Below are 57,671 nucleotides of genomic sequence, written 5' to 3'. Positions count from 1 at the left end.
GTCAGCAATACGCAGTTGCACTGGGCAGTTCCGCTAATGCCGCTGCACAGAACGCTACAGCTGTGGGCACCGGTGCTCAGGCGACAGGTAATAACTCGTCCGCGCTAGGCATGAACTCCCAAGCATCGGGTGACAGTTCTATCGCAATCGGTGGTGTTTCACAGTTTGGTTTGCCGAACAGCGCAGCACATTCCTCGGGTACCTATTCGATTGCTCTGGGCTCGGCCAGTCAAGCACAAAACACCAATAGCGTAGCTATCGGCCACAACGCGGTTTCCAGTACCGATAACTCGGTCGCCCTGGGCAACAACGCAACCACGGTCGCAGCTAACGCTACGTCCAGTACCGTGATCAACGGCACCAGTTACACCTTCGCAGGTACGGCGCCAGTGGGTGTACTCAGCCTGGGCTCGTTGGGCAACGAGCGTCAGATCACCAACGTTGCAGCCGGCCAGGTCTCGGTCGCCAGCACCGATGCGGTGAACGGCAGCCAACTGTTTGCCACCAATAGTGCAGTCGACGGCATTGGCAGTCAGGTCAACAACATCGTTAACAATGGCACCGGCATCAAGTATTTCCACGCTAACTCAACCCTGGCAGACAGTACCGCCACCGGTGTCGACAGCGTGGCAATCGGTGCGCAAGCGGCCGCCGGTGGCGCGCAGTCGTTCGCCGCAGGCGTGGGGGCTTCGGCAGGCACCGCAGGCAGCCTGGCGTTGGGCAACCAGGCGAGTGTGGCCGTAGCAGGCGGCGTCGCGCTGGGCCAAGGCTCGGTGTCCGACCGCGCCATTGCGCCGAGCAGTGGAGCGATCACCGTGGGTAGCGGCACGATCAACTACAACACCTCGGATGCAACCTTGCTCGGCGCGGTCTCGGTGGGTAAAACCGGCGAGTACCGTCAGTTGACCAACGTGGCGGACGGCACCGAGGCGCACGATGCGGTGACCTTGCGTCAATTGACAGGGGCCGTGGGGTCGCTCAGTGCCACTGGCACCAAGTACTTCCATGCCAACTCGGTTAACCCTCAAGACTCGCTGGCCGTAGGCCAGGATGCAATCGCAGTTGGGCCGGCCTCTGTGGTCAATGGCGACAACGGTATCGGCATCGGTAATAACGCAGTGGTCAGCCAGGCGGCAGCCGGCGGCATCGCATTGGGCCAAAACAGCCAGGTGCTGCTGACGTCCGGTATCGCTATCGGCACTCAAGCTCAGGCTCAGGGTGAGCAGTCGCTGGCATTGGGCGCCGGGGCGGTAGCCAGCAATGCGTCGAGCGTGGCGCTGGGTGCCGGTTCGATCACCACGGTCGGTGCTCAAACAGGCTATGGCGCTTATGGGTTGACGGCGTTGCAGAACTCCGTGGGCGAAGTCGGCGTCGGCACGGCGTTGGGCAACCGCAAGATTACCGGGGTGGCGGCAGGTTCTGCGCCTAACGATGCGGTCAACGTTGCGCAGCTGTCGGCGGTGGGTGATCAAGTGGCACAAAACACCACTGAAATCACCAACCTGGGCGGTCGTGTCACGAACGTCGAAAACAACGTCAACAGCATTGTGAACGGCGGGGGTGTGAAGTACTTCCACAGCAACTCCACTCAAGCCGACTCGGTGGCCAGCGGCACGGATTCGATTGCCGCAGGCCCTGCTGCAGTCGCATCCGGTAACGCTTCGGTCGCGACCGGTAACAAGGCTGCGGCATCGGGTGCAGGCTCAGTGGCAGTGGGCAACGGTGCTGTCGCCAGCGCCAATGGCAGTGTCGCCCTGGGCCAAGGCGCCAACGACAACGGTCGCGGCGCCGAGACCTACACGGGTCAGTACTCCAATGCCAGCAACGCCAGCGTCGGCACTGTGTCGGTGGGCAATGCCGCCACCGGCGACACGCGTACCGTCAGTAATGTTGCCGACGGCAAGCAGGCTAATGACGCGGTCAACGTCAGGCAGTTGGACGGTGCGGTGGCACAAGCCAATCAGTACACCGATACCTCGATCAAAAACCTGAGTGGTAATGTTTCCCAGACCAACACCGACGTGACCAATATCAAGAACGGCACCGACGGTATGTTCCAGGTGAACAACAGCAGTGCATTGGCCAAGCCTAAAGCCACCGGTACCAACGCGATAGCAGGCGGCGCGGGTTCGCAGGCCTCGGGTAACAACAGCGCTGCCATCGGCACCAATGCCAAGGCCAGCGGGGAAAATGCGCTGGCCGTGGGCAACGGTGCCAGCGCTACCGGGAAAAACAGCGCGGCACTGGGCGCCAACTCGGTGGCCGATCGTGACAACAGCGTCTCGGTAGGGGCCGTGGGCAGCGAGCGGCAGATCACTAACGTGGCCGCCGCGACCCAAGGCACCGACGCGGTGAACTTCGACCAGCTCAACAAGAGCGTGGCGAGCGCCACCAACAATGCGAATGCCTACACCGATCAGCGTTATTCCGAACTCAAGAACGACCTGAAGAAACAGGACGACACCTTGAGCGCGGGGATCGCCGGCGCGATGGCCATGGCCAGCCTGCCACAACCTTACGCACCGGGTGCCAGCATGACTTCCCTGGGGGCCGCCAACTACCGGGGTCAATCGGCACTGTCGCTCGGTGTGTCGACGATCTCCAAAGATGGTCACTGGGTCGGCAAGCTGCAGGCCACCACCAACACCCAAGGCGACGCGGGCGTAGGTGTCGGCGTGGGCTACCAGTGGTAAGCGCTACCTGCGCCCGGTTTATACCGGGCGCTCTTTAACCTGAAATCGCCCGACGGCATGGCTTAGCGCTTGCCGTCGGGCTTTAATTTTTTAAGAACAAGGCCTACACCATGTCATTGCTTAAAACTACCGGATGGCTTTTTCCGCTGGCCTTACTGGCTGGCTGTGATGCTGCTGTGCACAGCGCTGCACAAAAGCCGCCGCAAGGGGTTTCACTGCCGGCCTTGCCGATTATTGAAGGCGCCGTGGCAGGCCTGGTGCCGATGATCGACGGGCAACGTAACGATCTAATGATGCGCCAGGTCTGCGCGTTGGCGCGTGGCGAAAGCTCGGCGGCGCAAGTCGCGCAAACCCTGCAACAACAAGGCATCAACCTGAGCAACGTTGCGCCCCAGGGCCACCCGCTGTCATTGCTGGTGGACCCGGATGCTGCTCGGCGCGCCACCGCCTGCGCGGCCTACATCGCCACATCGGTGATGACCCTGCCGAAAACCAGTGAGTTCATGGTGCCCGCCAAGGCTGATCAAACCGCAGGCAAGCATGCGCAAACCATGAGTATCGACCCGCAGAAACTCAACAACTACCTGCGTGTGCAATTGGCCGTCGCCAAAGCCGATGCCGATCTGTTTGCGCTGATTGCCACGCAACTGGAGCAAACGCCAGGCTTGACCCTGGAGCAATACAATCAACGCGCGCAAAACCTCTTCAGCAGCATTGCGCCGGCGTACTTGCAGCGCGTCAAAGAGTTGTATGCCAATGGGCAGAACACTCAATACAGCTTGAAGGAATACTCGGACAACCGGTTTGCATTCACCGCCAGCAGCGGTCATCTGTTCGAGTACGGCTACGACGGGTTGAACCTGAGTTTTAACCGCATCGTCTGGTATGGCGCAGGACAACTGCTGGGCAGGAGCTATCGCCTGGAAGTGGCGTACTTCGACCCCGCACTGATGGCACTGCTCAAAGATCGGGCAGGCAGCGGTGCTGCGATCAAATCCAACCCCTGATCGACCGACGGGTCTGTGCTGATAGTGCACAGGTATTGTGCTGATTGGTGCATGGTTATGACATAAGATGCTGAATAAACTGAGCCTCATCAACCCTTCACCCGCTGACCAGGAAGATTCGTAATGAACTCAGTACACGTCAATTCGCACCCGACCATTCGCGCAATGTCCGGTGCCGCACCTATCGAACAGCTGGATGCCAAGACTTCGGCTCTGTTGGTCATCGATTTTCAAAATGAATATTTCAGCGGTGCAATGCCAATCCCCGATGGCCTGCAAGCGCTGGAAAACAGCCTCAAGCTGATTGCGTTTGCCGACCAGGCCAAGCTGCCTGTCTACCATGTGCAGCATGTTGCGCCGGCAGGTTCGGCAGTGTTCGCCCTGGATGGCAAGACGGTCGATTTTCACGCGCAGATCGAGCCGCGTATTCAGGACAAAATCGTACACAAGACCAGTGTCAGCGTATTCGCCAGCACCGACTTGCACGACCAACTGCAAGCGGCCGGAATCAACACATTGATCATTGCAGGCCTGATGACCCATGCCTGTGTGGCGGGCGCTGCGCGCGATGGCGCTGCATTGGGCTATGGCATTGTGGTTGCATCGGATGCATCGGCCACTCGCGCGATTACCCGGATCAACGGTGAGTCCGTGAGCAAGGACCAATTGCACGCCTCGGCGCTGGCAGAAATCGAAGACACGTTCGGTGATGTCATGACCACGTCGCACATTGTCGGTCTGCGCACCGTCTGATCGTGGTTCAGCCTTAAAACGCCGTCTGCCCTGAAGGGCCGGCGGCGTTTTTTTGCGTGAGATAAAAAGATTTATCTGTGCAAATTTCAAACAGATATTGTGCTTTTTTGTGCGTTTTAGAAGTTGCGCAGTCTGCTTAGACTGAGCACCAGTTAACCCAATCACGCACATCAGGAACGCTCATATGACCAACGTCACGCTGTTCAAATCCGCTCAATCCAGCCGCTCCGTTTCCAGCCTGTTCAAGTCCGCCGCCGTGGCGTTGGGCCTGATGATGGGCATGGGCCAGTTTGCCGCCGCCGCCGATGCTCCAGTGAACGCGCATCCGACCATTCGCGCCATGTTCGGTGCCAAGTCGACGGATCATCTGGACCCTAAAACTACCGCGCTGGTGGTCATCGATTTCCAGAATGAATACTTCACCGGCCGTATGCCGATTCCTGATGGCATGAAAGCCCTGGAAAACACTAAGCGCCTGATTGCGTTTGCCGACAAGGAAAAGATCCAGGTCATTCACGTACAGCACATCGCCCCACCGGGTTCGGCCGTATTCGCCACTGATGGCAAGACAGTCGATTTTCACCCGCTGATGCAGCCGCGCCCACAGGACAAAATCGTACGCAAAACCACCGTCAGCGTATTCGCCAGTACTGACCTGGATGCCCAGCTGAAAAAAGACAATGTCAAAACCCTGATCATCACCGGCCTGATGACCCACGCCTGTGTTGCCGGCGCCGCACGTGATGCCGTGCCGTTGGGCTATGACGTTGTGGTAGCATCCGACGCCACCGCGACCCGTGCCATCACTCGCGCCAATGGCAAGTCCGTCAGCAAGGATGAGCTGCATAACTCGGCACTGGCTGAAATCGAAGACACCTTCGGCTCGGTCCTGACCACTTCGCAAATCATTGCGCTGCCGGTTAACTGATACCCAGACTTGGAACGCCTGCTTCATGAACCAGTTATCTGCCATGCGCGCCTTCCGGTGCATCGTTGAAGCCAAGGGTTTTTCTGCTGCGGCAGAGCGTTTGGATACCACACACTCGACGATTTCACGGCAATTGCAGCAACTGGAGATTGAACTGGGCGTTCAGTTGATCAACCGCAACACCCGGCGCTTCAGCCTGACCGGATCAGGAGAGCAGTATTACGCGGCCTGTGTCGACATTCTCGACCGCGTGGAGGCTGCAGCCCAAGCCATGGCCCTCGGACATCAGCGTCCGGAGGGCCTTTTGCGTGTCAGCGTCCCTTTGGTTGTCGGCACGCTGGATCTGCCACACTGGCTGCCAGGGTTCCAGAAGCGTTATCCCGATATCGAACTGGAACTGTGTTGCGATGATCACTTCGTCGACCTGGTTGCCGAAGGCTTCGACGTCGCTATCCGCATTGCCGGTTCCCTGGCCGATACCACACTGGTTGCTCGCACGTTGGCTGTGTCGCCGCTGGTGCTGGTTGCCTCATCCGGCTACATCCGAACTCACGGTTTGCCGCGTACCGCCCAGGAACTCGACAAGCATCGCCTGCTGACGTTTGTGGGGGCCACCTCGGACTGGCAGTTGACCCCGGCTCGTGGCGTTTCGGTGACCGTTGCCCCTTCTGGTCAATTCAAGACCAACACCATCAGCGCCTTGCATGCGGCAACCCTGGCGGGTGCCGGTATTGCTTGCTTCACCCAGGCCACCGTGCGTAACGATCTTGCGCACAGCCAGCTTGTCGGCATCCTGCCCAACTACGCATTGGGGCACCGAAACTACTACGCGCTATACCCTCATTCCCGGCATTTGGCACCCAAGGTCAGAGCGTTCGTCGATTATATGGCGGGTTATTACGCGGTGTGATGTGTCGGCAGCGTTGAGCGTGCACGTGAGCATCACGGGGGATTCGCTACGAACTGAAAACAGGGGAAGGGTTGCTGCGAGGGCAGATGGCGAACAACGCCTGTGACAAGTGTTGTTCGTCATCGTTTTTTCAGGGCCGCCAGGCCGCAGGACTTATTGGTAGTCCAAGTTGTAAGTCACTTGGCCAACCACGCTGCCTGGGGTGGTCGCGCCGGTGGCGTAGTACTGCACGCCGTAGTTCATGACCGCACTGCTGTTGCCGGAGCTGCCCGGGACCAGGGTTGAGCGGGTGTTGTTGGACTTTTGCGCAGTATCACCCGCCTTGATCGGCAGACCCGTCACCACATCGAGCAGTTGCAGTTGCACGTTTTGGGCGGTGCCCGTGGTGTTCTTCAAGTTGCCGCTGACTGCGTCGACCGTAGCGCTGGACTCAAAAAAGGTTGCCACGGTATTAGCGGGGCCTGTGCATCCTGCTACTCGAATCTGAAAGCCAGTGGCGCCCTGTACTTGCGCGGCGGTTGCCAGGCGCGCGGTGGAGACGGTCGGCAGGGTCACGCCACCAGGCAGGGGGCTCACCATGCCGTTGACGGCAATCAGGCACGTCTCTGCGATCACTGAACCATTGAAGTTCACACTGCCGTCGGTGGCGTTGGCCACTTGGGCGCCGCCTGCGGCCGCCAAAAGGCTCAAGGCAAGAATGTTACGGATCATAAGGGTAATTCCATTAAAGAAGGCATTGGTAGGTGTCGTGACTGCCGATAGCTTGCAGGCACTCATCGACCGCTCGGCCGCATCTGTGACCGTTCTTTAAAGATCGCTCGTTTTGAGTTGTCAAAAAATAGGACGCGTCCGTCAAATCATTGGGAAATTTCCGACAGTAAAAGCACGCACTGTGTTGAGGTGCTCTGGGAAAATTCCTACTTTTAGGTGAGCTGTTTCCTACTAGTTCTGTTGGTGTCGGCATGCATGATGTGCCGGTGTAATATTGGGTTCGAACTAGATGCTCACCTTTAATCTCCGTGTACTCGTTCTCGAAAGTCATACATTCCAACGCTCTATCGCAGTGGCTATGTTGCAGCACATGGGGTGTGCGCATGTTTTTCAAGCGGCCGAGGGCGCCCAGGCAATCGAGTTGCTCAAGCAGATAGGTTCGGTTGATATCGCACTGTGTAATTTATACATGGACGATATTGACGGGCTGGAGTTTTTGTCTTGCGTTGATGAATTGGGCTTGGCGAAGTCGGTCATTATCAGCAGTTCTATTTCTGCCGAGTTGCTGCTCAATATTCGCCAGTTCGTCAATGTGCTGGGCCTGAACTTACTGGGCAGCATTGCCAACCCTATTCAATACGGCGACTTGAAAGCGCTGTTGAAAAAACACCTGTCGATGCCTGGAGTCAGCATGGCCGATAATGAGCCTGTTAATGATTTGGGAGACGACGAGATCTGCAGTGCCTTTGCACGCGGTGAGTTTGTTTCCTACTTTCAACCTAAATGTGATTTGCGAACCGGCGAGTTTCGCGGTGTAGAAGTATTGACGCGCTGGCAGCACCCGACTAAAGGCTTGCTCTATCCGCCCAGTTTTATGCAGGTACTTGAGCGCTGTGGGTTATTGAATGAATTGCTGTTTACTCAGGTCAAGCAAAGCCTCGCGCTGCAGTCCCACTTGAAGATACGCGGACACAGTGTGAATTACGCCCTCAATGTCATGGCCAGCCAACTCTCGGACGGCTCACTGAGCATGGGTATTAAAAAGCTGCTTGGCACCTATGCGGCTTCGGGTTCGGGGTTGACCTTTGAACTGACGGAAAGCGGCTCCCTGGAAATAAACAGAACCACGCTCAAGTGCCTGATCCACCTGCGCATGATGGGGTGCCGGTTGTCGATCGACGATTTTGGCATGGGCTTTTCATCGATGCACCGGTTGTGTCAATTGCCGTTCACCGAAATCAAGGTGGACCGTGAGTTTACCAAGCGTTTCCTGATTGACGACCGTAGCAAGGCCATTATCAACAGCACCCTCGCGCTCGGAAAAACACTCGGTATGACGGTGGTCATCGAAGGTGTAGAGACGGAGGAACAAAGGCTGCAACTGGTTGAATTGGGGTGTACTCAAGGTCAGGGGTTTCTTTATGCCAGGCCCATGAGTGCCTTTCATTTTGCGCAGTGGCTAAGTGACAAGAAGTCCAGTTTGCAGGGCGATTTGAATTGGACTTAGTGAACACATTGAGGTGTCGCCCAAATGGTCAATAAGGCGTTGAGGATAGTCATCGCAGAAAGTGACGGCAGGCGAGGGCTGAAACTTGAAAGAATACTGAACGCGCTCGGGTATTACGGCGTTGCGCCGATACGCTCACTTGATGAAGTGTTATGCATCACTAATAACGAGGGGCAGCCGATCGATGTGTTGTTTATCAACGCCGCGTGGTTGGTGGGGCGTGGTGCAGAATTGCTAAACACCGTACGCAGCAAGAGTAAACCCATCCAAGTGTTGATTTATAACGATCAGGGCTTGGCGCCCAGACCTGTGCCGATCCTGTTTGGCGGCGCAATCAATGTATCGGCTGCGCCGGTTGTGGACGTTGAGTCCATGGCGGTTTACATGGCGATTGTCGAGACCGTGAGCGGCAGGGCACGGCGTCCATAAACTGATTTTCTTTGTAGTGGGTGGCCGTCGACAGGTTGCATTTACGCACTTTAAAGCACGCTTTGACACTTGTCGGAGGTCACTCTTATGCGTTTTACCGGCGCCGGTTTTTCTCGTCACACAACATCATCTATACCGTGGCTGACCCTGATTTTTGTACTCGCAACGGTCATCGCCTATCTCTGGCAAGTTCATATTCTCGGCCATTATTGCGCCTTCTCCGAAAGCGAGCTGCGTTGGCTCGGTTCAAACACTGCTCCTCTGACCTTTGCGGGGGAATATTGGCGGTTATTCAGCAGTCTGTTTATCCATGCGTCACTGCAAAGTCTGGTAGCCAGCGTGACGGCACTGTCGATCATTGGCGCGGCGCTGGAGCGCTGCGTGCGTCGATGGCAATGGCTGGTTCTGTACGTCTGTGGGGGGGCCTTTTCAGGTTTGGCGGTCGACTATTGGTCTGACGACCTGAGTGTTTTTCGTCTGTATACCGATGGAGCCGCTGTGCCCGTTTCGTTTCAACGTACAGGCGCGGTGGGGGCGATCACCAGTCTGGCAGCCGGGCTGGCGGCCGTTGTGTATTGGGCTGACCTATCGGGGGCTGCACGGCGCTTGTTCAATAACGTATTGACCTTGCGTCTGCTCCAGGCAAGCGCCTTGCTGGTGCTGCTCATGCTTATTGTCGTCCTGCTTGATAAGGGTACCGATTACTCGGTGTACCTGGGGGCTGCGGCGTTTGGTTTGCTGATGGGAACTGTGCTGGTTGCGCCCGGCGGCGCGTTTACCCGTGCAGGCGTGTTACTGCCGATTGTTGCGGTGGTGCTGGCTTGTACGTTGGTACTGTGCATGACACATAACACTGTCAAGTACACTGCGATGAGAGCGAAGTATGTTGACCCAGGCCGCGTTAAACTGCATGAACGAAAGACGCTCCCTGCGTGTATCTGAAGCAGGGAGCGTTTCCTTACAGGGGCATTCAGGCCAGCTTATGCTCGATCTCTTCCGTCAACAGGACCGAGAGCGCGATCATCTCCTGAAGCAAGTTATCGATGCTTGACTCGACACCCTGCGCTTGAGCATCGCCGCTCTCATCGCAGGCTCCTTCCAGCGCCTCGCAACTATTGATCAACCGCTGCGCTTTGACGATTCGAGCCCCGCCCTTGACGCGATGGGCAAGCTGCTGGAGCGCCAACAGGTTCGGCGCGGCTAGTTGCTGTTGCAGCTGCGCAAGGTCATCCTCGGTGCTGGACAACAAGTCCTTGAGCAGCAGCTTAAGGGATGCGTTGTTGCCTTGTGTGAGCTGTTTGAGCCGGTGCAGGTCGACTCTGTCGCCAATGGCAGGCGGTTGCGGTTCACCCGACACAACCACGTCACCGCCACCGTACAGGGCCAGTCGGTTGCTCAACTCCTGCAGCCCGATGGGTTTGGCCATGCAGTCGTCCATGCCGGCATTCAGGCAACGTTGCTTCTCGCCTTCGTGGACGGTCGCAGTGAAACCAATGATCAGGCAAGGCTTGTCGCCGCGCTCAAACTCTTCGCTGCGGATGGCCCGGGTCATGTCATAGCCATCGGTGATGGGCATGTTGCAGTCGGTGATGATTACGTCGAAGTTGCCGTTACGCCACGTGCGCAACCCTTTGGACCCATCAGGGGCTTCTTCGGTGTAGTGGCCCAGGTAGCGTAATTGTTGTGTCAGCAATTGGCGGTTGGCGGGGTAGTCATCAACAATCAGTATGTTCAGCACTTTGGGCTGTGGTGCCAGGTCGATGGAGTGGATCTCGGTTTCCGTCAGCGGCTCGAGTATCGGCAGCTCCAGGGAGATTTCCACCTGCGTTCCCTCTCCGAGTGTGCTGGACAGGTTGAGCTCACCCTTCATCATTTCGCACAGTTCGCGGCTGATCACCAGGCCAAGACCTGAGCCCGCGCGTGCAGTGTGGGTGTTGTTGCTGCCCTGTACGAAGGGCTGAAACAAGCGTTGCCGGTCCTGCTCGGAGATGCCGATGCCGGTGTCCGTGATGACGATGCGTACCTGCAGTTGAGTGTGATCCTGGTTTGGCTCGGCATCGACCGTCAGGGTGACTTCGCCCCGTGCAGTAAACTTTATTGAGTTGCCCAGGATATTGGTCATTATTTGCTTGAAACGCAGGGTGTCGAGCAGCACATCAACATCGGCGTTCGCATCAATCTTCGGCAGCAGGGCCAGGTTTTTCTGCTGTGCCAGGCCCTGGAACAGGCTCAACAGGCAGTCCAGTTGCGTGCGCAGGTTGATGCGTTCCGGTGCGAGTGCCAGTTGCCGGAATTCGATCCTGGCCACGTCGAGAATATCGCTGATCAACTCCAGCAGGTTTTGCGCCGCATCGTAGGCCACATCTATGGCCACTCGATCCAGTATTCCATGGTCCGACTTTCTGATAGCCAGCTCCAACATGCCGATTACCGCATTCATCGGCGTGCGAATCTCATGGCTCATGCTGGCAAAAAACGTGGTTTTTGAACGGTTGGCTTCTTCAGCGTCGTATCGTGCTTGCTGGGCGTCCTTCAATAAAACTTCCTGTTCACTGATGTCGATCCATCCCGAAATGATTCCGGCGATGCGTCCGTCGCTGCCACGGTAAGGGATAAGCCAATGGTACACGGTGATGTCGGCGCCACTGTGCGCCGAGACGGTGCGTACCTTCATGACGGGTTCGCCGTCACGCAGGACTTTCATATATTCCTGATGAAAGTTCTGTGCATCGTTACGATTCAATCCAGGCAGTTCAGTGATGGTTTTACCGATGACATCCGCCAGTTTCAAGCCGACGATCTGCAGGTACGCATCGTTACACAGCACCATGCGTCCCCGGTGGTCCCTCACATAGATAGGATGGGGGGTGCCGTAAACCAGCGCGTGTTTGAATTCAATCTGATCGTAGAGTGCGGTTTGCGCGTAGTTACGCTGACTTACCAGTTTGCGCAGGTAGAAAACCCAGGCGAACAGCAGCAGCAGGGCACCTGCAAATATCATCAGGCCCTTGATGATCAGTTGGCCATGTTGTGCCCAGAAACTGTTGCCGGGCATGACTTCCAGGCGCCACCGGTTACTCAGTTCATCCATCTCGTCCGGGGAGATGCTCATCAGCGCCTTGTTCATGATCGAGCGCAATTGCGGGGTATCAAGAGCAGTACCAAAGGCGATCCGCGCAGGTGCGGTACCCACCGTCGAAACAATCTTCAGCTGGTTGGGGAAACGTTGCTCCAGTGAATAACTGGCATTGATCAGCGGTACGATTGCGGCGTCGGTGTCGCCCTTGGCAGTCGCGGACATGGCGTCTACCGAGGTGTCTTCAATGATGACTTTCAGGCTTGGATAGTGCTCTGCCAGAAAGCGTCGCATGCTGCTGCTTTTGATCACCGAGACGGTTTTACCCGACAGATCATCCAACGAGAGGTTGCTTTGAGCTTGGGCGCCAGCCACCAGCACGAAGGGTGTGGTCAGGTAGGCGCGGGTGAAGGCCAGTTCTTTGGCGCGGTCAAGGTTTGAGATGAACGCCGCCAGCAGGTCGATTTTTCCGTCTTTTACCTCGTCCAGCAAATGTTCTGAGTTGCCGTGCTGAACGTCAAAGCTCAGGCCGGTGCGCAGGCTGATCCTGGCAAGAATGTCGGCGGTAATACCGCGGAAATTGCCGGTTGAATCAAAAAACGACAATGGCGCCAGGTCATCATTCACCGCGACACTCACGTGTGGGTGCTGGTCGATCCAGGCTTGCTCCTGGTGACTGAATTGAAGTTTGCGATGGCTTTGAATCGTTTCATTGCCTGAACTCCAGCGTTTGAGTGCGACCATCCGCTCACTCAGGGGAAGCGCCTGCAGGGCCGTATTGATGATGCTCAGCAGGGGAGCGTCGTCGCGCGCCAGCGCGAACGAGAAATCACCTTCGGCCATGCTGGAAAAATCCGCCAGCTGTACGTGGTTCAGGTAGTTTTTGTTGATCAGGTAGTTAGCACTGATGTAATCGCCCAAATAGGCGTCGGCCTGCCCGAACGCCACCGCACCAATCGCGTTTAAGTTCGAGGGGTACAGCAACACCGTGGCATCCGGGTAAAGGGCGTGCACCAGATGCTGCGACATGTAGCCGTCGAACATGGCAATGCGTGTGTGGGCAAGTTCGGGCGTGGCCTGTGCGGTGTCATCGGTACGGGTGACGATCACGGGTTGGTCGCGCATATAGGGGGCCGTCAGCACAAGCTCGGGGGCCTGCGCTTCGAGGTTGTTCGCGAAGCCGACCATATCCAGTTCGCCTGCCTTCAAGGCGGCCATTACCTCATCGCGGGAGTCGTAGCGTTTTACCGTCACCGTAAGCCCGAGTGCCTCGGATAAATACGTCATGAAGTCTGCGGTGATGCCTTCGAACTCGTTGTCGTTGGAAATAATTTCAAACGGAGCATTGTCCGGTGTGGACGTGCCCAGCACCAGCGTGCGTTTATGTTGCAGCCAGAGTTTATCTGACGGCTTTAACTTTATAGGGTGTTTCTCCAGTGTCGAGCGTCCGAGCAGTTGTAATGTCTGTGGTTCTGCCATGGCGACATTATTGAACAGTGCAACGGTCAGCGCCGGTAGTAATACCCGGCAAATCCGGCTGTAGCTTTTCATTATACAAGCCCATTACGCTTCGCAAATTCGGATAATTGAACCAGCGATGGAAGTTCCAGCTTTTCGATAATTCGGGTTTTATAGGTGCTGATGGTTTTATTGCTGAGCAGCAGCTCTTCCCCGATTTGCTTGTTGCTGAACCCTCTGGACAGTTGTTGCAGGATGGTGAGTTCCCGATCTGTCAGGCTGCCAATTAATGCCAGTTCGGTTTTTTCCAGATCCTGTCGCCGTGTGGTATTGACGGACAAATTAGGGAAACAGGTATAGCCCGACATGATCATTCTGATTGCCCTGATAAGTTCATCCAGATCGTCTGTTTTTGATACATAACCGGTTGCACCGGCCTTCATACAGCGCATGGAATAAAATTCGGCCGCTTGAGAGGTCAATACTAAAACTTTTACCGGCGCGTCCAGGCTCACCAGGCGCGACAAGGTTTCGAGCCCGTCGAGTTTGGGCATGGCGATGTCCAGCACGATCAGGTCCGGCTCGTGCTCGCGTGCCAACTGCACCGCGTCGGCGCCGTTGCAGGCTTCGGCCATGACTTCAAAGTTCTCCTGCGCCAGAATCATCTTTACGGTCGAACGAATAAAAGGATGGTCGTCTACAACTAGGGCTTTACGCATCGCAACCTCTAAGCACGTAGTGCTAATGGCGTACTGAATATAGTTATCGGGCTGTTCGGTTATCCCGGAGGGTGGCGCATGAGCCCGGCAGAACAGGGTGTTTACGCCGCATTGGGGTTATTTTGCTTCCTTCTTTGGAAGCAAGATATGGGAATATTCCTGTGGAAAATGGGAAATTTCCTACAGATGCGTGGCGTGTCGTGAGGTAGGAAGCTGCTGTATTGGAGAGGGAATATTGCTTGGGAAATTTCGCATGTTTTCGCAGGACGCGTCCTAGTGGAATGTAGGTAAAAAAATAAGATCATTCTCTCCGTCGCCAAGAAACAATCGGCTTGATCTTGAATAAAGCACATGAAGTGCAAGCAAGTATGGTCAATAGCGACACCTTCGATTCTCTTTTACGGAACTATTCTCATGATTCGCAAAGCCCTTGCTCTCGCTGTTCTGGTTGCCGCTACCGGTTCTCAGTTCGCTAACGCCGCTGACGGCACCATCAACTTCAATGGCGCCCTGACTGCTCAGACTTGCACCGTTGCAGTTAACGGCGTCGTCACGCCAACCGTTGCCACTGTCACACTGCCTACCGTGTCGACTTCCAAGTTGGCTGCTGCTGCCCAAGTTGAAGGCACCACCGGTTTCACTATTCAACTGAGCAAGTGCACTGGCACTGCCAACACGGCCGCCGCCATGTTTGAGCCGGGCACTACTGTTGATGCCAACAGCGGCAACCTGAAAAACACCACCGGTACTGCCACCAACGTTCAACTGCAATTGGTTGATGCGGTGAACAACACGGCCATCAAGGCCGGCGCCGGTGCACAGCGTGCAACCACCAGCCGCAGCGCCATCGACTCGACGGGCGCCGCTAACATGAACTACGCCGTGCAGTACTACGCCACTGGCGCGTCGACACCTGGTTCGGTTATCAGCTCCGTTACCTACTCGATAGACTATCAATAAGTAACGCGTTGCCAGTAAGTGCTTGCACTTACTGGCAATACCGCTGAGGTGTCCTATGCGTCATCGAGTTCCTCTCCATCGCACGTTGCTCGCGCTGTTGACTGGCCTGGTGTGCTCGCAGAGTTTTGCGGGCGTTGTTATTACCGGAACCCGCCTGGTGTACCCGGCAGGGGCCAAAGAAATTACGGTCAAGCTGAACAACAATGGTGACCTGCCGGCGTTGGTTCAATCCTGGGTCGACACCGGGGATGTGAAGTCCACACCCACCAGTTCCAAGGCGCCGTTTCTATTGTCGCCGCCGGTTGCGCGCATTGATGCAAACAAAGGCCAGAGCCTGCGCTTGATCTATACAGGCGCGCAATTACCCGCCAATGCAGAGTCCGTGTTCTGGTTCAACCTGTTGGAAATTCCGCCCAAGCCACAAGGCAATATCGACGCCAATATCCTGCAGATGGCGTTCCGTTCGCGCATCAAGATTTTTTACCGCCCGGCCGGTTTGCCAGGCTCTCCCGACGAGGCCATCACACAGGTGCAGTGGAAAGTCGTGCCGGCCGCGCAAGGTAAAGGTTACGCGTTGCAGGCCTACAACCCGTCGGCCTATTTCGTCTCTGAAGTTGAGCTCGCGCTGGTTTCCGGTACGCAGCGCAGCAGCAGTGAAAACGGCATGATCGCGCCGGGTGAAACCAAGCAGTTTGCACTGCCGTCGGTAACCTCGCTGCCGCCCTCCGATGCACGTGTTGAGTTCAATGCCATCAATGATTTCGGTGCATTGGTTCCAGTGAAGCAACCACTCGCACACTAACGTGCGCACGCCTCAAAAAGAGTGACTTATGAACAGCTTTTTCGGCCCGGGGATGAACCTGCGGGCGCGGCCCTGGACGGTCCGAAATACGCGTGCAAAATGGATATTGAAGTCGTTTGTAGTGCTTTCAGGCGTGTGTGTTGTCAGCAGTGTTTTTGCCGAAGACGTTCAGTTCAACAGCGACTTTCTGTCTGAAGATTCACGTAATCTCGATTTGTCCGCCTACCAAAAAGGCAACCCGGTAACGGCTGGCCAGTACCGCGCCGACGTCATGATCAACGGCAAAATTGTCACGCGTCAGGACATTCAAATCAGCGCCGATAAAGCGGGCGGCAATCCGGTTGTGTGTTTCAGCCAGGGGTTCCTTGAGTTGCTGGGGGTCGATCTCCGTAAGTTGTCACCACAAGCCACTGAGCAGTTGCAAAGCGGCAAGCAGTGCCTGGCCTTGCCCGATTTGATTGACGGTGCGACGGCGACCTTTTCGCCTTCGGACCAACAGTTGGACGTCAGCATTCCGCAGGTTGCCATGCGTCGTAATGCGCGTGGTTATGTCAGCCCCGAGCTGTGGGACAGTGGCGTCACGGCCGGCATTCTCAGTTACAACTTCAATGCCAGCCGCCTCAATACCCCTACAGGTGATACAGACACCGCCTACATGGGGCTCAACACCGGGTTCAACATCGGTGAGTGGCGCCTGCGCCACGATGCAACCATCAATTGGCAGCAGCAAACCGGGACGGCCTACCAGCGGATTGCGACCTACGCGCAACACGATGTTACTGCGTTGAAAAGCCAGCTGACCCTGGGTGAATCCAACACCAGTGGCGAGATTTTCGACACCTTGAGTTTTACCGGTGTGCAATTGGCCACCGATGACCGCATGTTACCCGAGACGCTGCGCGGCTACGCCCCGGTGGTGCGTGGTATTGCCCGCACCAACGCGCGGGTTTCGATCCGGCAGAACGGTAACCTGTTGTTCGAAACCACCGTGGCGCCAGGCGCTTTCGTCATTGACGACTTGTACGCTACCGGTTACGGCGGCGACCTGAGCGTGACCGTCTATGAAGCCGACGGCACGCAGCAGAGTTTTGTCGTGCCCTATGCCTCGGTGACGCAACTGCTGCGCCCAGGCACCTCGCGTTTCAGCACCACGCTGGGGCGCACGCGCAACAACTTTGGCACCAGCCCGCGTCCACTGTTCCAGGGCACTTATCAGCAAGGCGTGAGCAACGTCGTTACCGGTTACGGTGGCGCACAAACGAGTGAAGACTACCTCAATGTGCTGGTCGGCAGCGCGTTTGGTACGCCCATGGGCGCACTGGCGGTGGATATCAGCCAGGCACAGACCAACCTCAAGGCCGGCAGCTCCCAGGGGCAGAGCCTGCGTTTGTCTTACAGCAAAAACATTTTGAGCACCGGAAGTAACTTCTCGGTCGGGGCTTATCGGTTTTCTTCCCGCGGTTATCTGGATTTCGCCAGCGCCATGCAGCTGCTCGACGCCGAGCAGGCAGGCCTGGATACCAGCACCTTGAGCCGCCCGCGCAGCCGCTTGTCATTCACGGCCGACCAGCGCGTGGGCGAGCGCGGCCGTATCTGGTTTACCGGGTTTACCCAGAACTACTGGAACCAGGGCGGTACGGATGTGCAGTACCAGTTGGGCTACAACACCCAAATCGGCAAAGTGACCTATGGCCTCAGTGCCAACCGTACCCGTATCGGCGTGGGGGACATGCAAAACAGCCTGTCGCTGAGCGCCACCATGCCGTTGGACTTCGGTGCCAAACGCGGTTTCAGCCCGCAATTGCAAATGCGCCTGGATCGAAACCCGGATGGCAAATACAACGAAAGCGCCACTTACAGCGACGTGGCAGGCGAAGACCGTGAATACAGCTACGGCGCAACGGTGACGCATGATGGCACGGGCCGTACCAACAGCACGGCGGTCAACGGCCAATACACCGGGTCTAAATCCACCTTGGGTGCCTCGCTTAGCCATGGGGATGGCTATGACAGCGTTTTGCTGAGTGCAAGTGGCAGCGTGGTGGCACACCCCAACGGCGTGACGTTCACCTCGGCTCGAGGCGAAACCATGGCCGTGGTGAGTGCCCCCGGCGCGGAAGGCGCCAAGGTGGTCGGCTATCCGGGGTTGAAACTCGATAGCCAGGGGAATGCGGTCGTGCCTTATCTGCGCCCGTATGAGCTTAACGAGGTGGCCATCGACCCGATTGGCACGTCGCTGAATGTGGAACTGCAACAAACCAGTCAACAGGTCGCTCCGCGCGCCGGGGCGGTGGTATCGCTTAAATACGGCACCAACACCGGCGCGGCGGTGCTGGTGAATGTCACGGCGGCCAAAGGCCTGTCATTGCCATTCGGTGCCGGTGTGGAGGATGAAACGGGTAATTCGGTCGGTATCGTCGGGCAGGGCGGGCAGTTGTATGCACGGGTCAAGGAAGGGACTCGCCGCTTGCTGGTCAAGTGGGGCGCGGGCTCGGATCAGCAATGCTCAGTCGACATTCCTGAGCTCAAAAATGACGGCCAGCAACTACAGCAAATGGATGCGGTGTGTTCACCGATCAATAACAGCATCGGCACTGCGCCAGCTGGCGCCACACAGGGGATAAAACCATGAAGCCATGGGCAGTTGTGAAATGGAGCCTGGGGGTTTGTGGGCTCTGGTCTATGGCGGGGTTTGCCATGGCCAGTTGCGTACAAAGCGGGCAAGCCTTCGATGGCACGCTGCCGATTCAGATCGGCAACATCACGGTAGGGCGCGATGTGCCGCTGGGCGCGGTGGTGTATCGCCAGTCGTACAACGCCAAGGGCAGTTTGCAGATCGCCTGTTCTTCAGCGCCGGACACCATGAGTGTGCTGGGCAATGTGACCAGCGCGCCAAAGCCTTTGAGCACCTGGAGCAGCGCACCCTACGCGGGCAAAGTCTATGAGACCGGTGTGCCTGGATTGGGCGTGGCGCTGACAAACGCCAGCGGTAACTTTCCGTATGTGGTCACTGCCGGCAAACCTGGCTGCCCGGCGGTGGCGGGAGGCTGCACGGTTGCCACCGATGCCATTTCGCAGTTTGACATGGTCATCATCAAGACTGGCGAGGTGACGCCGGGTGCCGTACTGGCGAGCAACTTGCCGACGGTCGAAGCCACCATGACGCTTGATGGCGTTGCATTCGAAATGTTCCGTGTGCGTATGACCGGTGCGGTCAATGTGATTTCGCGCACCTGTCAGACGCCGGATGTCTCGGTCGATATGGGCGTGCACAAGCTCAGTGAATTCTCCGGCTTGAACAGCACCACCGGCCTGAAAACGTTTGAGATAAAGCTGCTCAACTGCCCTGCATTTCAAGGCACTTACCAAACCACCGGGCCGGCCTGGGACGAGACCAAAGGCAGCGCCACCAGCGTCGGCGCGAAAAGTGCCAACACCATACAATTCAGGCTGGACCCGACGCGCCCGGCGCTCAGCCAGGCGAGCGGTATTGTCGACATCAACCCGACCACCCTGGGCAGTATCGCCTCGGCCGGCGGTGTCGGCTTGCAGATCATTGGTCCGTCCAACAGCCCGTTGCCGCTGGGCACTTACGTAAGCAGTGGTATTACGCCGTTGGCAGTGGAGGGCGCGGCTTACAGCATCCCGCTGTCAGCGCAATACATTCAAACGGCAGACACCGTGACGGCAGGGCAGGCGAATGCCACCGTGACCTTTACCCTTGAATATCAATAGCGACCGGCAGCGGTTATGGGCGGTGTATTAAAGGCCGTCGCGGGGAGAATAATAATGAAAGTGTGGCGAGTGATTCAGTTGGTGCTGGCGATCTATGGGACATGGTCGATTGTGCAAGGCATCAACTTCAATCGCGCTGTCGACGGGCATCAATGTTCACAGGACGACTTTCCGATTGACGAGTATTTATCTCGTCAACGTTCTGCCCACCCTGCTGTGCGTTTGCAACGCCCGTTATATAAGCAAGATGCGCGCGTTATAACTTTGCTCGAAAGAAAATCGCAGGGTGTCACGGGGTTCTCGGATGAGTCCTGCTCGCTCACCAGCCAGTTAAATGATCCCGCGTGTGGGGTCTATGTTGAGGCGGTGCGTCAGGACAATCATTTTATATTTTAAAACGCTTCTTCTGGCATGGGTGATCTGCCGGTGCCAGTCCGTTGTGGAAAACCTGAGCAATAAAATAATCATTAGTAAAGGATAGGGAAATTATGAATATTAAACTACTTGCACTGCCCCTTTGGGTAGCCGCTGTCATTGCTTCGTCTGCCCATGCCTCGGACGGTACCGTTAACTTCAATGGTTCGATCAATACGACAACGTGCGATACGCAAGACGTCAATATGTACCTCGGCCTGCATCAGACCAGTGAGTTTACTGGCGTTGGCAGCATGTCCCGTGCCGTGGTAAGTTCGATCGAGCTGTTGAACTGCCCCAACGCCCAAAGTATCACCGAAGTGGACTACCGGATTGACCCGACATTGCCGGCGGTTGATCTGGCCAATAATATCATTGCCATCAGCCCTACCAACGGTGCCATCGCTGCTGCCACGGGTGTGGGCGTGAAGGTTACCGGTGTCGCGACGTCACAAGGGCCTTTTGCGTTGAGCACCCTTCAGAAGGTCGGTACCATCGTCGCCCAAGGCAACTCAGTGTCTATTCCTATTGTCGCACGGTACATACAAACAACCGCCGACGTCGGGCCGGGACCGGCGAATGCTACCGCGACGTTTTTTATTGATTACAAATAATATCCCGTCACGCATTGGGCACTTATCGGTGTTGCCAATTGCCGCTGTTTGGTGCTGATTTTTACATTGGGTTTTCATCCCTGTTTATAAACTGACTGTCGCGCCGGTGAAGTTTCTTATTGGATATAAGAAGCTTCGCTGTTTCTACATGGCTGCGACACAGGGCTGAAACTAATAGTCAAGTTTTGAGGTGTGCATGAGTTCGGATATTGGGAAAGTTTCTGGCGCCGTGATGCTGCTGGTCGTGCCTGTCTATGCATTTTCCGGGCAAACCCTGCAGGGCGATTATTCGAGTAGTACGATGGGAACCCCCGCAATATCGGTGATCGCCGGGGACACAGTCAGTTACGCCAATGGCCGGGCGACTACGTCCGGCACTTCGTCCGCCGCCGTGTTTTCCTTGGGCACTGTGCTCATCGATAATGCCACACTGGTGACCACTAACTTAAACTCCAGTGGGCTGGTTATTTCGGGGGCGGCAGCCAGTGGGCAGTTGTCCAACAGCACCGTGAGTACGTCCAGTAACCAATCCTATGGCGTGGGGGTCCAGGCCGGGGCGAAGGTGGACATTTCAAACTCGTCAATCAACTCGCGGGTGTCCAATGGGGTCTATGTCAGCGGACCCCTTTCCAGCGCTACGCTGACTAAAACGCGTGTATCTTCCGGCGACAGTGGCATTTTATTGCTGGGTATACCCGGCTCCCAAGCCAGCGCAAGCATCACAGACTCTGATATCAGCACCACCGAAAGTGGCGGCCACGCATTGAATATCAACCGCGACGCCGCTGCACAGGTCAATAATAGCCGTTTTATTACGCAGAATGATGGCGCCTATGCCGTGTGGCTGGCCTCTCCCACCAGCAGCCTGGTGGCCAAGGATCTGGTGGCGATTACCTCGGGTGATGGCGCACTGGGTATTGTTGCCCAGGGCGGGCAGGTCTCGTTGGTGGGTGGCTCAATCGACACCACCGGCCAAAGTTCACATGGTGTATATGCCGAAGGCGCAGGCACTGTGATCAATACCAGCAACACGCTCATCAGCGTTCACAACGGTCAAGGCTCGGCAGCCACGGGAGGGGCGGGCGCAGCGGCCTTTGGCGGTGCACAAATCAACCTGGACGGTGGCTCGGTTACCACCAGCAACGGTTCCATAGGGCTTTACTCCGCGACCGGCAGTACCGTAACAGCCAACCAGCTTGCAATAACATCGGACGGCGACAAGGCCCAAGGCCTGGTGCTCAACAGCGGCGGGGCGATCGACGCCCATACGGTGGTGGTAAAAGCTGACGGCGCAGGCAGCGTTGCCTTGGGTGCTTATGCCGGTGCTATTGGCCAACAAAACCAGGTGCAGGTTGACGCCGCAAGCTCGTTAAGTGCCGCTCAAGGTTCGGTCATAGCCGTGCGGGGCGGGCAACTGGATGTGGCCCTTGATACGGCCAAGGCAACTGGCAAAAACCTGCTTGATGTTGACCAGGGGAAGCTGTCCGACGGCACACCAGTGGATTACGGCACGGTATCAATCAAGGCGTTCAACAGTACCCTGACGGGCGATAGCCTGGTGAGTGGGAAAAGTGCCGGGAATGTCTCGATGCAGCTGGACAACACTGCGCTTACCGGGCGTATTCAGGGGCTAAGTGCCCTCAATATGCAGAACGCCAGCACCTGGAACCTCACCGGTGATTCGCAGTTGGGCAATTTTGCCGCCAAAGACAGTCGGGTTAATTTTGTCGCAGCAGGTGGCTTCAAAAGCCTGAACATCACCGGCGATCTTTCCGGCAACACCACGTTTGCGATGAATACCGACCTGGCTTCACAGCGCGGTGACCTGATTACCGTAGGGGGCACCACCACGGGTGAGCACACCTTGGTAGTCGCCGACAGCGGCAACAACCCTGCCAGCCAGGACGGCACCCTGACCCTGGTTAAAACCATGGGTGGTTCCGGGAAGTTTGACCTCTACGGTGGTCATGTCGATGCCGGGGCGTTCCGCTACCAGTTGCTTGAGCAGAACAATAACTGGTACCTGGCTTCCAACCAGTTGGTTAATCCGCCGGTTACGCCACCGGTTACGCCGCCGGTTACGCCGCCGGTTACGCCACCGGTTACGCCACCGGTTACGCCGCCGGTTACGCCGCCGGTTACGCCACCGGTTACGCCGCCGGTTACGCCGCCGGTTACGCCACCGGTTACGCCACCGGTTACGCCACCGGTCACGCCGCCGGTTACGCCGCCGGTTACGCCACCGGTTACGCCACCGGTTACGCCACCGGTTACGCCGCCGGTTACGCCGCCGGTTACGCCGCCGGTTACGCCACCGGTTACGCCGCCGGTTACGCCGCCGGTCACGCCACCAGTTACACCACCGGTAACGCCGCCGGTTGCGCCCCCCAAGGTCACCCCGCAGGATCTGTCCAAAGGCAGTAACAGCGCGTTGGGCATGCAAACAGCCAGCAGCCTGTTGCTGAATGCCGAACTCGATAACCTGAACGCACGTCTGGGCGATCTGCGTACCAGCAATGACTACGGTGGAGTCTGGGTACGTGGTTTCGATCGCCGTTACAACGTGAACACCCATTACAGCCGTGGTTTCGATCAGTCGATCCAAGGGCTGCAGGTAGGTGTGGACAAAGCTATCCAGCTTGATGCCGCCAGGCTCTACGTGGGCGGCCTGTTTGGCAGCGGCAGCGCCGACATGAGTTTTGGTGAAGGTGCACACGGCACCATCGACAGCACCAGCATCGGCGGCTACGCCACCTGGCTGCAAGATGGCGGTTGGTATGTTGACGGCGTACTTAAATACAACCGCCTGGACAGTGACATTCGCGGTACCACCAACCTCGGTCAACGCGTCAAAGGCCACGACAACGTCAACGGGTACAGCGCCAGCGTCGAAGGGGGTAAGCGCTTCAAAGCGGACAGTGGCTGGTTTGTGGAGCCGCAAGTGCAGCTGAATGCCTCACACGTTGACGGCTTGAATTACACCTCTACCGACGGTTTGAAGGTTGACAGTGGTGGAGTGGATTCACTGCAAGGCCGAGTGGGCGCCATGGTCGGCAAAAACTTCGCATTGACGGGTGGGCGCAGCGTGGAGCCGTATGCCAAGGTCAGTCTGATTCATGAGTTCAAGGGGCGCACTGAGGTCAATGTCAACGGCGTTCGCCTTAACAACGCACTGCCTGATGGGTCGCGGGCTGAATTTGTGCTGGGCTCCAATCTTCGTTTGTCTGCCAGCCAAGCAATCTACGTAGAGGGACAGTACGCCGATGGCAAGCAACTTCAGCAATCGTGGGGAATTAACCTGGGGTATCGCTGGCAGTACTGAGGCATAACCAACAGGAAGCGCCAGAACCGCAGGTTGATCGCGCCGGCGTTCTGAGCGCCCAGCCGCTCGCTGATAAAGCCCGAACTCCACGAGAACACGAACACCGCCTGGAGCAGGAGCAGGTACAGTGGATTGGCTAACACACGTGTGCTTTCTTGTTGGTATTTGGGAGCTGCGCGTGGAAAAACGATTCCTATCACAGGCTTGTCATACCCAAAGAAGTAGTCCATGATTTAGTCCACAGAAAGCGTTTTTTAGATTAAAAACTCAACGTTTTCAATTGGATAGACGTTTAGTAAGAAACTCGTTTCCCGCTCCAATATTTGATCCACAGATGTCCATAGGACGCTGGGATCCACGAAATAGACGCTTAGGCGTCTTTTTTCGTTTCTGCGGAAAACCACTGAAAACCAGGGTGATCCAGTACGTTTAAGTACCTTTTTGAGTACCTTTTTCCGGGGAGACTCAAATTCGTATTGTTGATGGATCCTCTCAGGTCGCCAGACGAGCATCGGGTGCTGACTCTCTAAAAGGAGCTCACCATGCCTCTCTCAGATATGGCAATTCGGCACGCCCGACCTACAAATAAAAACTACACCATTGGCGATTTTGACGGCCTGTCACTTATGGTGACCATCGCCGGCAAAAAACGATGGTTGTTCCGTTTTTATTGGGAGGGCCAGCAAGCCAAAATGTCCTTAGGCAGCTACCCCGCAGTCAGTCTGAAACAAGCACGTGAACGTCGTGATGAAGCACGCAAACTGCTTGCTCAGAATATCAACCCATGTGAACACCGTAAGCAGCAGCGCATTGAGGCTAAAGCTGAAGTAAAACATACCTTCCAAGCGGTCTATGACGAGTGGATCGACTTCCGTCGCCTGAGCTTGAATGACGGCCGCCAAAGCACACTGTCGCAAATCCTCAGGGTCTTCAAAAAAGACGTCCTGCCCACCCTGGCCGAGCGCCCCATCCAAAGCATCACCCGCCACGACTTGCTGGCTATCCTAAGCACCATCGAACAACGCAAAGCCTTCACCATGGCTGAAAAATGCCGCACCTGGTTCAACCAACTCTTTCGTTGTGCCCTGGTAAAAGTCGAAGGTATGGAACTCAATCCTGCTTCAGTCCTGGACGTTGTCGCGCTGCCCAAACCACCGGTAACCAACAACCCCTACCTGCTGTTGGAACAGTTGCCCGAACTACTGACGACCATCCGAAAATACGGCTGCCACCTACAATCAGCATAATGGGCCTGGCGGCCAGCGCATAAGCAGATTTCCTTTAAAACGCTCCTGATAACGGAAGCCTCGTTTCTGATCGCGCCTAAAACATGAGCCAGCGATGGGGCACCGTTTTGGGACAGTTCTCATATCTCGTCCTACCCCCTCTGCCGAACACTTACCTCATTCCAATGTACGCCTCCAACACCTGGCGAACCTTGGTTGATTTGGTCGCGCCGACGCTGTGTCGGCCCACAGCCCAACCTGTCGAATGAGGCATGAAAGTGAATACGAATGCAGTGAACATCGCGGTCGTAGATGGCAAAACCATCACCGAGACCACCGAGCTCAAATCCAACCCCCAAGGGCATCCGGTACGCATCAAAGCCGTGCCGAACGGCAAGTACATACTGGCCGAAGGCGACAAAGGCATAGCGCCGGAAAACATCACGATCAAGCGTGTCGGTAAAGACCTGCACATTGCCCTGGAAGGCAGCGACCCGGATCAACCGCAGTTGATCATCGAAGACTTCTTCGAAACCCAGGGCCAGCTGGTGGGTGTGGCTGAAGATGGCGCGTACCACGAATACATCGCGTCCGACGCCGAGCAGGATCACGAAGCAGCCTTCCTCATGGATGGCGTGTCCTCGCCGCAGGTATTGGGCAGCGAGCAGCTCAGCGGTTTTGACGGCCTGGTAGCCGGCACCGGTATGGGTTGGTTCTGGCCGGCCTTGCTGGGCTTGGGGGCGTTAGCGCTGGCGGGTGCGGTCTATGCACGCAACCACGACGATGATGACAAACATCACGACCCACTGTTTCCGCCGACACCACAGCTGGACGACGTTGAAGACAATGTCGGCGACAAAACCGGACCAATCGAAAACGGTGGCTCCACCGACGACACCACACCGACGTTTAGCGGTACCGGTACACCTGGCAGCACTATTGTCATCAAGGATGGCGACAAAGCCATCGGCGAGGCGGTGGTCGGTAATGACGGGAAGTGGACCTTCACACCCGAAACGCCGCTCGCAGAAGGCGATCACAACATTGTGATCGTCGAGAAAGATCCGGCAGGCAATGAAAGCGCGCCTTCCCCTGGTTTTGAGTTCACCATCGATATCACTGCCCCAGGGCAGTCCATGATCAAAGAGGCGCTGGACGATGTTGGTGATCACCAGGGCATAATTCCACAAGATGGGGTCACCGATGACAACACCCCCACACTAAAAGGCACCGCAGAGCCGGATTCGACTCTGGAAGTGTTTGCCAACGGTGAGAAGATCGGCACCACCGTCGTCGACCATGACGGTAACTGGACATTCACTCCGGACACGGCCCTTGCTGACGGCGAATACAGCTTCACCACCGTTGCCGTGGATGCGGCTGGCAACCGTGGCTTGCCATCGTTGCCTTACGATTTGATCGTTGATACCCGTGGTGAATTGGTCAAGATCGAGCACGTTACGGACGACGCCGGAAGCATCGTTGGCGAGTTACAAAACGGTGGGGTCACCGACGATACCACGCCGACCCTCAGTGGCCAGGCGACACCGAATACTCAAGTCAACATCTACGATAACGGCGTGTTGCTCGGCACCGTGCCGGTGGATGCCAATGGTCAGTGGACCTTCACCCCGGATACCCCGCTTAATGAGGGTCAGCATGGCTTCACCGCCACTGTGGTTACCCCCGTCGGCGGCGAAAGCGCACCCACGCCGGTATTCGACCTCGAAATCGATACGACTGCACCCGGCAAGCCAGGCGCAGACGGCAACGGCGGCATCGATGAAGTGGACGATAACGTCGGCTTGATCCAGGGTCCTATCGAGAATGGTGGCTACACCGACGACACGACACCGACCCTCAGTGGTGGCGGCCAGGAGCCTGGCGATAAGGTGACCATCATCGACAACGGCAAGCAAATCGGCGAAGCCATTGTCGACGAAAGCGGCAACTGGTCCTACACCCCAGATCCGGCCCTGCCAGATGGCGATCATGACTTCACCATTATCGTGACCGACCCTGCCGGCAACGCCAGCGAAGAGTCCGATCCTTACAAGGTCATCGTAGACACTCAGGCGCCTGCTGCGCCCGCCATCACCAGCGTGTACGACGACCAGGGCGACCAGACCGGTAACCTTGCACAGGGTTCTCTGACGGACGATGCCCAGCCGGATATCACCGGCACCGCCGAGCCTGGCAGCACTGTAATCATCTACGACAACGGTGTTGAAATCGGCCGTGCGCCGGTGGACGAAACAGGCCAATGGACATTCACGCCCACATTGCCGCTGGCCAACGGCTCGCATGACCTGACTGCAAAAGCTGAAGACAAGGCCGGCAACATCAGCGAACCGTCTGACCCGTTTGACTTTGACCTGCTGGCCGGCGGGGTTCCAACCGCTCCGGCAATCACCGGCGTGATCGACGACGTGGGCAGCATGCAAGGCAACATTGCACCGGGTGGAGTTACCGATGACACGCGTCCGACCATCACGGGTACCGGCCAGCCTGGCACAACGGTCAATGTATATGACGATGGTGTGCTGGTAGGCACTGGCACCGTTGGCAGCGACGGTCAGTGGAGCGTGCCGTTGACCTCGGACCTGCACGAAAACCTCAATAACCTCACCGCACAGACCGTTGACTCGGTAGGTAATCTCAGCCCGGAAACCGGCATTTATCCGGTGATCCTCGACACTACCCCACCAGCAGCCTCGGCCGAAACCCTGACCGATGACGTGGGCCCAATTGTCGGTACGATCAACGATAACGACACCACTGACGACAACACCCCGACAACAAGTGGCACTGCCGAGCCTGGCACCACCATTATCATCTATGACAAAGGTGTAGAAATCGGCCGCACCCCGGTCAAGGATGACGGCAGCTGGAGCTTCACTCCAAGTACACCGCTGGCCGATGGCGACCATGTATTCAGCACCATCGTTGAAGACGCCGCCGGCAACCAAAGCCCGAAAAGTGACGACACGCATTTCACGGTCGATACCAGCAAGGTTGAAATCAGCATCACTCAAGTTCTCGACGACGTGGGCAGTGTCACCGGCCCGTTGACCAACGGCGGGGTCACCGACGACACCACGCCAACCGTCAACGGCCAGGCGACTCCAGATTCGAAGGTCAATATCTACGACAATGGCGTGCTAATCGGTACGACTAATTCAGATGCCTCTGGTAAATGGACCTTCACCCCCGCCACGCCTCTGACCGAGGGTGATCACAGCCTGACCGCAACCGTGGTTACCGCTGCCGGTGGCGAGAGTCTGCCTACCAGCACGTTCAACCTGGAAATCGATACCACTGCACCGGCCAAGCCAGGCATTGGTGAGGTTTCCGATGACGTCGGTATCATTCAAGGCCCTATTGCAGATGGTGGCTCAACCGACGATACCACCCCGACCCTCAGCGGCGGCGGCCAGGCACCGGGCGACACGGTGACCATCATCGACAACGGCACCATCATCGGCACTGCTCCGGTCAAGGACGATGGCAGCTGGGAATTCACCCCGAACCCGCCACTGAACGATGGCGATCACGATTTCACCATTATCGTGACCGACCCGGCGGGCAACGCCAGTGAAGAGTCCGATCCCTACAAGGTCATCATTGACACTCAAGCGCCTGACAAGCCCGAAATCACTAGCGTATACGACGACCAGGGCGATCAGACCGGCAATATCGCCAAGGGCTCGATCACCGATGATGCCCAGCCGGACATCAAGGGCACTGCCGAGCCAGGCAGCATGGTGATCATCTACGACGGCGGCAAGGAAATCGGCCGCGCGCCGGTGGATGCCAACGGCGATTGGAGTTTTACTCCGACCCTGCCTCTGATTAATGGTCCGCATGATCTGACGGCCAAGGCAGAAGACCTGGCCGGCAATGTCAGCGAGCCTTCAACCCCCTTCGATTTCAACCTGATCGCTGGCGGCGTACCACCTGCGCCGGCCATTACAGGGGCGCTGGACGATGTGGGTAGCAAACAGGGCAACATCTCACCTGGCGGCGTTACCGATGATAAACGACCGACCATTAGCGGCACTGGCGAGCCGGGTGCAACGGTGAAGGTCTACGCCGACGGCGTGTTGGTGGGCACAGGCACCGTCAAAGCTGACGGCCAGTGGTCAGTCGACTTAACCCAGGACTTGCAGGAGAACCTCAACCACATTACCGCGACCACCACCAATGGCGCGGGCAATGTGAGCCCGGAAACCGGCATCTATCCGATTATTGTCGATACCACTGCGCCCGCTGCTTCAGCCGAAACGCTGACCGATGACGTCGGCCCGATCGTTGGCACTATCGATGACAAAGACACCACCGATGACAACACCCCGACTGCCAGCGGCACTGCAGAACCTGGCACCACGGTGATCATCTACGATAAGGGCGTAGAGATCGGCCGTGCACCGGTCAAGGATGACGGTAGCTGGAGCTTCACTCCGAGCACCCCGCTTGCCGATGGCGATCACAGCTTCAGCACTGTGGTGGAGGATGTTGCTGGCAATCAAAGTCCGAAAAGCGACGAGACACATTTCATCGTCGACACCAGCGCGGTCGAAATCAGCATCACTCAAGTCATTGATGATGAAGGTACCTTCCAGGGTCCTTTGGCTAACGGCGGCGTAACCGACGACACCACACCGACTATGGTCGGCCAAGCGACCCCGAAATCAACGGTCAATATCTACGACAACGGTGTGCTGTTGGACAACGTTCAGTCGGATGCTAGTGGCAAGTGGGAGTACACCCCCACATCGCCGCTGGCCGAAGGCGACCATAGCTTTACTGCTACCGTAGTCACCGCTGCCGGTGGTGAAAGTGCGCCTACCAGCCAATTCAATCTGGAGATCGACACCACTGCACCGGGCAAACCGGGTGCAGGCGGTAATGGAGGCATTGATGAAGTGACGGATGACGTAGGCGTCATTCAAGGCCCTATCGCCAAGGATGGAACAACTGATGACAGCACACCGACGCTCAGCGGTGGTAATCAAGAGCCAGGCGATACGGTCATCATCAAGGATAACGGCACCATAATCGGTACTGCGCCAGTCAAGGATGACGGCAGTTGGGAATTCACTCCGAACCCGCCGCTGAACGATGGCAAGCACGACTTCACCATCATCGTCACCGACCCTGCGGGCAATGCAAGCGAAGAATCTGACCCGTACCCGGTGAATATCGATACCACCGCACCGGCGGCGCAGGCTGTCGTTGACAGTATCGGCAAGGACAGCGGCGCCAACCACGGTGATTTCCTCACCAACGATGGCACGGCCGGTCGACTTATCAGTGGCTCCTTGACCGCCGCCTTGGTTGCGGGTGAAAAAGTTCAGGTCTCGCTGGATGGTGGCACTACCTGGCTAGACGCGATCCTTAACGGGCCGGACAGCTGGAGCTTTGTGGACGGCAGTAGCCACAGTACGGGCTGGGAAATCCAGACCCGCGTGGTAGACCTTGCCGGCAATACCACCACATCCAGCCAGAGCATTACCCTGGACACGATAGCGCCGGATGCACCTACCGCGATTGAGGTGCTCACTGATTCCGTGGGTGTCGAGTTCGATGGCAGCCAACTGGCGGTAGGTGACTCTATCAGTCTGGCGATTGGTGATCATCGTATTGATTACTCGCTGACCCAGGCGGATATCGACGCGGGCAAAGCACTGATTAGTGTTCCGGTTGCGCTTCAGCCGCTGAACGAACACGGCGTGAGTGCCGCGATTGTGGACGCCGCGGGCAACGACTCGCAGTACGTCAGCATTTCAGTCGGTGAAACCACCGAAAACTTCTCAAGTGTTACTGACACTAAACACTACACAGTCGGCCAAACAATGGTACTGGCGACCATGCACGTCAAAGTGCTGCAAGGGACAACGTACGTCGGGACGTATTCCGATAGCTATCCGCAATATGGTCAGGGTAAACGACTTTATTTCGGTATCTCGGGATCCAGCGGCGACAAACTGGAGATCTCGGCAACCACACCGTGCACGACCATGAGCTTTACCACCGACTTCGTGCACAACCCAGCCACCTATGCTTTTTATGACACAGCCGGAAACCTGCTCGACACCCTGAGCTTTGCTGGTAACGCAACCGGCTATGCCGTTTCTTACACCGCACCCGCGGGTGTGTTGATCGGTAGCGTCGTGGCTTATACCAACGAATGGGGCTTTCTTGATAACTTCAAATTCGAGCGCCCGGACGGCTTCGAATGGCATGACAGCCCAAGCCAGCAAACTATTGGTGGGGACGACATTGGAGCGCATTACGGTTCCAGCGGCAGCGATGTGTTTTCACTGGGTAACATAGCTGACCTTGCCAACAGCACCGGCGGCGCCATCCACGGTGGTGCCGGGATCGACACGCTCAAGCTCACCGGTAAAGACCAGGTGCTGGACCTTACCCAGCTAGGCGAGAAAATCACCTCGGTAGAAGTGATCGACCTCACCGGTACCGGCAATAACACCCTGAACCTGTCATTGAGCGACGTCCTTGAGCAGGGCAGCACCTCGCTGTTCACCGATGACGGCCATGTGCAAATGATGGTCAAGGGCAACAGCGGCGACAAGGTCAACCTCGATGACCTGCTGGCGGATGGTACCGACCCGGGCAACTGGGCCAGCTCCGGCAATGTGACCGTGGGTGGCGTGGTGTACGAGGTGTATCGCCACGATGCGCTGGACGCTGAGTTGCTGGTGCAACAAGGCGTGCAAACCAACCTGGTGTAACCCTGAACGAGCGACGGGGCCGCGTGCCCCGTCCTCTCCCTCTTTTTTCAATACCCCGGGTTACCATAGCCCGTGGTGGAGTCATGAGCATGTTCAAACACACAACGATTTTCCACGCCGCGCTGTTGAGCGTAGCGCTGTGCAGTGCGCCATTGGCGATGGCTGAAGAGGCATCGCCCAAAGCGTTCGGCAATCAGTACAGCCCTGTCGCACCGGTGTCCGGCGGCCAGGCGCAGGTGGTTTACTACCGACTGCCTGCCGCCAATGCACAAGCCAGCGGTGCCCATGTGTATGTCGATCGCGAGTTTCAAGCCTCGCTTCTCCCGGGCGGCTACACGGCGTTTTGCGTCACCCCGGGTCAACATACCCTGGGTGCCTATCTCAACGATGCACCAAAATACGCAGGCAAAAATACCGATGTCTACAGCGCTCAACTGAACGGTGGCATGACCTATTTCCTGAAGGTCGGCGAAGGCGGTAATGCTGCTCCGCAAGCCGTCAGCCGCAGTCAGGCCGAGAGCGAACTGGCTGCGACCCGCCAGCAGGTGCATGCGTTGTCGCGCGCCTCCCATGTGGTGGCCTGCGACTACCAGCCCATGCCGGCGGCGGCAACTTTCAAGGACTATTCGCTGTCAGGTGATGTGCTGTTTGCGTTTGGCAAATCCGGCTATGCCGACATCTCAACCCCAGGTCGCAAGGCGATCAGCGAGTTGATCGACCAGTTGCGAACCGAGCATGCCAACCTCGAACAGATAGCTGTGATCGGCCACACCGACCCGATCGGCAAAGCCGACGCCAACCACGCGCTGGGCCTCAAACGTGCGCAAACCGTGCGTCGCCTGCTGCTCGACGGCGGTCTCAGCGCCTCTACCATTCACGTCAGCAGTGCCGGTTCGCGTGAGCCGGTCAGCGGTCAGTGCGAAGGTACCCGTGCCGAGCAAGTGGCCTGCTATGCAGCGGACCGTCGTGTGGTGGTGCGGGTAGATCTGCTGCCGTAAACCAACAGGTACAACAGTACAACCGGCGTAGCCATTTACGCCGGTTTTTTTTGCCTGAAATATGTGAAAGCCCAGGCATTACGGGCTTATGAGACCGTTCTTATAGAGGCTGTTCAGCCGCTTGCGCACACTTGTACCCAGGTTGGCGAAGCGGTTTTTCGCCTTTCAATTGATCCTTCAAGGCGCCGCCGATTCGGTGCCAGGCGCACACTTCATGATTCTCAAAAATTACCCACTTTACACCGGCGTTCTGTTGGCTTGCACCTTGCTGTATTCAACCTCAAATATTGCGGATACCACAGCGGCCGGCCCCGGCAAAGTGTTCTACACGCCTTACCAAAGCGCTGCACCAGTGGCGGTTGATCAGGTCCAGGTTATCTATTACCGCCCGGTGTTGAGCGTACAGCGTCAGGGGGCGGCACATGTCTATGTCGACCGTCAGTTTCAGACCGGCTTGCTGCCGGGTGGCTACACCCAGTTTTGCCTGGCTCCCGGCACCCATACCCTGGGTGCCTACCTGGATGACGCGCCGGCCTATCGTGGCAAGCGGCATGATTTGTACCAGGCCAACTTGCAGGCCGGTCGCACCTACTTCCTGCGGGTGCGCGAGGATGCCAGCACTTTTCCGCAACCGGTCAGCCGTGAAGAGGCCGAGGGTGAGTTGAAAAGCACCCGCGCCCAGGCACACGTCCTTTCAAGGGTCGATAGCGTGGAAGCGTGCCGTCACTATGCGTTTCTCAAGCGTGACAGCCACGTGAGAGACTATCGCCTGAACGATGCGCTGACATTTGCCCCACGGCAGACCTCTCGCCAATACCTCTCCGGAGCCGGCCACGCCGCCCTTCGCCAGCTGGTCGAGGCGTTGCGCCAGGACCAGGCGCAAATCAAGCGCATCCTGGTCACCGGCCATGCCGACCCAATGGGCAATACCGCGCGCAATGAAATGCTCGGTCATCAACGGGCCGACACGGTTGGCGAGATGCTGATGGATGCAGGTATCGCCCAATCACTGATTACGACTGCCAGTGCAGGCAGTCGCGAGCCGGTGGTGCACACCTGTTACGGCACGTATGAGGAACAGGTGGCGTGTTATGCACCGAACCGGCGGGTGACGTTAAAGGTAGAGCTGGAAACGGGCACGCCTTGAGCACAATGGCACAGGCGCGAGTGAATTCGCGCCTACGTCAGGCGCTGTTCCAACAGCTCAAGCCTGGTCAGCAACGCAGCGACGGGTGCGTCACATTCACGTAGCTCGCCGCGCAACGCCGCCGCCTCAAGCGCGTTGCAGGCCGCCGTCAGTTCGTTGTCCGCAACCAGATGCGCGCCGCCACGTATCTTGTGCGCCAATTTGCCCAGGCCCTCGACATCCTGGTGTTCAACCAGCCGCGCCATGGTCAGGGCATCTTCGCGATGGGTTTTGATAATTTCTTCCACCAACCCATCGTAGGATTGAGGGCTGAGCTGGCGGATTTTCTCCAGCTCTCCGCCTGATTGGCTGGCGGCCGCCAGGAAGCGTCGTTCGCTCTGCTGCGCCACCTCTGCAATCAGCGGTGCAAGGGCTTCGATGCCAATGGGCTTGAACAAGCAGCGGTTCATTCCGGCTTCCAGGCATTGCTCGATGATTTCGGATTGCGCATTGGCCGTCAGGCCAAAAATCGGATGAGCACCCATGGCCATGCCCTGTTCCCAGTCGCGCATACGCCGGGCCAATTCGTAGCCGTCCATGCGCGGCATGCCGCAGTCGGTGATGGTCAGGTCGAAGGCCGGGCTGGCCTGCTCCCACAGGGCCAGTGCCGATTCACCATCATCGCAGGGCACGGCTTCATGGCCCAGGTATTCCAACTGCTGGCAGAGCAGCAGGCGGTTTGGCGCATGGTCTTCCACCACCAGGATTTTCAGGCGGTGCGTCGAAGACACAGGTGCCTGCTGCAACGCCTGGCTCTCGTCAATGGCACACAGCGGCGCTTCAAACACCAGGGTAAACCGCGAGCCCAGGCCCAACTGGCTGTCGACACTCAGCTGTGCGTTGAGCAACTTCACCAAACTCGCGCAAATGCTCAGCCCAAGGCCCGTGCCTTTGGCGCGATGCTCGCCGGGCTCGGCCTGCACAAAGGGCTCGAAAATGTCCTGTTGCTGCTGCGCGCTCAACCCCGCGCCGCTGTCACTGACCTGAATCGCATAGCGGCCCCAGCCCGCGTCGGTTGCCCCGGGCAGTTCGCGTAGCAACAGCTGAATGCTGCCGTGGTCGGTGAATTTGATCGCATTGCTGAGCAAGTTCGACACGATCTGGTTGAGCATCAAACCGTCGATCAGTACGCCATGGTGTTCGGCCTCGACCACCCACTTGAAGTCCAAGTGTTTTTTGCGCGCATTGGTCGCAAACAGTGTATGCAACGATTGCATCAGCTCAGGCAGGTGGGTAGGGCGGGGCGAAGGCGTCATGGCGCCCGCCTCGATCTTCGACAGGTCGAGAATGTCGCCGATCAATGACAGCAGCGACTGCGCCGACTGGTGGGCGACGTCCAGGTTTGCGTCCCTTTGCTCCTGCGTGCCACCGCGTACCCGCAGCATTTCAATCAACCCAATCAAGGCGCTGATCGGCGTGCGGATTTCATGGCTCATGCTGGCCAGGAAGACGGATTTGGAATGGTTGGCCTCCAAGGCGTTTTCCGTGGCCATGCGCAGTTGTTCGGTGAGGTGGGCGCGCTCGGTAATGTCCAGCCAGCCACCGATCAGGCCGATGTAGCGGCCGGCGCTGTTATGGAACGGCAGCACCCAGTGGTACACCTGATAGGCCTGGCCCTTGACCTGTACTTCCAGGTCGGCGAACACCGGTTGTCCGTCTCTGAGAATATCCAGGTACATCTGGTGGTAGCGGCGGTTGAGGTGAGGGCTGACGTGTTCGCTTTCCAACAAGGTTTTGCCGATTACCTCGTCGGCGGTGGCCTGTAAAAAATCCAGATAGGTGCGATTGCACTGCACCAGTCGCCCGGCTTCGTCCCTGACATAAAGGGCAACGGGGGCGCCATCGATCAGGGTGCGGGTGAACTCCAGCTGATCCCCCAAGGCCTGCTCGGCCTTTTTGCGCTGGTTGATCTGCGCCCGCAGGAAGTAGTTCCAGATCAGGAACACCAGCACAAACAGCCCCGCGCCGATGACCACGGTGTACACCGTGTCTTTGTAGGTACTCCAGGGGTTCGCGACCGCAGGCACGACATGGCTGCTCCAGCGTTCGGTCATTTCCTGGAGTTCTTCCGGGGATGTTTCCAGCAGCGCCTGGTTGATGATGTCTTTGAGTTGCGGGTACTCGGAAGAGACTGCCATGGCAACCCTGGCCGGTACCGGGCCGAATACTGAGGCGATGTGCAGGTCCTGCTGGAAGTGGTAGTTGATAAAGTAATTGGCACTGAACTGGGTCTGGACGCTGCCATCGACTTCGCCCGCCATCAGCATCTCCAGGCCACGGGTCGCACTTTCGACCGGCACTTTGATGATGCCGGGATAGTGTTGATCGGCCCATGCCGACAATGGGTTGCCGGCAGGCAACGCCAGTTTCAGGCCGTTGAGTTCCTCCAGGGAGCGAATGTCCGCCTGGGCTCTGCGGGTGACGACGACAAAGGGGCTGAGCAGATAAGGTCGAGTGTACTGGTTCGGCGCCAGGCGAAAATCACCGATGCTCAAGGCGGCGATCAGCCCCGCCTGATGCTGTTCCAGCTGGACGACCATGTCGTTGACGCCAGCGCTACGCACCACGTCGAACTCAAGCCCGGTGCGCCGGGTGATCAACTTCAAAAGGTCGGCGCTCAAGCCTTGCAGACGGTCCTGCTCATCAAAAAACGTCAGCGGCGCATACGACCCCGCTACCAGCACCTTGACACGTGGATGCTGGGCCAGCCAGGCTTTTTGCTCGTCGCTCAGGTTCAGTGAAGTATGGGCAATGACAAAGTTGTTGCTTAGCCCCCAGCGCGAGGTAATCCGCAGCATGCCCGCCACTGGAAATCCCGCCAGCGATTGGTTGATTGCATTGAGCAGTTCGGGTGCGCGGGCGCTGACGCCGAAATTGATATCGGCGATATTGGGGGCGGGCGCATTACCGGCAATATGCAGGTCATTGCGGTAGAAGCGTGAAATCAGGAACTCGGCGGTGATGGCGCTGGTGCGAAACGCGTCGACCTGGTCGTAGGCCAGTGCCGCCATCGCATTCAGATGTCGGGTGACACGGACCAGCGTGCTGTGGGGGTATTGCTGGCGTAGCTGCGACTCTTGTTGCGTGCTGGTCGAAAAGTAGGCCAGGCGGCCAGCGGCAATGTCCGCGGGAGACTGCGGTTCGTTCTGGCGCCGCACGATCACCTGGCGGTTCAACAAATAAGGCGTGCTCGGCACCACCAGTGGGTCGCTCTGGCCAGCGTCATACAGCCCGAGCATATCAACGTCACCGCGCGCTATCGCCTGCATTGCTTCGATGCGATGGGTATAACGCTTGAGCTCAAAGGACACGCCCAGGGTTTGCTGTAACAACCCGAGGACATCGGCCGTTACCCCTTCAAACACCGCCGGCTCATAACCCATATGCAGGGGGGGGCGCGCACCTCCCCAAAACGCCACGCGCACCTTGGGCTTGCTGTCCAGCCAGGCGCGGGTGTCAGGGTCAAACGCTACCTTTGGCCCCAGGACTGGTGTACGTATGCGCAGTTGCGCCTCCTGCGCAGTGTCTGCCGCCAGGAGCGCCGTCGGCAGTAACAACAAGCCAATCCCGAGAAAAAAGCCTTTGAGCAGCGATAAGTTCAATGCATCCATTCCTTTGAAAAAAATCGGATAAAACGAAGTCTACACATCTCATCTTCACTTGCCTGCCTGACGTGTTCCCTCCAGCCACTGCGCCAGCGTACCGGCACTGGCGTACTGACGTATGATCGACTGATAGCCGTCAAACCGGTTGCTGATTTCGCTGACCTGGTTGCCGTAGTGATCACTCTCGGCGGTCAGCACATCCAGTAAAGTGCGCTTGCCCAAATGGTGCCATTGCAGAAAAAACGCCTCACGGATCCGGTCGGATTCCACCGACAGGTCGCGGTACAGCTCGGCGCGCTCCAATTGGGTGCGGGCGTCGTTGTCAGCGGTACGGATACGAAACTCCAGATCCTGGCGCTGTTGCGCGGTTTCCTGGTGGTTGGCGTCTGCCCGCTGCAAGGCCGCGCGTTCCGCTGCACGGGTCGAGCCGCCACGGAAGGCGCCCCACGTCATGCTCAGATTGGTCTGCCAGGGTTGCTCGCGTCCCAGGGAGTCTTCGGCGGTGCTTTTACTGATGACCCAATTCAACTGCGGCAAGCCGGAGGCCCGTACCGCCTTGGCTTGCAGCTCGGCCGATTCGGCTTTCGCGGTGGCCTGGCGAATGGTCGGGTGGTTGGCGGCGGCATCCAGCAATGGTTCAAGCTGCGTCAAACCGATGTTCCATTCCTTGCTGCGCGGAATCGGGATCGGGCGCTCGCCCACCAGTTTGCGCAAGGTTATTTGCGCATCCCGGGCCTTGGCCTCAGCCGCGTCCTGCAAGGCCTGCGCTTGCAGCAGGCGCGCTTTGGCCTGGGTCAGTTCACTGGCGCGGCCCTGGTCAACCGCGACGATCCCGGCCAGCATCTTCACTAGCTCTTCCATGCGGTTGGCAAACGCCTGGCTGAGGTCACCAATAATGCGTTGCTTGCCCAGCTCTATAAGGGTGTTGACCACCTCAAAGCCAGTGTTTTCCATTTCAGCGGCCAGGCTTTCATCGGCGGCGACGCCAAGTTTTTTGCGGCTGTCGATGGTGTTATCCAGATGCCCCCAGTCGTAGACCATGGTCGACACCGAGACATTGATGCCGCCACTGCCTTGCTCATTCTCCGAGCCTTTGCCGAATTGCACGGCCTGGGTTTGTGTACCGACATCGACCTGGGGCCAGCGCTGGCCTTTGGCTTCATCGATATCGGACTGGGAAGCCTGCTGCTCAGCCTGGGCACGCAGCACTTGGGGGCTGCGCAGCACGGCCGCTTCCACCGCTCGCAAGAAAATTGCGCGCAGCTCTTGTTCCGATGGCCCGGTGTTCGGGTAGGCACCCTGAGCACGGGCTGCCATGCGTGCGGGGAGTGCGGCATAAGCGACGGCCGATACGCTGTGCACCTGTGGCTCCGCGCCAGCGCGTGCAGGCGCCGTGGGTTTGGCCGTTTGCTCATTGACCGCTTCAAAAGTCAGCATCGGCGCTTGAGCCGGGCGCCGTGAAGGCTCATTGGCCTGGGCAGAACCGATCCACAAGCCGCCAAACAGGCACAGTGAAGCCAGATGGGCGGCCAGTGTCGACTGTGCGCCCGCGAATTTAAACGTCATGGTTAGCGCTCCCGGAAAGCTTCCCGAGCCTTGAGCACGGGTTTGAGCAGGTAATCGAGAATGGTTTTTTCGCCGGTACGGATTTCAACCGTGGCGACCATCCCGGGGATGATCGGCAGGGATTTTCCGCCGGCGTCGAGGGTGCTTCTGTCGGTGAGGATCAGCACGCGGTAATAGGTGTCATCGGGGCGGCCGGCGGCGGCTTTCTGGTCGTCTTTAAGGGTGTCGGGGCTGATGTGCTCAACCGTGCCCTTCAGGCCGCCGTAGATGCTGTAGTCGTAGGCGGTGATCTTTACCGTGGCTGCCAGGCCCGGATGCAGGAAAGCCACATCGGCGGGGCGGATCTTGCCTTCGACCAGCAGCTGATCTTCCAGTGGCACGATTTCCAGAATGTGTTCGCCGGGCTGAATCACCCCGCCACGGGTATTGACCCGCACGTTTTTCACGGTGCCACGCACCGGCGCGGTGATCGTGGTGCGCTCCACCACATCGGCACGCCCGACCAGGTTTTCACTGGTCTGCGACAGTTCCAGCTCAAACTTGGCTAGCTCGGCGTTGGCCTCGGCCTGATAACGGTTGGTGCGTTCGACAATCTGCGATTTGATTTCGTTGGCCTGGCGCCGCATACGCAAGATTTCCACCTCCGACATCAAACCTTTGGCGGCCAAGGGCTCGGCCAGTTGGATCTCACGCATGCTCAGGGCGTAGCTGCGCTGCAGGCCGCCAACGCTTTCGTTAAGGGCATTTTTGCGTGCGTTATAGGCCTGGATTTCCTGCTGCATCACCGCCTTGTCGGTCTTCACCATGTCATCGAACTCCAGCGGCTGCTGGTAAGCTTCGGCGCGCAAACGGGTGATGCTCGCCTTGAGGCCGATGACCTTGGACAAGGTTTCGCGGTAACTGGCCTGGGCCCGTGTGGCGTCGATCTTGAGCAGCACATCGCCTTTCTCGACCACGTCACCTTCACGCACATTCATCTGTGCCAGAATCCCGCCTTCGAGGCTTTGGATCACCTGCTCACGGCTTTTGGAAATGACCTTGGCCTCGCCCTGGGTAATTTCTTCGACGCGGGCGAAGTGCGCCCATACCAGGCCACCCACCAGCACCGCGGCAATCAGGTGCAGAATCAGCTTCGAACCCGGCGTAGTCTGGGTCAACAGGGATTCCTGCACGTCATTCATATAAGCGGCATCACCCGGCAGCAGCGGTGTGCGCGCCTGGCGATTGAAAAAATGGCGAATCATTGGGCCGACTCCACGGTGGGCTGTGGCTTTTTGGCCGAACTCATGCGCATGGACGGCGCAGGGCGAGTTTGGCCGGCGTTGCCGTTCATGGCTGCCAGAATCGTGTCTTTGGGGCCGTCGGCAACGATCTTGCCGTCATCCACCACCACGATGCGTTCGACCAGTGCCAGCAGTGACGGGCGGTGAGTGACCACAACCAGAGTTTGCCCCTGAGTAGCCAGTTGCAGGTGTTGCAGAAACTGCGCTTCGCTCTGGGTATCCATAGCGCTGGTAGGCTCGTCGAGCAACAGCAGGGCCGGACGCGCCAACAGGCTGCGAGCCAGCGACACCAATTGGCGCTGGCCACCGGACAAGCCCTCGCCCATTTCGCCAATCGGCAGGTTGATGCCCTTGGGGTGGCGGGCAGCGACCTGGTCCAGGCCAGTGAGGCGCAGTACGCGCAAGAACTCTTGCGCGGTGGCTTCCGGGCGGCCCAGCATCACGTTTTCGCGCAGCGAGCCATAAAACAGTCGTGCCTCCTGGCCGACATACCCGACGGCCTTGCGCCAATCGGCCGGGTCGATCTGGTTGACGTCCAGGCCGTCGGTGAACATTTGCCCGCTGACCGGAGCATACAGACGTGCCATGACCCGCAGCAGGGTGGATTTGCCGCTGCCAATGCGGCCAAGAATGGCGACTCGCTCGCCGGGCTTGATGCTCATATTAATGCCCTGCAATACCGGTGGGTTGGGTTGCATCGGCGGCGCGGGATACGCAAATGCGAGGTCCTTGAGGGTCAGTTGGCCGTTGAGCGCCGGCTTGGCCAGGTACTCGCGGCCGGCATCCCGGTCCACCGGCATGGCCATCAACTTGTTCAGCGATTGCAGCGCCGCCTTGGCCTGTTGGAAGCGCACAGCCAGGCCGACCACCTGGCCCAGCGGCGCCGTGGCGCGGCCAGCCAGCATTACGGTTGCAATCAGTGCGCCCATGGTCAGGTCGCCGGCGTCGATCAAATAGACGCCGATGACGATCAGCACCACGGTCTGTACCTGCTGGAAAAAAGTCACCGCGCCATTGACGGCACTCGACAGTTGTCGGGACTTCATCGATGTGCTGGAGGCCAGGGCGCTGAACGTTTCCCAGCGCCGCTGCATATAGGCTTCTCCGCCAACGGCTTTTAGGGTTTCCAGGCCCTCGATGGACTCGATCAGGACGCCTTGCTTAAGGGATGACTCGCGCAGGTTCTCTTTCATCGTGCGCGCCAGTGGCCATTGAATGCCGACACTGACCAGCACGATCAACGGAATCAGCAGCAGCGGCACCCAACCCAGCGGGCCGCCGACCACAAAGATCACCGCGACAAACATCAGCACAAACGGCAAATCGGAAATTGCCGCCAGGGTGGCGGAGGTGGCAAAGTCGCGCACCGATTCAAATTCACGCAGTTGGTTGGCGAACGAGCCGGAAGAAGCGGGCTTGTGTTCCATCTGAATCGACAACGCCTGGCGGAACAGCATGGTGCCCAATACCAGGTCGGCTTTTTTTCCGGCAAGGTCCAACAGGTGTGCCCTTACATAGCGGGCGATTGCCTCGAAGATCATCGCCACCACCACACCGATGGCCAGTGACCACAGGGTCACGAACGCCTGGTTGGGGACCACGCGGTCATACACGTTCATGGTGAAAAAGATGCTCGCCAACGCGAGGACGTTTATCAGCACTGCGCCAATCGCCGCGCTGCGGTAGTAACGGCGATAGCGCCAGAGTGTAGTCAGCAACCAATGCCCGGCGGGGCGCGCAGTTTCTTCACCAGCACGGGTATCGACCTTGGCGGTACGTTTGGCGAGGATTGCAAAACCGGTGTACAGCGCATCCATATCCGCCTGAGAAATTTCTACCGGCTCAGCGCTGACTTCCGGCAGGATTACCTGATAAACGCAGTCCCGCTTGTCTTCGGCCTGCAGGTCGCTGCGGCGCCCCACCAGCACACAGCCGCCGCGCTCCTGGCGCAGCAAGATGATCGGCAATAGTTGCTCGGGCAAAGCCCGCGCCGGGCGCTCGACCAGCCCTGCGGACATACCGGCATTGTTCAGGGTCGCCAGGGCCAGGGAGGGAGACAGCACGCCGACCTTGGGCAGGCCGGCCGTCAGCGCTTCGGCTGATCGGCCCACGCCATAGTGGTCGCAAAGCCACGAAACGCTTTGCAGCAGGGTATCTTCGATCTGCGTGTGCGGCGCGGGCATCGCCGGGTTTTCGTCTGCCGACGGGGCAGGAATGCTATCGGTAGGCATCGTATGGGTCCTGAGCTGATAACGCATGTCATGGAAGGTTTCGCGTCTAAGGGGTTAGGCGAAATCTGTCGGATAATTCTGACAACCAGGTCAGGTTGGGAGAACGAGACTTGTCTCAAACGCTGCCAGGCGTGTTAAAAAGCCATCGCCGGCTAATGGCGGCTAAAGACGGGCGCGTCGGTGTTCTCTTTGGGAGAGAATTTGAGCTAATCTACGTAGGAATTTTTCGGAAGCCTTGTAGGGGGTTTCCTAGTTCTGACCAAGGAAACCAGTCGGCTATGAGATGGTCCGTAGTATCGCCGTTGCGTATTGTCTTGCTGGATGATCACGCATTGATCCGGGACGCGTTGAAAATCCGCCTGTCGCTTGAGTCGGACTTCAAGGTGCTGGGTGTGTATTCCAACAGCAAGGGCCTCATTGAAGGGTTGCGTGATCAGGAAGCTGACTTAGTGGTGCTCGACTATCAATTGACCGATGGCGAGCTCGACGGCCTGCGTCTGATTCAAATGGTCCGCAACCACTATCCCAAGCTGAGAATCGTGATCTATTCTTCCTCGGAGCGTCCTGCCACGGTCAACATGAGCATTCGCGCAGGCGCCAACGGCTTTGTAGGCAAATCCCAGGAGACCGACGAATTGCTCCGAGCTATTCGTATGGTGGCACTGGATCGTATTTACTTGGCGCCAGCGATGTCTGCCGAGCTAGACAAGCTGCCCATTCCACAACCAAGTGACATCGAAAAGCCTTTCGATGGTGACAAAGTGCTTGCAGATCACCCTGAATTGTCGCCTAAAGAAAGTGAAGTATTGCGGTGCTGTCTGGAAGGGATGTCCGTCTCACAGATAGCTATTAAGTTCCTGCGCAGCCGCAAGACTATCAGTGGGCAGAAACAAGCTGCATTTCGCAAGTTGGGGATTCGCACCGATACCGAGCTGTTCAAACTACAAATACACGTGAAAACCGTTTGATCAGATCAAGCCATTGCGCTTGGCTAATATAAATAAGTCCATCACGGTGGCGACGCGCAGTTTGTTTAGCAAACGCACTTTATAAGTACTGATGGTTTTGTCGCTGAGCATCATACGCTTGGCGATTTCCTTGTTTTTCAGGCCTTCCACCAGCTGCAATAAGACCCTTATTTCACGCGTTGTCAGTCGATTTAATAGCGTCTGCTCGTCATTTTCGTTCAGGTCAAGCTGGGCACATGGGGGATGCATAGGGAAAAAGTTGTAGTTAGCCTGAACCGCTTTGACGGCATTGACCAGTTCGCCTAAATCACTCTGTTTATTCACAAAGCCATGGGCACCACTCTGCATGCATCGAGTGGCCATATGCGTGGCTTCCTGCCCGGTTAAAACGATGATCTTGACCGCTAATTTGCGCGCGACAATACGGTTGATGACCGACAAACCATCTATGCCGGGCATGCCAAGATCCAGAATAACTGTGCACGGCTGATGGGTTTCCAGCAGGCGCAATGCGTCCGCACCGTTATCTGCTTCAGCAACGACCTCCATTCCTTCGATCGCAAGCAAATGGCGGACCGCCATGCGCACCGCAGGATGGTCGTCGACGACAAGGATAGGATCAGTCATGGCAAAGCCCATTGGTAGTGAATGGTCAAAAAATCTTAAAGTATTTTCTGGCCTGTCAGCTCACCAACTTCGCTCTTTAGCACATTTTTGAGACAAGTCTTGGTTCAATAATAAAATTTCCTTGGCACTCTGTCTGCCCCTTATTCCACTGCTCGGTCCGTTGGGTCGAGACAGTTGCAGGTACATACTGATGGTTGATAAACACCTTCGAGTACTCATTGTTGATCCTGTTCGTGAACAGTCGATACTTGTCGAGAAAATGCTCAATGCGATGGGTTACTACTGCATTGCAACTACCGCCCGGGTTGAGGAAGCGCTATTGTTGAACCGCTATGGTCTCAGGAATTTTGATGTGCTGATTGCGCCTTATTTTGTGCTGATTCTTGAACACTGTCAGGTATCGAGATTTAAAGGTTTCAATATACGAAATCTTTTTATATATAGTAAGCCATTGGATGGGGATGTTGCGATTTGTATAAGGGGTGAACAGCGGTTCAGCCATGGGCTACCAGAATTTAAAGAGCTCGAAACATTCATGGCACGTTTACCCTGTGCACAACGGTAAATTTGCAATGGGAGTGGGTTAGGTGGAGTGACAGTTGAATCGGAAAAACCAGTGTACGATACTACGCGCTATGAGTTTTTGAAGGGGGCATACAATCTACTAAGCTCGATTGACTTATGAATTTCCTTACCCGAATCGTCCAGTGTTCAAAAAGATGTTCATATCATAGTTTCGGAGGTTTCCCTGTAAAACAGAGAGCTACTTTCAACAACATCGCGTAAATCGGTCAAGTCGGCACGTGGTACTAGCGTTAAAGAGTGGAATCTGGCTGATCGTCGGCAACTGGCGAACACCCTGACGTTGTTGAAAGCTCGCCATCCAGACATTCTCAAAACCATCGATGTTCGCTTAGAACTCGATCTCTTGCGGCAGACGATGAAGGACGACCAGATGTCCTCGCATCGTTCAATCGATGAGGTCACCGACTACTTTAAATCGAGTGATTCGCTCGGGGTGGTGTCATTGGTGTTGCTTGCTCAGAACGAGACTTTGCCGCTAATTGACCAGTCGTTCCCAGATGGTCTCGTGGCAGCGCACATGCAGGAGTTCAGCTGTAAGTTACCATGCTTGTTTCTGACTATCCCTTATCCCGCAGGGGCGACTATCTGAAGAACCTGTTGTTCATTATCGTCATCGCCCCTAGTAAAGCGTTGGTATTCTCCGATCCGAACGTTATGGTCTTTGGTCGCCTTAAGTCGCATGCTCGTGCTCCACTATCAACTTATATACCTTATCGAAGGCGCGCACGCCTTACTACTGCGACGGTGCGCAAGGTGAGTTTATTAACTGCCATCTGGGCTGGACTCTGAACCGCCCAACTGCAGCGTGAATACGTCTCCAATTTTTTGATTGATGAAAAATCTTGGGATCTTTAGGGCCTTATCTCCACCTTGCCCAGACATAAACTCCAACCAGTTCTGGCGACGAGTAACGGCTTTCAACTAGGCCCGGCGATTGATGAGCCGCCGTAGCTTTGAAATGTGCGTTAAAGCCGCGTTGTAGCTCGCTGCGACAGTTTTAATTCTCTAGCACTTGGCAGCCAAGCTGCATTTCTGCACGCTGCGACAGTTTTGCGTTTGAATTCAGGAGTAAAGGAGCGGCGTTGTTTGGTCATCTGACACCTCGATCTGGCGAGCATTCTCGCCTAAATGGGTGTCCGGTTTCATTAGACCACTACACATGACCTGCTTCAAAGGGCCATAAACCGCTTGGGCGACCAGGCCATGACGCCGCAAACATGGCCTATGGCATTAGGCAAAACATGGCTCTTCAAGCATAGGCCAAGCTGCCCCACGATGCAGTCCTCCAAACATCAAACCCCGAGGATTCATCATGACTCACCGTATCAACTACTCCAGCGCTTCCCCTGAGGGCTACAAGGCTTTCGGCAATGTGTACGGCTATCTGCTCAAGAGCGGTTTGCCCACCGAGTTGATCGACCTGGTTTACCTGCGGGTCTCGCTTATCAATGGCTGTGCGTTTTGCATCGACATGCATTCTCGCGACCTGCTCAACCTTGGTGTCGCGACGGAAAAACTGATGCTGGTGCCGGTGTGGCACGATGCCGGGAATGTCTTCACCCCACGTGAACGCATTGCACTGGCCTGGGCGGAAAGTGTCACGCGGGTTGCCGAAACCGGCGTTCCCGACGCCGTCTATGAAGCCGCTGCCACTGAGTTCAGCGAAAAGGAATTGGCCGATCTCACCTACGCCATCAGCTTGATGAACGCATTCAACCGACTCGGCGTGGCATTCCGCTCGAAACCGGCAGCCGCCGAAAAAGCCTGATCCCATACGCTCTCGCCGGGTTTCGAGGCCCGGCGGACCCTTTCAAATGTCGGCATGGCCTTGCTGGGCGACTCGACGTCGCTATCGCGGATACTCTGTATCGCGGTGATCCTGGCAGGCGTGATTGGGCTCAAACTGGTCTCGGTGAATTGAGTCGGCCTCTAGCCTGGCTGTCCGCTAAAATTTCTACTTTGCAGCCAGGTATTTATGACCTCAACCAGTTCGGTCTTGCACTCCACCGGCAACCAATGCCCACCGGATAAGCTGGTTACGCTGAGGTCTGCGCATGCCGCACGCATGGGATCGCCCAACCGATTACCCCTGATGGTGTTCATCGGGTCGTAATCGCCGTTCACAAACAGTACCGGCAACGACAGGCGGCCGTCATTGGGCGCACGGTGGGCGTAATCGATGTTGGCAGCGTCGTTCAGGTACCACGCGCAAGGTGCGCGAAAACCACGCGCCTCGAAACTGCGTACCAGTGCCGCGAAGTCCGCCTGCGGCCATAGCGCCGGGTCGGGTTGGGTGGGTGGCGCCCGATGCGCCTCGCCAAACCGCCCACCCTTGCGAGTCACTTCGGCGTTAGATGCCACCTTGGTGATATTCGCCGGATCGCCGCGTCGGTAAATCGTCGCCAGCGATGCGGCTTTATCCGCATCAAGATCAGCGACAGCGCTCGCAAAGTGGGTGTTGTAATAGCGGTAATAGTCCCATTGACCGTCTGGATACTGTTCCAGCGGATAGAGCGTGCGGTCCACCAGCGGGACGAGCGTGGGCAGTGCGTTGGTGCTCGGGAAGTACGGCACCGACACCAGCACCACGCCGCGGCTGCGCTGCGGTTGATGGGCGGCCAGTTCACCCGCCACCACGCTGCCCCAATCATGGCCCACCCAAATGGCAGGTGCTCCACCGAGATGGTCATGCAGCTCGGCCATGTCGGCCACGATGTTTTCCAGGGTGTAGGCGTTGATGCCGGATGGCGCTGAGGAGCCACCATAGCCGCGCATATCGGGTGCGACGCAGTGCCAGCCTTGGGCAGCGAACGCTTCGATTTGCGCGCGCCAGATCAGGCTGAGCTCGGGCCAGCCGTGAAGGAATATCATCAACGGCCCATCGGCCGGGCCCGCCTCCAGATAGTGCGTGGTATGGCGGGGCGTGCTGTAAAGATGCGAAGTCAGCGTGGAAGTGGACAAAGGCTATCCTCCTGCTTGCCGGTCGGGAGAGGCTACCTGGCAACACTATACTGAGCGGTATTTTTTGCCGTTTGTTCCCCTATGAGAATGCCTTCAGGATCATGAGGGTAGGTTGGCCGCATGCTTACAGGGTTGCCCCGTCCTCTTTGTTTTTGTGTGGAGTAGCTGAATGCTTTTGCGGATAAAACTATTTTACTTGTTCGTTCCACTGGCCCTGTTGGCGTGCGGGCGACTGGACATTTCATCAAACCGCTACGAATCCTATGCGGCGGCGCTCGATGCCGACGCGATAGGGCAAGGGCGGTGGCTGCCCAGTCAATTGCCAGCGTCGGCAGTTGGCATTCGTGAAACACATGATATTGATACGAACGAGGTCTGGTTCAGTTACGCGAGCGCTTCCAGTAGGCCACCCGAGGAATGTAGCAAACTGTTGGCCGACCAATTGCGCCTGCCGAGATCCCGATGGGTCCAAGAGGTTGAAGAGTTCTTCCGTGGCTTGAAAGATGTGCAGGCGTCAGGCCGAGCAAGTTTCTATCGTTGCCACGATGCGGGGTACGACTATTACCTGGTCATAGACCCGGAACGTAACCTGGCCTACGGCTGGTCACTTGGAGGTTACGCGGAACGCTTTGGCCTGCCTGGAACGGCTCGTTGATCAGCTGATGAATTTGACGTACACAAGCTCAGGGTCATGCTCATCAAGGTTCTCGATTCGCCCGCTCGCTACAAACCCTGCCTTGGCGAGCAGGGCTTGGGACGGCAGGTTTGAGGTATTGGTGGAGGCAAACAGTTTAGGCGTTTTACATAAACCTTCTGCGTCCGCCAATAACCGCAGTGCCACGCCCTGGCGTTGGTGTTTCGGATGTACGACTACCAACGCAACAAAGTCGTAGCTGAAAAAGTCATCAGTCAACACCAGGTAACCCGCGCACTCGCCGGCAGTGACGGCGACCAGGCATCGTTGGCTAACCACAGCGTCATGGATAAACACGCGCCGATCAGCGTGGGCTGTGGCGTAGGCGTCCAACTCGACCAGGGCGCGTACGTCATCAGGCGTAGCCTGGCGGATTAGCCGGTTTTCAGGGGCCGGCGGGTGTCGGTCTTGGGCCATGGGAACCACCGTTGGAGCGAATGGGTAAGGTGTTAGTGTTGAAGGCGTTTGCAGTGTTCAAAAAAAGTACAACGGGCAAGTGCATCAGCAGCATACAGGTAGCGCTGGCCTTGAGCGCCTCCTTGGCCAGCGCTTTGCCGTTAGCGTGTCAAGCGCCAGGCCTGACGCGGAATGCCAGGAAGACCGGGCCGGCCGGGAAGGTACTGACTTCCAGCTCATCGAGTGGATTGAGCGTATTTGTTCGCACCCCCGCGTTGCTGTAAAGCGTGTGGCTGCCCGATGCCGCAATGTTGATCTTGCCGGCACCCGCCTGGATCAGCGTGGCCTTGAACCCTTCAGTCACATTGTCACCCAGGATGAGTGTGACGTCAGTGTTGCTGATCACCAGAATCGACTTGCCCGAGTCGGCCATGGTCAAGGACCTGCTGGCCGTGATTGAGGCACTGGTGTGCACGTGGCCGCCGGCGTGGTAGGTGACCATCCTGGGGTCGGCGAAGACGCGCGCGAAGGTGCCGACATAGTTGACACTGGCGCGCATGTCATCGAATTGTTCCAGCACATAGGTGCCGATGCTGCCGGAGACGTCTGTGCTGGGGTCCAGCGCCCATTTGCGCCCCACCATCAGCCCGATCTGGGTGTTGGCACGGACTCCGGCGCGTAACTCTTCCAGAAACAGTGTGCTGATCTGGCCGCCACCCTTGCCCTGGGCATAGGTAAAGCGGGCAATGGAGTGGCTGTCGCCGGTAGGGCTGCCCTGGGAGGTATCGACCTGGTAGTCGATGTAGTCTGCCGAGACGATGGTGCTGGTGGTGTTGGCGTTAGGCGCCCAGGTGAAATCCAGGACTCTGCCGGTTTTGATCTGCTCCTGCGAGACGGTAGTCTGGGTCGTTGTGGTAGAGCCTGACTGCTGCAAGTCGTCGTTCATGCTACTCATCCTTAAGTAAAGTGCGTGCTTGGGTGCGGGTCGACATGGCCCGAAGCGTATGACCGCCGTCATAGCGCTGTTTTTCTACAGCGCAAAAGTGGCTTCACTTGATGGCTGTATATAAATACAGTAGTTCGGGTTTTGTCGTTATGCAAATGTGGCGAGGGAGCTTGCTCCCGCTGGGGCGCGCAGCCGCCGCAAAAATGGGACTGCTACGCAGTCCAACGGGAGCAAGCTCCCTCGCCACGGGTCAATGCTTGTCAGGTCGAACGCATAGCTGGCTGGCATTACGTAGGCTGGGTTGTATAACTCAACTGCGCGCCGCCATCCGCACGGGCGTATTGCGCCGGCAGATCGGCTGCATCCTGGTAGTAACCCGCCCGCCAATCGTGCGCTCAATACTGATCCACCAGGCGCTGCAACTGCGGGTCTCGAATCGTAAACACCTCGAATAGCCCCAGCGCGCGTAATGCCGGCAGCAACGCCAGCAGGTCTTGCTCGGCGACAGTTCGCAGCTGTGCATCGGTGTTTGGGTCACACCAGGCCTGGGCATTCACCAGAAAGGCGCCCACGCTGCCTTTGCGGATGACAACGCCGTGGCGTTCGGTCTGATTCTGGTCATCGGGTAACAGTTCTTCGGCGCGCATGCTGTGTATTCCTGGGAGGAGAGGCTGCGACTATAGACGCGCCAATCTGGCCTGAGTACGCTATCGAAGACAATCAATAGTCTGTTAAGGCCACTTATGCCCACTCCGTTAATTCCCTCTTCGGTACTGGCTGCTGTCGATGACCCGCTGGTGGTCACCGTGGTCCGAGTGGACGCTGAACGGCGTATCACCGAGCGCCATTGCCATGGGCGTGGGCAGTTACTGGGCACAAGCCAGGGCTTGTTGTCGGTGGACGCCGGCGCCAGCCAGTGGGTGGTGCCGGCCACCCATGCGGTGTGGATCCCGCCGAATATCTCCCATGGTGCGTGCTCCCATGGCCCCTTCGCAGGCTGGAGTGTCTATGTGTCGCCGCAGGGCTGTGTGGAGCTGCCGGATACGCCTTGCATCCTCGCCACCTCCGGCCTTTTGCGTGAGGCGGTGTTGCGCGCTGCCGACTGGCAGAGCGCTGAGCTGGATGCTGCGCAGCGACGCTTGGCCGGGGTGATTGTGGATGAGATCCGCACACTGCCCCGTGTGACCTTGGGCTTGCCGATGCCTCAGGATGCGCGCCTGCGCAAGATCGCCGAGGCGCTGTCCGATTGCCCGGACGACGAGCGCCACCTGCAGGAATGGGCGGCCTGGGCGGGCATCGCCCCGCGCACCCTGACGCGTCGGTTTGTGCTGGAAACCGGGTTCAGCTTTACCGCGTGGCGTCAGCGCGTGCGTTTGTTGCGCGCGCTGGAAAGGCTGGCCACGGGCGCGCCGGTCACGCGTGTCGCGTTGGAGTTGGGCTATGACAACGTCAGTGCCTTCATCGCACTGTTTCGCCGCACGTTTGGGGTGACGCCTGGGCGTTACTTCACGGCGCAGCCGAGTTTATAAGTAAAAAAATCAATACCTGTGTTAGTTGATCAGTGCTTTTATTAACAGTTATTCAGCTGTTGTTCAGAACTTACTAAGCTGAGTAAACAGGCGCTATACATCCACAGCGGGAGTTCTTGCTGTTGTGTTTTGGTGCTGCAGCCTTCCTGATCCTGGATATGTTCTTCTTTAATTCGATTACTTACCACCTGGAGTTGGCCGGTGAGCCGACACCCAAGTTTTTGCCCTATTGGTTTTGGTAGGGCAGGGTTTTGGTAGCGCGCGTTGCTATCGCAGTCTTAACCTCCGTTTGGCGACCCACAAGGCACTGATGCTCAGGGCGGCGGCCAGGATCAGATAAAAACTGGGGGCCAGTTGCGAACCCGTCATCGCGATCAGCCCCGTGGCGATCACCGGTGCAAACCCGCCGAAGATCGTTACCGACAGGTTGTAGCTCAGCGACATGCCCGTGACGCGGGTCTGCACAGGGAACACATCCGCCATGAGTGAGGCCAGTGGTGCGAAGTACACGGCCTTGATCAATGCCATCATCGACACAACCAGCAGCAGCGAGGTGGCACTGGGAACTGTATTGAGCCACATGAACGCCGGAACGATCATCAACATATAGAGGATCGACGCCCACAGCATGATCTTGATACGGCTGACAAAGCCGGTAATGAAGCCGACAACCGGTGTGACCAGGGTCAGGATCAAGCCCCCGGTCAGGGTCGCCAAAAAGCCTGATGACTGGGGAATGTTCAAGGTGGTGGCGGCATAGGACGGCATGTATTTGATCATGAAGTTGGAGGCCGTCGACACGATCAACACGCCCATGGCCACCAGCAACAAGGTCTTCTGTGAATACAGTACGTCCCTTAACGGCTGCGAGCCCGGCGCGCTTTCCTTGAAGTCGGGTGACTCATCCACCGTGCGGCGGATATAAAGCCCCACCGGCCCCAGGATCAAACCAAACAAAAACGGCACGCGCCAACCCCAGTCGAGCATCTGTTGATCGTTAAGGCATGTGGTCAGGAAGTAGCCGAATAACGAGGCAATCACCACACCAAAACCCTGGCTGGCAAATTGCAGGCTGGCGACGAAGTTGCGGGTCTTTTGCGGCGCGTGTTCCATCATGAACGCGGTTGAACTGCCAAACTCGCCGCCGGCGGAGAAGCCTTGCAGCAGGCGGGCAAACAAAATGCCGATGGGTGCGATGATGCCGATGCTTGCGTAGCCTGGCATTACCGCGATCATGGCGGTGCCGATCAGCATCAGCAATATGGACAGGCTCAAGGCTTTCTTGCGCCCTTGGCGGTCGGCATACGAACCCAGCACCGCAGCGCCCAGTGGGCGAATCAGGAATGAAATACCGAAGGTCGCGAAGGCCAGGAACAATGACACGGCCGGGTCTGCGGCGGGGAAGAATACCTTGCTGATGGTCAACGCAAAGTAGGCGTAGACCGACAGGTCAAACCATTCAAGGGTGTTGCCGATCAAAGCGGCGCCGACCGGTTTCCAGATGGATTTGGCCGGTTCAACCGCCGGTGTAACAAGGGTGGGTGATAACGCTGTCATGTTCGACGCTCCTGGTTTTGTAAGTGTGTGAGCGGCAGAGGCAAAGGGTCGAGCCCATTGTTTTTATTCGGCGCGCGAGTGCGCGATGTCGCCCAGTTCCCAGAACAGGGCCGTCATGATCTGCAGGCCTTCGAGTGCCACCGAACCCAGCAGGTGTTCATCGGGCGCATGCTGCGAACAGCCGGGGTAGGAGTGCGGAACCCACACGGTCGGCAGCGCCAGCACATCGGCGAAAATGTCGTTTGGCAGCGTACCGGCAAGGTTGGGCAGCACCGCGACCTGCCTGGGCGTGGTGTCGCTGATGACTTTTTTGGCGAAGCGCACCCAGGCATTGTCCGGGTCCAGGCGCGTGCTGGGTGTGCACCGATCGATCACGATGTTCACGCTGTGAAAACCCTGCGCGTCCAGGTGCTGGCGCAGCAGTTGCTCCAGGTTCTGCCAATCGGTGCCGACCACAAAACGCAGTTGGCAATGCGCGATGGCTGACGGTGGAATGGCATTTACCGGCTTGGCAGGGTTGCCGGCGGTAAACGCCAGAATCTCCAGGGTGTTCCAGGCAAACAGGCGTTCGCCCAGGGTCAGCCCTGGCTCACCCCAATCCAAATCCAGTGGGCGGCCGAGCGCGTGTTGATCAATGCCCAAGTCATGGATGGCTTCACGCACCGAGTCGGGGATCGATGCCGGTACCAGCCCTCGGCAGCGAATGCGCCCATGCTGATCCACCAGGCTGGCTAACGCGTTGGCCAGCACCACGGCGGGGTTGGACATCACGCCGCCCCAGTTGCCAGAGTGCAGGCCTTTGTCGCGGGCCTGCACCTGCAAGGAGAACAGCGCCGAACCGCGAGAACCGAGAAATAGCGTCGGGCGGCTGTCGTTCAGGCGTGGACCGTCTGAAGCGATAAACACATCGGCGTGCAGCAGCGCCTGGTGAGCCGTGCAGACCTCACGCAAGCCGGGCGAACCGCACTCTTCACCGGTTTCAAACAGCACCTTGACGTTAAACCCCAGTCGCCCCTGGCGAGCGTTGATCACCGCTTCCAGCGCCGCCAGGTTGATGCTGTGCTGGCCCTTGTTGTCGGCGGTGCCGCGCCCATACCAGCGATCACCTTCTAGCGTCAGCACCCAAGGGTCGAGGCCTTCACGCCATTGCTCGGCGTAACCCAGGACCACATCGCCATGCCCATAGGTGAGCACGGTCGGCAGGTCTGCGCTTTCGTGGCGCTCCGCAAACAGCAATGGGCCTGCGCCTGTCGGGTTCGTCAGCGGCTGGCAGGCAAAGCCCATGCGCTCCAGCGCCGGCTGCATTTCATCGCGCAGATAACGCGCCAATTCGGGCGCCTGGCCGGGTGCCTGGCTTTCACTGCGAATCGCCACACGGCGGCGCAGGTCGGCTTCAAAATGGCCGGCGCAGAAGTGCTGGCGAACACTGGCAAGTGCCTGTTGCTTGGACATAAGCGATCCACTGAGGCTGAAAGATTCAGGCCAATATAGAAGTCACCTACCAGACTGTATATTGCTGTTTTTTGAAGAGTGGCTTCTAATTAATAGATGCTTTTTTAAGGAAAACGCCCGTGGATTACCGTTACTTTCTGGCCGTATTCGATTCCGGCTCCCTGGCCGCCGCCGGTGAGCGTTTGCACATCGCGCCCAGCGCGGTCAGCCGCCAGATCGCATTGCTGGAAGAGAGTGTCGGTGTGGCGTTGTTCGAGCGCCGGCCACGGGGCATGGAACCGACGGCGGCGGGTAACGCACTGGCCCACCATGCCCGACGTGCGTCGTTGGAAGAGCAAGCGTTGCTGTCGGAGCTGCGCGGCGGCGATTACCCCGGTGCGCGGGTGATTCGCCTGGTGTCCACGGAGGGCCTTTCGCGTTATTTCCTGCCCCATGTGCTGATCCAGCACTACCAGCAAGCCCCGGACTTCCAGTACGTGCTGGAGGTGATGTCGCCGCTTGAATGCGCGGAAAAAATCAAACGTGGCGATGCCGATGTAGGGCTGACGTTCAGCACCGCGCCCACTGATGGCGTCGAGATCCTCTATTCAGGCCGCTCGGCGATCCGCGCGCTGATGCGTACCGGCCATCCGCTGTCGTCGCTCAAGACATTGCCGATGCGTGCGCTGCTGCCGTTCCCCTTGGCGCTGACCCCCAAAGGCACAACCCTGCGGCAGCTGTTTGACCTGGTGTGCGAAATGGAAAAGCTGCAGTTCAACCATGTGATGACCTGCAACTACTCCGGCGCGATCCATGAGTTTGTGCGCCATTCCGACACCATCGCGTTTGGTGGCGCGATCAGCCAGCGGGTCAACGACGGCAGTGACCTGGTCTCGGTGCCGCTGTCGAACCCGCGATTTGCCGACCGCACGGTCCAGGTGCTGACCATGCCTAAACGCGCGCTGCCCACTGCGCTGCAAGGCTTCATCCAGACCTTGATCGGCTGCCTGCAAAGGGGCAACTGAACACTAACGTGCCTGGCTCGCGCCTACGTGCCTGGCACGCTTGAAGGCCCCTGCGGCATTGGTATTGGGTATCGCCACCGTGGCCGTTCCGCTGTTTTTGATTCAACCCGCCATGGGCGCGGGGTTTGCCTCCTCCAAGACACCCACGCCGGCCAAGAACTGCCTGCGCAGTGTGATCAGTCACGCAGTGTTCGGCGTGGGGTTGTACCTGGCTGGAGTGGCGATGGCTTGGGCGTAGGGCAGCAACACATCCTCTTGATGCAGTGCGCGCCAAATGTGGGAGCGGGCCTGCTCGCGAATGCAGTGGGTCAGTCAAAACATCTGTGACTGACACGGCCTCTTCGCGAGCAAGCCCGCTCCCACTTTTGACCGAGTGGTGCTTGAGTTGCTTTCAATATTTCATTGAAAGTGTATGCGCCCCTGGCGGATGGCTAACGCGACGGGGGTTTCATTAGGCTGGATATCTCCTCACACACCTGCGACGGATATCCAAATGGTCCTCAAAACGATGAGTTTTACCCTGCTTGCGCTGTTGATTGCAGGGTGTGCGAGCCATTCCCCTGACGGAGCGACCCCTATGCCAAAACCCTTGGTTTCCATCGCCGTGCTCAAAGCCAAACCCGGCAAACAGCAGGCCCTCAAACACGGCTTGTTGGCCCTGATTGCGCCAACGCGCACCGAGCCCGGTAACCTCGACTATGTGCTGTTTGAGCTGCGCGATGCGCCTGGCACCTTCTACATGCGTGAAGCGTTCAAGGACCAGGCGGCCCTGGATGCGCATTTTGCCACGCCGTACTTCAAGCAATTTGCAGCCACGGCCGATGACTTGCTCAGTGAGCCGCTGCAACTGATTTTCCTTGAGCAAGTGTCGAACTGAGCCATTCGTCATCTTGCACAGTTATCTACTAACTGTGGTGCGACGCTGGACCTGTGGCAAGCCTGCTCGCCACAGTGAGAGTGTTCGTCCTTTCGCGTCAGTGCGTGCCCTTGGCGGCAAACACTTGTTTGGCGTGGGCAAAACACTTCTCGGCGATGGCCGAGCGCGGTTCGGTCTTGCGCATCACCAACCCCAGTGGCGCGAGTACGCTGGCGTCCGGCAGGTTGATGAAGGCGAGGTTCTCGATCGGGTTTTCCATGCCGCTGTCCAGCGGCATGATCGCGCAGCAAAAGCCTTCGTGGATCGCCTGGAACAGCTGATAGGTCGAATCGCTTTCGAGAATGGGTTGCGGGTCGAGGCCACGGCTGCGGAAGCTCAGGTCAATGGATTTTCGATAGTGCATGCCATTGCTGATCATCCCCAGGGGCAATTGCGCGGCATCTTCCCAACTCATTTCGGTGCCTTCGAACTGGAAGTGGCGCGTGTCGTACAACAGGCCGACGCGGGTCTCGCCCAGTTCGAAAACCTCCAGGTAATTGGGGTTTACGTGGTCCAGGTAACACACGCCCAAATCCAGTTGGTTGGTGCCCAGGCCTTCGATGATCTTGTCCGAGCTCATCGACGACAGGCTGAACTTGAGCTCTGGAAATGTATGGGACAGGCTTTGGATGTAGCTGATCGAGTTGAACCCGCTGAGCGGCACCAGGCCCAGGCGCAGGCTGCCCACCAACTGCCCACGACATGCCGCCGCTTCGGCAAACAAACCGTCATGCGCCGCGAGCAGGGTTCTGGCCCAGGCCAGCACGCGCTCGCCGGCCTGGGTGAAGCCTTCGAAACGCTGGCCACGGGTGACCAGCTCCAGGCCCAGCTCATCCTCCAGATTGCGCAGGCGCATCGACAGAGTCGGCTGGGTGATGTGGCAGCGCGCAGCCGCCTGGCCGAAGTGCCGGGTCTGCTCCAGCGCGATCAGGAATTTGAGTTGCTTGATGTCCATTTAAAGCCCCAGCCTGGGAATAAGTGAGCGGTCATGATAAGTGCCCGAGCCTGCACCCGCTCATTGTAAGGCCTGCGCGTCCAATCACCTGCATTGACGTGATCCTGACGTAACGCGATCTAAATGTGGGAGCGGGCTTGCTCGCGAATGCGGTGGGTCAGTGACAGATGAATTGACTGACCCACCGCCTTCG

General features: G+C 57.7%; 42 protein-coding genes and 1 pseudogene (1 of these 43 running past the window's edge). 27 read left to right on the top strand and 16 right to left on the bottom strand.

Annotated features, from left to right (window positions below; all coding sequences use genetic code 11):
- From ACTD9P_RS02690 to ACTD9P_RS02670, 5 genes are all read left to right on the top strand, one after another.
- Positions 1-2,693: the 3' portion of a YadA-like family protein gene (locus tag ACTD9P_RS02690; RefSeq protein ID WP_438866581.1), read on the top strand. The gene continues 3,256 nt to the left of window position 1, outside the view; the window shows 2,693 of its 5,949 coding nt (coding positions 3,257-5,949); the start codon falls outside the window, past its left edge; it ends in the stop codon at positions 2,691-2,693.
- A gap of 110 nt (positions 2,694-2,803) precedes the next feature.
- A complete protein-coding gene (locus tag ACTD9P_RS02685; protein WP_438866580.1) occupies positions 2,804-3,700 on the top strand; it encodes a hypothetical protein in 897 nt (298 codons plus the stop codon).
- Positions 3,701-3,823: 123 nt separating this feature from the next.
- Positions 3,824-4,453 (top strand): cysteine hydrolase family protein, encoded by a 630-nt coding sequence (locus ACTD9P_RS02680; protein ID WP_438866579.1) that lies wholly within the window; start codon positions 3,824-3,826, stop codon positions 4,451-4,453.
- A gap of 184 nt (positions 4,454-4,637) precedes the next feature.
- A complete protein-coding gene (locus ACTD9P_RS02675) occupies positions 4,638-5,381 on the top strand; it encodes a cysteine hydrolase family protein (RefSeq protein WP_438866578.1) in 744 nt (247 codons plus the stop codon).
- Between the two features lie 25 nt (positions 5,382-5,406).
- Positions 5,407-6,291 carry a LysR family transcriptional regulator gene (locus ACTD9P_RS02670; protein WP_438866577.1) on the top strand — a complete coding sequence of 295 codons (885 nt, stop codon included), beginning with the start codon at positions 5,407-5,409 and terminating at the stop codon, positions 6,289-6,291.
- 153 nt (positions 6,292-6,444) lie between these two features.
- Here the strand turns inward: ACTD9P_RS02670 and ACTD9P_RS02665 are convergent, their stop codons facing one another.
- Positions 6,445-7,002: a fimbrial protein gene (locus ACTD9P_RS02665; protein ID WP_438866576.1), complete on the bottom strand. Its 558-nt coding sequence runs from the start codon at positions 7,000-7,002 to the stop codon at positions 6,445-6,447.
- A 289-nt stretch (positions 7,003-7,291) separates the two neighbouring features.
- Between ACTD9P_RS02665 and ACTD9P_RS02660 the strand changes: the two genes are divergently transcribed.
- The 3 genes from ACTD9P_RS02660 (at position 7,292) to ACTD9P_RS02650 (ending at position 9,880) form a co-directional block, all read left to right on the top strand.
- Positions 7,292-8,509: an EAL domain-containing response regulator gene (locus ACTD9P_RS02660; RefSeq protein WP_438866575.1), complete on the top strand. Its 1,218-nt coding sequence runs from the start codon at positions 7,292-7,294 to the stop codon at positions 8,507-8,509.
- A gap of 24 nt (positions 8,510-8,533) precedes the next feature.
- Positions 8,534-8,938 carry a hypothetical protein gene (locus ACTD9P_RS02655; RefSeq protein ID WP_438866574.1) on the top strand — a complete coding sequence of 135 codons (405 nt, stop codon included), beginning with the start codon at positions 8,534-8,536 and terminating at the stop codon, positions 8,936-8,938.
- Between the two features lie 87 nt (positions 8,939-9,025).
- The gene (locus ACTD9P_RS02650; protein ID WP_438866573.1) at positions 9,026-9,880 is read left to right on the top strand and encodes a rhomboid family intramembrane serine protease; all 855 of its coding nucleotides are present in this window, start codon (positions 9,026-9,028) and stop codon (positions 9,878-9,880) included.
- Between the two features lie 28 nt (positions 9,881-9,908).
- On the opposite strand, the gene ACTD9P_RS02645 is transcribed toward ACTD9P_RS02650, so the two are convergent.
- Complete coding sequence (locus tag ACTD9P_RS02645; RefSeq protein ID WP_438866572.1) at positions 9,909-13,565, bottom strand: transporter substrate-binding domain-containing protein; 3,657 nt, start codon at positions 13,563-13,565, stop codon at positions 9,909-9,911.
- Positions 13,565-14,191, bottom strand: a complete 627-nt coding sequence (locus ACTD9P_RS02640) for a response regulator (RefSeq protein WP_438866571.1) — start codon at positions 14,189-14,191, stop codon at positions 13,565-13,567. Before ACTD9P_RS02640 ends, ACTD9P_RS02645 begins: the two co-directional genes overlap by 1 nt.
- Before the next feature lie 414 nt (positions 14,192-14,605).
- Here ACTD9P_RS02640 and ACTD9P_RS02635 point away from each other — a divergent pair, with 414 nt between their 5' ends.
- The 7 genes from ACTD9P_RS02635 to ACTD9P_RS02605 all read left to right on the top strand — a co-directional run bounded on the left by ACTD9P_RS02635 (position 14,606) and on the right by ACTD9P_RS02605 (position 24,038).
- Positions 14,606-15,151 (top strand): fimbrial protein, encoded by a 546-nt coding sequence (locus ACTD9P_RS02635; RefSeq protein WP_438866570.1) that lies wholly within the window; start codon positions 14,606-14,608, stop codon positions 15,149-15,151.
- A gap of 55 nt (positions 15,152-15,206) precedes the next feature.
- The gene (locus ACTD9P_RS02630; protein WP_438866569.1) at positions 15,207-15,953 is read left to right on the top strand and encodes a fimbrial biogenesis chaperone; all 747 of its coding nucleotides are present in this window, start codon (positions 15,207-15,209) and stop codon (positions 15,951-15,953) included.
- Between the two features lie 28 nt (positions 15,954-15,981).
- Entirely contained in the window at positions 15,982-18,585 is a 2,604-nt protein-coding gene (locus tag ACTD9P_RS02625) for a fimbria/pilus outer membrane usher protein (protein WP_438866568.1), read from the top strand.
- 65 nt (positions 18,586-18,650) lie between these two features.
- Entirely contained in the window at positions 18,651-19,688 is a 1,038-nt protein-coding gene (locus ACTD9P_RS02620) for a fimbrial protein (protein WP_438866567.1), read from the top strand.
- Between the two features lie 54 nt (positions 19,689-19,742).
- Positions 19,743-20,084: a hypothetical protein gene (locus ACTD9P_RS02615; RefSeq protein ID WP_438866566.1), complete on the top strand. Its 342-nt coding sequence runs from the start codon at positions 19,743-19,745 to the stop codon at positions 20,082-20,084.
- Between the two features lie 92 nt (positions 20,085-20,176).
- Positions 20,177-20,716 (top strand): fimbrial protein, encoded by a 540-nt coding sequence (locus ACTD9P_RS02610; protein WP_438866565.1) that lies wholly within the window; start codon positions 20,177-20,179, stop codon positions 20,714-20,716.
- 196 nt (positions 20,717-20,912) lie between these two features.
- On the top strand, positions 20,913-24,038 hold the full coding sequence (locus ACTD9P_RS02605; RefSeq protein ID WP_438866564.1) for an autotransporter outer membrane beta-barrel domain-containing protein: 3,126 nt from the start codon (positions 20,913-20,915) through the stop codon (positions 24,036-24,038).
- On the opposite strand, the gene ACTD9P_RS02600 is transcribed toward ACTD9P_RS02605, so the two are convergent.
- Positions 23,993-24,268: a hypothetical protein gene (locus ACTD9P_RS02600; RefSeq protein ID WP_438866563.1), complete on the bottom strand. Its 276-nt coding sequence runs from the start codon at positions 24,266-24,268 to the stop codon at positions 23,993-23,995. The genes ACTD9P_RS02605 and ACTD9P_RS02600 overlap by 46 nt on opposite strands.
- Before the next feature lie 312 nt (positions 24,269-24,580).
- Between ACTD9P_RS02600 and ACTD9P_RS02595 the strand changes: the two genes are divergently transcribed.
- The 4 genes from ACTD9P_RS02595 (at position 24,581) to ACTD9P_RS02580 (ending at position 34,164) form a co-directional block, all read left to right on the top strand.
- Entirely contained in the window at positions 24,581-25,285 is a 705-nt protein-coding gene (locus tag ACTD9P_RS02595) for a tyrosine-type recombinase/integrase (RefSeq protein ID WP_438866562.1), read from the top strand.
- A 251-nt stretch (positions 25,286-25,536) separates the two neighbouring features.
- Positions 25,537-32,019, top strand: a complete 6,483-nt coding sequence (locus ACTD9P_RS02590) for an Ig-like domain-containing protein (protein ID WP_438866561.1) — start codon at positions 25,537-25,539, stop codon at positions 32,017-32,019.
- An 89-nt stretch (positions 32,020-32,108) separates the two neighbouring features.
- Entirely contained in the window at positions 32,109-33,017 is a 909-nt protein-coding gene (locus ACTD9P_RS02585) for an OmpA family protein (RefSeq protein ID WP_438866560.1), read from the top strand.
- A gap of 214 nt (positions 33,018-33,231) precedes the next feature.
- Positions 33,232-34,164 (top strand): OmpA family protein, encoded by a 933-nt coding sequence (locus ACTD9P_RS02580; protein WP_438866559.1) that lies wholly within the window; start codon positions 33,232-33,234, stop codon positions 34,162-34,164.
- A 32-nt stretch (positions 34,165-34,196) separates the two neighbouring features.
- Here the strand turns inward: ACTD9P_RS02580 and ACTD9P_RS02575 are convergent, their stop codons facing one another.
- The 4 genes from ACTD9P_RS02575 to ACTD9P_RS02560 are packed head-to-tail and all read right to left on the bottom strand — an operon-like array spanning position 34,197 to position 42,888.
- The gene (locus ACTD9P_RS02575; protein ID WP_438866558.1) at positions 34,197-37,805 is read right to left on the bottom strand and encodes a transporter substrate-binding domain-containing protein; all 3,609 of its coding nucleotides are present in this window, start codon (positions 37,803-37,805) and stop codon (positions 34,197-34,199) included.
- A gap of 54 nt (positions 37,806-37,859) precedes the next feature.
- Positions 37,860-39,374, bottom strand: coding sequence for a TolC family protein (locus tag ACTD9P_RS02570; RefSeq protein WP_438866557.1), 1,515 nt, complete (start codon positions 39,372-39,374; stop codon positions 37,860-37,862).
- Positions 39,375-39,376: 2 nt separating this feature from the next.
- Positions 39,377-40,618 (bottom strand): HlyD family type I secretion periplasmic adaptor subunit, encoded by a 1,242-nt coding sequence (locus ACTD9P_RS02565; protein ID WP_438866556.1) that lies wholly within the window; start codon positions 40,616-40,618, stop codon positions 39,377-39,379.
- Complete coding sequence (locus ACTD9P_RS02560) at positions 40,615-42,888, bottom strand: type I secretion system permease/ATPase (protein WP_438866555.1); 2,274 nt, start codon at positions 42,886-42,888, stop codon at positions 40,615-40,617. Before ACTD9P_RS02560 ends, ACTD9P_RS02565 begins: the two co-directional genes overlap by 4 nt.
- Positions 42,889-43,166: 278 nt before the next feature.
- On the opposite strand from ACTD9P_RS02560, the gene ACTD9P_RS02555 reads away from it, so the two are divergent.
- Positions 43,167-43,856: a response regulator gene (locus ACTD9P_RS02555; protein WP_438866553.1), complete on the top strand. Its 690-nt coding sequence runs from the start codon at positions 43,167-43,169 to the stop codon at positions 43,854-43,856.
- On the opposite strand, the gene ACTD9P_RS02550 is transcribed toward ACTD9P_RS02555, so the two are convergent.
- A complete protein-coding gene (locus tag ACTD9P_RS02550) occupies positions 43,857-44,483 on the bottom strand; it encodes a response regulator (protein ID WP_438866552.1) in 627 nt (208 codons plus the stop codon). It abuts the gene before it with no gap.
- A 190-nt stretch (positions 44,484-44,673) separates the two neighbouring features.
- Here ACTD9P_RS02550 and ACTD9P_RS02545 point away from each other — a divergent pair, with 190 nt between their 5' ends.
- Positions 44,674-45,048 carry a hypothetical protein gene (locus tag ACTD9P_RS02545; RefSeq protein ID WP_438866551.1) on the top strand — a complete coding sequence of 125 codons (375 nt, stop codon included), beginning with the start codon at positions 44,674-44,676 and terminating at the stop codon, positions 45,046-45,048.
- 1,332 nt (positions 45,049-46,380) lie between these two features.
- Complete coding sequence (locus tag ACTD9P_RS02540; RefSeq protein ID WP_438866550.1) at positions 46,381-46,836, top strand: carboxymuconolactone decarboxylase family protein; 456 nt, start codon at positions 46,381-46,383, stop codon at positions 46,834-46,836.
- 161 nt (positions 46,837-46,997) lie between these two features.
- On the opposite strand, the gene ACTD9P_RS02535 is transcribed toward ACTD9P_RS02540, so the two are convergent.
- Positions 46,998-48,029 (bottom strand): alpha/beta hydrolase, encoded by a 1,032-nt coding sequence (locus ACTD9P_RS02535; RefSeq protein ID WP_438866549.1) that lies wholly within the window; start codon positions 48,027-48,029, stop codon positions 46,998-47,000.
- 169 nt (positions 48,030-48,198) lie between these two features.
- Between ACTD9P_RS02535 and ACTD9P_RS02530 the strand changes: the two genes are divergently transcribed.
- A complete protein-coding gene (locus ACTD9P_RS02530; protein WP_438866548.1) occupies positions 48,199-48,684 on the top strand; it encodes a YbbD-related protein in 486 nt (161 codons plus the stop codon).
- Here the strand turns inward: ACTD9P_RS02530 and ACTD9P_RS02525 are convergent, their stop codons facing one another.
- The 3 genes from ACTD9P_RS02525 to ACTD9P_RS02515 all read right to left on the bottom strand — a co-directional run bounded on the left by ACTD9P_RS02525 (position 48,685) and on the right by ACTD9P_RS02515 (position 50,712).
- Positions 48,685-49,140: a GNAT family N-acetyltransferase gene (locus tag ACTD9P_RS02525; protein WP_438866547.1), complete on the bottom strand. Its 456-nt coding sequence runs from the start codon at positions 49,138-49,140 to the stop codon at positions 48,685-48,687.
- A 148-nt stretch (positions 49,141-49,288) separates the two neighbouring features.
- Positions 49,289-50,065, bottom strand: coding sequence for a hypothetical protein (locus tag ACTD9P_RS02520; protein WP_438866546.1), 777 nt, complete (start codon positions 50,063-50,065; stop codon positions 49,289-49,291).
- A gap of 395 nt (positions 50,066-50,460) precedes the next feature.
- Positions 50,461-50,712: a hypothetical protein gene (locus ACTD9P_RS02515; RefSeq protein WP_438866545.1), complete on the bottom strand. Its 252-nt coding sequence runs from the start codon at positions 50,710-50,712 to the stop codon at positions 50,461-50,463.
- A 96-nt stretch (positions 50,713-50,808) separates the two neighbouring features.
- On the opposite strand from ACTD9P_RS02515, the gene ACTD9P_RS02510 reads away from it, so the two are divergent.
- Complete coding sequence (locus ACTD9P_RS02510; RefSeq protein ID WP_438866544.1) at positions 50,809-51,594, top strand: AraC family transcriptional regulator; 786 nt, start codon at positions 50,809-50,811, stop codon at positions 51,592-51,594.
- Positions 51,595-51,861: 267 nt separating this feature from the next.
- Here ACTD9P_RS02510 and ACTD9P_RS02505 read toward each other — a convergent pair whose 3' ends face one another.
- Both ACTD9P_RS02505 and ACTD9P_RS02500 read right to left on the bottom strand, forming a co-directional pair.
- Positions 51,862-53,151 (bottom strand): MFS transporter, encoded by a 1,290-nt coding sequence (locus ACTD9P_RS02505; RefSeq protein WP_438866543.1) that lies wholly within the window; start codon positions 53,149-53,151, stop codon positions 51,862-51,864.
- Positions 53,152-53,214: 63 nt separating this feature from the next.
- Complete coding sequence (locus ACTD9P_RS02500) at positions 53,215-54,603, bottom strand: M20 family metallopeptidase (RefSeq protein WP_438866542.1); 1,389 nt, start codon at positions 54,601-54,603, stop codon at positions 53,215-53,217.
- A 119-nt stretch (positions 54,604-54,722) separates the two neighbouring features.
- On the opposite strand from ACTD9P_RS02500, the gene ACTD9P_RS02495 reads away from it, so the two are divergent.
- The 3 genes and pseudogenes from ACTD9P_RS02495 (at position 54,723) to ACTD9P_RS02485 (ending at position 56,484) form a co-directional block, all read left to right on the top strand.
- Positions 54,723-55,607, top strand: a complete 885-nt coding sequence (locus ACTD9P_RS02495) for a LysR family transcriptional regulator (RefSeq protein WP_438866541.1) — start codon at positions 54,723-54,725, stop codon at positions 55,605-55,607.
- A 13-nt stretch (positions 55,608-55,620) separates the two neighbouring features.
- Positions 55,621-55,845 (top strand): annotated as a pseudogene (locus ACTD9P_RS02490) (DUF2938 family protein); the annotation flags it as partial.
- A gap of 339 nt (positions 55,846-56,184) precedes the next feature.
- The gene (locus tag ACTD9P_RS02485) at positions 56,185-56,484 is read left to right on the top strand and encodes a putative quinol monooxygenase (RefSeq protein ID WP_438866540.1); all 300 of its coding nucleotides are present in this window, start codon (positions 56,185-56,187) and stop codon (positions 56,482-56,484) included.
- Between the two features lie 97 nt (positions 56,485-56,581).
- Here the strand turns inward: ACTD9P_RS02485 and ACTD9P_RS02480 are convergent, their stop codons facing one another.
- The gene (locus ACTD9P_RS02480; protein ID WP_438866539.1) at positions 56,582-57,478 is read right to left on the bottom strand and encodes a LysR family transcriptional regulator; all 897 of its coding nucleotides are present in this window, start codon (positions 57,476-57,478) and stop codon (positions 56,582-56,584) included.
- Positions 57,479-57,671: the final 193 nt, after the last annotated feature.

The sequence above is a fragment of the Pseudomonas onubensis genome (genome assembly GCF_965653655.1).
GTDB lineage: Bacteria > Pseudomonadota > Gammaproteobacteria > Pseudomonadales > Pseudomonadaceae > Aquipseudomonas.
The sequence above is the reverse complement of the archived record's forward strand: the minus strand, read 5'-3'. Positions and strand labels throughout refer to the sequence as shown.

What these genes read in the sequence shown, in the direction of transcription:
- ACTD9P_RS02685 (WP_438866580.1), top strand. Translation starts at nt 2,804, where the DNA reads ATGTCATTGCTTAAAACTACCGGATGGCTTTTTCCGCTGGCCTTACTG.
- ACTD9P_RS02680 (WP_438866579.1), top strand. Translation starts at nt 3,824, where the DNA reads ATGAACTCAGTACACGTCAATTCGCACCCGACCATTCGCGCAATGTCC.
- ACTD9P_RS02675 (WP_438866578.1), top strand. Translation starts at nt 4,638, where the DNA reads ATGACCAACGTCACGCTGTTCAAATCCGCTCAATCCAGCCGCTCCGTT.
- ACTD9P_RS02670 (WP_438866577.1), top strand. Translation starts at nt 5,407, where the DNA reads ATGAACCAGTTATCTGCCATGCGCGCCTTCCGGTGCATCGTTGAAGCC.
- ACTD9P_RS02665 (WP_438866576.1), bottom strand. Translation starts at nt 7,002, where the DNA reads ATGATCCGTAACATTCTTGCCTTGAGCCTTTTGGCGGCCGCAGGCGGC.
- ACTD9P_RS02660 (WP_438866575.1), top strand. Translation starts at nt 7,292, where the DNA reads ATGCTCACCTTTAATCTCCGTGTACTCGTTCTCGAAAGTCATACATTC.
- ACTD9P_RS02655 (WP_438866574.1), top strand. Translation starts at nt 8,534, where the DNA reads ATGGTCAATAAGGCGTTGAGGATAGTCATCGCAGAAAGTGACGGCAGG.
- ACTD9P_RS02650 (WP_438866573.1), top strand. Translation starts at nt 9,026, where the DNA reads ATGCGTTTTACCGGCGCCGGTTTTTCTCGTCACACAACATCATCTATA.
- ACTD9P_RS02645 (WP_438866572.1), bottom strand. Translation starts at nt 13,565, where the DNA reads ATGAAAAGCTACAGCCGGATTTGCCGGGTATTACTACCGGCGCTGACC.
- ACTD9P_RS02640 (WP_438866571.1), bottom strand. Translation starts at nt 14,191, where the DNA reads ATGCGTAAAGCCCTAGTTGTAGACGACCATCCTTTTATTCGTTCGACC.
- ACTD9P_RS02635 (WP_438866570.1), top strand. Translation starts at nt 14,606, where the DNA reads ATGATTCGCAAAGCCCTTGCTCTCGCTGTTCTGGTTGCCGCTACCGGT.
- ACTD9P_RS02630 (WP_438866569.1), top strand. Translation starts at nt 15,207, where the DNA reads ATGCGTCATCGAGTTCCTCTCCATCGCACGTTGCTCGCGCTGTTGACT.
- ACTD9P_RS02625 (WP_438866568.1), top strand. Translation starts at nt 15,982, where the DNA reads ATGAACAGCTTTTTCGGCCCGGGGATGAACCTGCGGGCGCGGCCCTGG.
- ACTD9P_RS02620 (WP_438866567.1), top strand. Translation starts at nt 18,651, where the DNA reads ATGGCCAGTTGCGTACAAAGCGGGCAAGCCTTCGATGGCACGCTGCCG.
- ACTD9P_RS02615 (WP_438866566.1), top strand. Translation starts at nt 19,743, where the DNA reads ATGAAAGTGTGGCGAGTGATTCAGTTGGTGCTGGCGATCTATGGGACA.
- ACTD9P_RS02610 (WP_438866565.1), top strand. Translation starts at nt 20,177, where the DNA reads ATGAATATTAAACTACTTGCACTGCCCCTTTGGGTAGCCGCTGTCATT.
- ACTD9P_RS02605 (WP_438866564.1), top strand. Translation starts at nt 20,913, where the DNA reads ATGAGTTCGGATATTGGGAAAGTTTCTGGCGCCGTGATGCTGCTGGTC.
- ACTD9P_RS02600 (WP_438866563.1), bottom strand. Translation starts at nt 24,268, where the DNA reads ATGGACTACTTCTTTGGGTATGACAAGCCTGTGATAGGAATCGTTTTT.
- ACTD9P_RS02595 (WP_438866562.1), top strand. Translation starts at nt 24,581, where the DNA reads ATGCCTCTCTCAGATATGGCAATTCGGCACGCCCGACCTACAAATAAA.
- ACTD9P_RS02590 (WP_438866561.1), top strand. Translation starts at nt 25,537, where the DNA reads ATGAAAGTGAATACGAATGCAGTGAACATCGCGGTCGTAGATGGCAAA.
- ACTD9P_RS02585 (WP_438866560.1), top strand. Translation starts at nt 32,109, where the DNA reads ATGTTCAAACACACAACGATTTTCCACGCCGCGCTGTTGAGCGTAGCG.
- ACTD9P_RS02580 (WP_438866559.1), top strand. Translation starts at nt 33,232, where the DNA reads ATGATTCTCAAAAATTACCCACTTTACACCGGCGTTCTGTTGGCTTGC.
- ACTD9P_RS02570 (WP_438866557.1), bottom strand. Translation starts at nt 39,374, where the DNA reads ATGACGTTTAAATTCGCGGGCGCACAGTCGACACTGGCCGCCCATCTG.
- ACTD9P_RS02565 (WP_438866556.1), bottom strand. Translation starts at nt 40,618, where the DNA reads ATGATTCGCCATTTTTTCAATCGCCAGGCGCGCACACCGCTGCTGCCG.
- ACTD9P_RS02560 (WP_438866555.1), bottom strand. Translation starts at nt 42,888, where the DNA reads ATGCCTACCGATAGCATTCCTGCCCCGTCGGCAGACGAAAACCCGGCG.
- ACTD9P_RS02555 (WP_438866553.1), top strand. Translation starts at nt 43,167, where the DNA reads ATGAGATGGTCCGTAGTATCGCCGTTGCGTATTGTCTTGCTGGATGAT.
- ACTD9P_RS02550 (WP_438866552.1), bottom strand. Translation starts at nt 44,483, where the DNA reads ATGACTGATCCTATCCTTGTCGTCGACGACCATCCTGCGGTGCGCATG.
- ACTD9P_RS02545 (WP_438866551.1), top strand. Translation starts at nt 44,674, where the DNA reads ATGGTTGATAAACACCTTCGAGTACTCATTGTTGATCCTGTTCGTGAA.
- ACTD9P_RS02540 (WP_438866550.1), top strand. Translation starts at nt 46,381, where the DNA reads ATGACTCACCGTATCAACTACTCCAGCGCTTCCCCTGAGGGCTACAAG.
- ACTD9P_RS02530 (WP_438866548.1), top strand. Translation starts at nt 48,199, where the DNA reads ATGCTTTTGCGGATAAAACTATTTTACTTGTTCGTTCCACTGGCCCTG.
- ACTD9P_RS02525 (WP_438866547.1), bottom strand. Translation starts at nt 49,140, where the DNA reads ATGGCCCAAGACCGACACCCGCCGGCCCCTGAAAACCGGCTAATCCGC.
- ACTD9P_RS02520 (WP_438866546.1), bottom strand. Translation starts at nt 50,065, where the DNA reads ATGAACGACGACTTGCAGCAGTCAGGCTCTACCACAACGACCCAGACT.
- ACTD9P_RS02515 (WP_438866545.1), bottom strand. Translation starts at nt 50,712, where the DNA reads ATGCGCGCCGAAGAACTGTTACCCGATGACCAGAATCAGACCGAACGC.
- ACTD9P_RS02510 (WP_438866544.1), top strand. Translation starts at nt 50,809, where the DNA reads ATGCCCACTCCGTTAATTCCCTCTTCGGTACTGGCTGCTGTCGATGAC.
- ACTD9P_RS02505 (WP_438866543.1), bottom strand. Translation starts at nt 53,151, where the DNA reads ATGACAGCGTTATCACCCACCCTTGTTACACCGGCGGTTGAACCGGCC.
- ACTD9P_RS02500 (WP_438866542.1), bottom strand. Translation starts at nt 54,603, where the DNA reads ATGTCCAAGCAACAGGCACTTGCCAGTGTTCGCCAGCACTTCTGCGCC.
- ACTD9P_RS02485 (WP_438866540.1), top strand. Translation starts at nt 56,185, where the DNA reads ATGCCAAAACCCTTGGTTTCCATCGCCGTGCTCAAAGCCAAACCCGGC.
- ACTD9P_RS02480 (WP_438866539.1), bottom strand. Translation starts at nt 57,478, where the DNA reads ATGGACATCAAGCAACTCAAATTCCTGATCGCGCTGGAGCAGACCCGG.